The following is a 57671-nucleotide window of genomic DNA, read 5'->3' on the forward strand; positions in this document are numbered from 1 at the left end:
ATGAGCGGGGCAGAGGCCGCAACTGCGACGGCCATGCATGAGCGTGGCGGAGGCCGCAACTGCATTGGCCATCCATGAGCGCGACGGTAACCGGGACTCGCGACTGCAGCGGTGGCCCGGGATTGAGATGGCGAGCGGGACCTGCGACCGTGGCCGGGTCCATGGCTCGTGACGGCGATCGGCGCGGCGACTGCGGCGGTGATCAGCGAGCGCGACGATGATCGGGATCCTGGGTGGTGGCCAGGACCCGCGACGATGACCGGGACCGGCGATGGTGGCCGGGGTCCGCGACGCGGCGGCGGCCCGGGATTGCGATCGCGAGCGGGACCTGCGACCGTGGCCGGGCCCATGACTCGCGACGGCGACCCGCGACCGCGATGGCGAGCGGGACCGGCAACCGTGGCCAGGCTCTTGGCTCGTGACGGCGACCGGCGCGGCGACCGCGACCGCGATTGTGACCGCCACGGTGATCGGGGCGGAGACCGGGGCGAGGGCGACTTGCGGGCTGGCTTCGACCTCGGCTGGCCACGGCCTTGAGTGGGCCACGGCCTCCACAGGACCTTTGGCCTCCACCGGGCCTTTGGCCTCCCCAGGACCTTTGGCCTCCACCGAGCCTTGGGCCTCCACCGGGTCTCGGCTTTCGCTGGGCGCGGCTGTGGCGCACCGGGCTGGCTCTGGATGTGAGCGGAAGTCCGGGCTCCGGCGGAGGGCGGGTTTCCCGGGTGGGTCAGGTGGTTGTGGTCAGGGCGGAGATGGTTGTGGTGACTGCTTCCGGGAGGGTGGACAGGCGGTGGAGGGGGGCGTCCAGGGGGGTCAGGCCTTCTGACCATGGGGCGGCTTCGGCGATGAGGGTGCGGGCCTCGTTCTTGGTCAGAGCCGAGCCCTGGGTGCGGGCCACCGCGATCAGGGCCTCGCGCCAGGTGTTGGCCAGTTTGGCGTGCCCGTTGTCCAGGATCCTGCGCAGCACCGAGGCCGCGTCGCCGGGCGGTTGCGGCAGGCGTACGGCGTCCAGGACGTCGCCGCCGGCGCTCAGCTTGTAGACCGTGGACAGCACGTCAGGGAGCGGCGGGAGGTCGGAGCCCACCACGCGTACGTGGGAAGCGCGGGTCGCCAGGAGGATGCGGGGGAGGGCGGCCTCCAGGCCCGGGGGCAGGGCCACGGCCACGCGGTCCAGGGTAGCGGCGTACGGCTTGGAGAGCCAGGTCGAGAGCCGGACCCGAGGCTGGGTGAGGTCCTTGGGCCATTCGCCCACCAGCAGGTCGGGGTCGAAGCCCTGGATGGCCTCCTGCGGGGCTGAGAGGGCGTTATGGGCGCTTTCGACCGATTGTGGGCCTTGGGTGTAGATAGTGGTGGTTTGACGGCTCAGGCGGGACGTCACGGCCGGGCGCGTCTTGGTGGTGGGGCGGAGGATGTACAGGTCGGCGGCCGAGCCGATGGCTTCTGCCCCGAAATATCGGTTGAAGTCGGGATAGATGGCTTCGTAGGCGAGGTTGAGGTCCGCCAGGGCCTGCTGGACCTTGAAGGCCAGCATCGGGGTACGTTCGCTGGCGCCGTATGCGAGCAGGATGCGGCCGTTGTCCGTCAGCCCCTCGGCGGCGCGCGCCACGAACAGGCCCGTGCCCTCCGGCGTGTACGGCGGGTCGGTGAGCGCGAGGTCGTGGTCGCGGGCGGACGCGGGCAGGCCGAGGCGCAGGTCGGCCCAGCGGGTGCGCACCCCCAGACGCTGGGCGTCGATGTAGGCCAGGATGCGCTCGTCGATGTCGACCACCGTGACGTCGGTCTCCGGATGGACCAGCTTGACGGCCAGCGAGGTCAGGTCGTGGTCGCCCACGCACAGCAGGCGCGTGCCCGGGAGCCAGAAACGGGCGCCGAGCAGCAGCGCCCGCCTCAGGATCGTCTCGGGGGTGGCCGAGACGTGGTCGAGTACGTGGCGGGCGCGCGGGGCCCGGGCCACGAGGTCCTTGAGGCGGGTGAGCTCGGAGGCGTAATGGGGGAGCAGGTGGGCCACCGGATCCTCCGGCGGCGGGGCCAGCGCGAGAAGGTCCTGGTAGTCGTTGACGTGGGTCAGCGGGATCCGGAACCCGTCGCCCTTCCGCTCCAGGGGGAGCTCGCGCAGGAGCGTCTCGACGGTACGCCGGGACGTGGCGGTCTCCCTGACCAGATCGGCCAGCGTCCACCACTGGGCGTCGCACAGCAGGGTCAGGGCGTGCCGCAACCGCCTGCTGTCCGGCCCTGCCTCCGCGAGCAGGCGCTCCACCCCGTCACGCTCCATCAGATCCGCGCGGAGGCGCCCGCCCGCCTCGGCCGGCGGAGGAGTCCGCGCTCCCTCCCTCCAGATTTTGTCGGCGCATGCCGATAGCGTGATGGTCTCATTACCGAGCGTGGGAGGTGGCGGTGTCCGGGTCGTCCGAGTTGCTGCCGCATCCCACCGGCGAGCAGGCGTCCGGCACGATCGATCGGCCCGGGTGTGAGGTCCACCGGCCCGCGTCCAGGGTCGATCCGCGCGGTCTCCATCCAGGCGTGCCGGCGCTGGCGGTGCTCGCGTGTACGGTCGCCGGCATCCCCCGCGGGTGTTCTCGTCGTGGGCTCTGTGCGCACGCCGGTGTCGACGCCGGCGCGTCGATCATGCGTCGCGGGTACGGTGCGCATGACGTCGGCGCGTCGATCAAGCGGCGCGACGCTGCGCAGGCGGCTTGGCGAGAAGCCGCTCCCTTCGAGGAGCGGAGGAGTCACGAGGGCAACCCTATCGAGGCGCGAGGGCGGACAGCCCGGTCGCGGGGTCCGTGCGCGGCGCGCTCGGCGATCTTGGTGGCGGGGGGCGAACGGGGTGGCGTACGGGCGGATTGGCGGAGTTGGGGTTTGGGCGGGGGGTGGAGTGGGGACGAATCGCTCCCCGTGCCGCAAATCGTGGACGTGTGGCGGGAATTTCTTGGCCTACGTCCGGGGTTTGGGATAGGGAGTTCGGATGCTGGGATAGTGCCCCAATGTTCGCAATGCGGACGTGGCGGGCACCATTCCGGCAGGGTGCGGTAACCTCTACCCACGATATGCAGCAGGGCCAACGTCGTCCCCGCCTGTAGCGCAGTTAGAGACAGACGATGACGACGGGAGGGATTAAATGCCTGCTGCCCACCTCGGGTTCCCCGAGCCCCAGGGCCTGTACCACCCCGCCAACGAGCATGACGCCTGCGGTGTCGCCATGGTTGCCGACGTCGCGGGACGCCGGGGGCACGGGATCGTGGTCAAGGCGCTGACGGCTCTGTGCAATCTTGATCATCGGGGGGCCAAGGGTAGCGAGCCGGACACCGGCGACGGAGCCGGGATCCTGACGCAGATCCCCGATGGGTTTTTCCGCGCGAGCGTGCCGTTCGCGCTTCCTCCGGCCGGCGCGTACGCGACCGGCATCGGCTTCCTGCCGTTCGACGAGCAGGCCAGGGCGGTCGCCACCGGCCTGATCGAGGAGATCGCGGCCGAGGAGGGCCTCACCGTGCTCGGCTGGCGCGAGCTGCCGGTCGACCGCGAGCTGCCCGGGCCCAGCGCCAGGGCCGTCATGCCGCACTTCGCCCAGCTGTTCGTGGCCGACCCCGAGGGCCGGGAGGGGCTGGAGCTCGACCGGCTGGCGTTCTGCCTGCGCAAGAGGGCCGAGCACGAGGCGGACGTCTACTTCCCCTCGCTGTCGTCCAGGACGATCGTCTACAAGGGCATGCTCACGCCCGACCAGGTCGAGCCGTTCTTCCCCGACCTGAGCGACGAGCGTTACGAGACGGCGATCGCGCTGGTGCACTCGCGCTTCTCCACCAACACGTTCCCGAGCTGGCCGCTCGCCCACCCCTACCGCTACATCGCCCACAACGGCGAGATCAACACGGTCAAGGGCAACCGCAACTGGATGCGGGCCCGTGAGGCGATGCTGGAGTCCGCCCACATCCCGGGCGATATTTCACGACTTTTCCCCATCTGTGACCCAGATGGCAGCGACACCGCCAGCTTCGACGAGGCCCTGGAGCTCCTGCACATCGGCGGCCGGAGCCTGCCTCACGCCGTGCTGATGATGATCCCGGAGGCGTGGGAGAACCACACGGAGATGGACCCCGCGCGCCGGGCCTTCTACGAGTTCCACTCCTCGATGATGGAGGCCTGGGACGGCCCCGCGTCGATCACGTTCACCGACGGCACCCTGGCCGGCGCCGTGCTCGACCGCAACGGCCTGCGCCCCGGACGCTTCTGGGTGACCGCCGACGGCCTGGTCGTGCTGGCCTCCGAGGCCGGCGTGCTGGACTTCAAGCCCGAGGACGTGGTCAGGAAGGGCCGCCTGCAGCCGGGCCGCATGTTCCTCATCGACACCGCCCGCGGCAAGATCATCGAGGACGACGAGATCAAGGCCGAGCTGGCCGCCGAGCAGCCGTACGAGGACTGGCTGCACGCGGGGCTCGTCCGCTTCGAGGAGCTGCCCGCGCGGCAGCGGGAGATCCCCACGCACGAGGCGCTCGTCAAGCGGCAGCAGACCTTCGGCTACACCGAGGAAGAGCTGCGCGTCATCCTGTCGCCGATGGCCAAGGCGGGCCAGGAGCCGATCGGCTCCATGGGCACCGACACGCCCGTGGCCGTGCTGAGCGAGAAGCCGCGACTGCTGTTCGACTACTTCACGCAGCTGTTCGCGCAGGTCACCAACCCGCCGCTGGACGCCATCCGTGAAGAGCTGGTCACGTCGCTGGCCAGCACCATCGGCCCCGAGGGCAACCTGCTCGACCCGGGTCCGTCGTCGTGCCGCCAGCTCGTGCTGCCGTACCCGGTGATCGACAACGACGAGCTCGCCAAGATCATCCACATCAACGACGAGCACGACCTGCCGGGCCTCCACCCGTACGTCATCAGCGGCCTGTACGAGGTCGCCGGCGGCGGCGAGGCGCTGCTCAGCCGCCTGGAGGAGATCCGGGCCGAGGCGTCCCAGGCGATCGCGGGCGGCGCGCGGATCATCGTGCTGTCCGACCGCGGCTCGTCGGAGACGCTGGCGCCGATCCCGTCGCTGCTGCTGACCGGCGCGGTGCACCACCACCTGATCCAGGAGAAGACCCGCACCAAGATCGGTCTCGTGGTCGAGACCGCCGAGGCCCGCGAGTGCCACCACATGGCGCTGCTCATCGGCTACGGCGCCGGCGCGATCAACCCGTACCTCGCGATCGAGACCATCGAGGACCTCGTCGACACCGGCGCGCTCCAGATGGACAAGCGCAAGGCCGTGCGCAACCTGATCAAGGCGTACGGCAAGGGCGTCATCAAGGTCATGTCCAAGATGGGCGTGTCCACGGTGGCCTCCTACACCGGGGCGCAGATCTTCGAGGCGCTCGGCCTGAGCCAGCAGGTCATCGACTCCTGCTTCACCGGCACCACCTCCCGCCTGGGCGGCGTCGGCTTCGACGTGCTGGCCGAGGAGGTCGCGCAGCGACACCGCCACGCCTACCCGCGCGCGGAGAACGCCCACCGCAGGCTCCAGGTCGGCGGCGAGTACCAGTGGCGGCGCGAGGGCGAGCCGCACCTGTTCAACCCCGAGACCGTCTTCAAGCTGCAGCACGCCACCAGGACCCGCCGCTACGAGATCTTCAAGGAGTACACGAACCTCGTGGACTCCCAGGCGGAGCGGCTGATGACCCTGCGCGGCCTGTTCAAGCTGCGCAAGGGCGAGCCGATCCCGATCGAGGAGGTCGAGCCGGCCTCGGAGATCGTCAAGCGGTTCTCGACGGGCGCGATGTCGTACGGCTCCATCTCCATGGAGGCGCACGAGACGCTCGCCATCGCGATGAACCAGCTCGGCGGCAAGTCCAACACCGGCGAGGGCGGCGAGGACCCCGAGCGGCTCTACGACGCCGCCCGCAGGTCCGCGATCAAGCAGGTCGCCTCCGGCCGGTTCGGCGTGACCAGCGAATACCTGGTCAACGCGGCCGACCTGCAGATCAAGATGGCGCAGGGCGCCAAGCCCGGCGAGGGCGGCCAGCTGCCCGGCCACAAGGTCTACCCGTGGATCGCCAAGACCAGGCACTCCACGCCGGGCGTCGGCCTCATCTCGCCGCCGCCGCACCACGACATCTACTCGATCGAGGACCTGGCCCAGCTCATCCACGACCTGAAGAACTCCAACCCGGAGGCCAGGGTCCACGTGAAGCTGGTCGCCGAGGTCGGCGTCGGCACGGTCGCCGCGGGCGTGTCGAAGGCGCACGCCGACGTGGTGCTCATCTCCGGGCACGACGGCGGCACCGGCGCCTCGCCGCTCACCTCGCTCAAGCACGCGGGCGCGCCGTGGGAGCTCGGCCTGGCCGAGACCCAGCAGACGCTCCTGCTCAACGACCTGCGCGACCGCATCGTCGTCCAGGTCGACGGCCAGCTCAAGACCGGCCGTGACGTCGTCATCGCCGCGCTGCTCGGCGCCGAGGAGTACGGCTTCGCCACCGCGCCCCTCGTCGTCAGCGGCTGCGTCATGATGCGGGTCTGCCACCTCGACACCTGCCCCGTGGGCGTCGCCACGCAGAACCCGGAGCTGCGCAAGCGCTTCAGCGGCAAGCCCGAGTTCGTGGTCAACTTCTTCGAGTTCATCGCCGAGGAGATCCGCGAATACCTGGCCGAGCTGGGCTTCCGCTCGCTCGACGAGGCGATCGGGCACGTCGAGATGCTCGACATGTCGGCGGCCGAGGACCACTGGAAGGCCAGCGGCCTCGACCTGGCGCCGATCCTGCACCAGCCCGAGCTGCCCGCGGGCACCGCGCTGCGCAGGGTCGTCCAGCAGGACCACGGCCTGCAGCACGCGCTGGACAACACGCTGATCCAGCTCGCCGAGGGCGCGCTCAACGAGGGCACCCCGGTCACGCTGGAGCTGCCCATCCGCAACGTCAACCGCACGGTCGGCACCATGCTCGGCTACCAGGTGACCAAGCGGTACGGCGGCCAGGGCCTGCCCGACAACACGATCGACATCTCGTTCACCGGCTCGGCGGGCAACTCGTTCGGCGCGTTCATGCCGCGCGGCGTCACGCTCCGGCTGACCGGCGACGCCAACGACTACCTCGGCAAGGGCCTGTCCGGCGGGCGGATCACCGTCCGGCCGCACGAGGAGGCCCCGCTCGACGGCCACATCATCTCCGGCAACGTCGCCCTGTACGGCGCCACGTCCGGCGAGGTGTTCATCCGCGGCGTCGTGGGCGAGCGGTTCTGCGTGCGCAACTCCGGCGCCACGGCGGTCGTCGAGGGCGTGGGCGACCACGGCTGCGAGTACATGACCGGCGGCCGGGCCGTCGTCCTCGGCCCGACCGGGCGCAACTTCGCGGCCGGCATGTCGGGCGGCATCGCCTACCTGCTCGACCTCAGGTCCGAGCGGGTCAACCGCGAGATGGTCGCCATCGAGACGCTCACCGAGGAGGACGGCGAGTTCCTCAAGGAGACCGTCGAGAAGCACTTCGCGGAGACCGGCTCCCCGGTCGCCAAGGAGCTGCTGGCCGACTGGGACGCGGCGCTGGGCCGGTTCGGCAAGATCATGCCGACCGACTACAAGCGGGTGCTGGCCGCCGCCGAGGCCGCCCGCATCGAAGGCAGGGACATCGACGAGGCCGTCATGGCGGCCGCGGTGCAGTCGTGACCCGCCGTAATGAGCCGGCCCGCCATGGCGGGCCGTGCTTGTCAACCACTGTTCAGGGTTAAGGGAGGCGTACCGAATGGCTGACCCCAAGGGTTTTCTCACGCACGACCGGGAGCTGCCGGCGCGCCGCCCCGTGGACGTCCGCATCAGCGACTGGCGCGAGGTCTACCAGGACTTCTCGCAGGAGAAGCTGACCAAGCAGGCGGCCCGCTGCATGGACTGCGGCATCCCGTTCTGCCACAACGGCTGCCCGCTCGGCAACCTCATCCCCGAGTGGAACGACCTCGTCTACCGCACCGACTGGCGCGAGGCGATCGAGCGGCTGCACGCCACGAACAACTTCCCCGAGTTCACGGGCCGGCTCTGCCCGGCCCCGTGCGAGGCGGCGTGCGTGCTCGGCATCAACTCCGACCCCGTGGCGATCAAGCGGGTCGAGGTCGAGATCATCGACCGGGCGTTCGCCGAGGGCTGGGTGACCCCCCAGCCCCCGGCCGTCAAGACCGGCAAGCGGGTCGCGGTCGTCGGCTCGGGCCCCGCGGGCCTGGCCGCCGCGCAGCAGCTCACCAGGGCCGGGCATGACGTGGTCGTGTTCGAGCGGGCCGACCGGATCGGCGGCCTGCTGCGGTACGGCATCCCCGAGTTCAAGATGGAGAAGCGGCACATCGAGCGCCGCCTGGAGCAGATGCGGGCGGAGGGCACCGAGTTCCGCACCGGCGTCAACGTCGGCGTCGACATCACCGCCGCCGAGCTGCGCGAGCAGTTCGACGCCGTGGTGCTGTCGGGCGGGGCCACCCAGTGGCGCGACCTGCCGGTGACCGGGCGCGAGCTCAAGGGCGTCTACCAGGCGATGGAATACCTGCCGCTGTCCAACAAGGTCCAGGAGGGCGACTTCGAGACCGCGCCCGTCTCGGCCGAGGGCAAGCACGTCGTGGTGATCGGCGGCGGCGACACCGGCGCCGACTGCATCGGCACGGCGATCCGGCAGGGTGCCGCGTCCGTCACCCAGCTCGAGATCATGCCGCAGCCGCCGGCGAGCAGGCCCGGCAGCCAGCCGTGGCCGACGTTCCCGATCCTGTTCAAGATGGAGAGCGCCCACGAGGAGCTGGCCGACGGCGGGGGAGAGCGCGTCTACGCGGTCTCCACGACCGAGTTCCTCGGCGACGCCGACGGCAACGTGCGAGCGCTGCGGCTGGTCGAGGTCGAGGGGCCGCAGAACGGGTTCAAGCCGATCCCGGGCACCGAGCGGGAGATCCCGGCCGAGCTGGTGACGCTGTCGATGGGCTTCCTCGGCCCGGAGAAGGGCTCGCTGCTGCAGGACCTGGCCGAGGTCGGCGGTGACGGCTTCTACGACGCGCGGGGCAACGTCTCGCGTGACAAGACGTACATGTCCAAGGTGGACGGCGTCTTCGTGGCCGGCGACATGGGCCGCGGGCAGTCGCTCATCGTGTGGGCCATCGCCGAGGGGCGGGCCGCCGCCTCGGGCGTGGATCGGTACCTGACCGGGGAGACGGCGCTGCCGTACCCGATCCTGCCGACCGCGCGGCCGCTGGTGTAAGTCAGTCGAAGAGGCCGGGACCGCTCAGCGCGGTCCCGGCTTTTCACGCGGGCGATGGTGCCGAGGACGCGCTGCGGTCTTTTCAGGCGCATTCGCGGGCTATCGCGTCAAGGACCCGCTGCGGCCTCTCCCGCGCATTCGCGGGCGATGGCGTCGAGGACGCGCTGGGAGGCGGCGTCGGCGGCGCGGTAGATGACCAGCCGCTGGCCGGGGGCCTGGATCGGGGCCAGCACCTCGTAGTCGACGGTCAGCAGGCCCTTGACGGCGTGCCGCAGCCGCTTCTGGCCCCGGCCGTTCACCCGGACGTCGCGCAGCGCCCACAGGCGGGCGACCTCCTCGCTGCCGGCGGTGAGCTCGTCGACCAGCTCGGCCAGCGCCTTGTCATCGGGATGCGCCGCCCACGAGGCCCGCAGGTCGGCGATGCCCTCGCGCAGCGTGCGCTCCCTGTCGGGGAAGAAGTCGCGCAGCACCGGGTGGAGCATGCACAGCCACAGGCTGTTGCGCTGCTCCGGCGGCAGCGTGCCGAAGTCCAGCATCAGCCCCGCCATCTCCGGGTTCCACGCGAGGATGTCGAAGCGGTGGTTGAGCAGCATGGCGGGCAGCGGCGACAGGTCGAGCACGAGCCGCGCCAGCGGGCCCGCCTCCTCCGCGGTGGGCGCCTGCCGGTTGGGGCGCTGGCGGGCCAGCTCGAACAGGTAGGCCCGCTCGTCCTCGCTCAGCCGCAGCGCGCCGGCCAGCGCCTCCAGCACCTCGGCCGAGGGACGCAGCCCGCGGCCCTGCTCCAGGCGGATCACGTAGTCGACGCTGACGCCCGCCAGCTCCGCGACCTCCTCCCTGCGCAGGCCCGGCGTGCGCCGCTGGGCGCGGCGGGCGGGCAGGGCGACGTCGCCCGGATCCAGGCGCTCGCGGCGGGTACGCAGGAAGGCGGCGAGCTCGCGGGTCTGGTCCACGGTGTTCATCCCTTCGATCCTACGACCGGCCTGCCTGGGAAGGCCCGTCCCAGGAAGAGCCTTCCCTTCCCCCTGGATCCCGGCCGGAGCAGCCTTGATGCCATGACGACTCTTGACACCTACCGCCTGCTCGGCCGTTCGGGACTGCGCGTCTCGCCGCTCGCGCTGGGGACCATGACGTTCGGCACGGACTGGGGCTGGGGCTCGGACAAGGACGAGTCGCGGCGGATCTTCGACACGTACGTGGGCCGGGGCGGCAACTTCATCGACACCGCCAGCCAGTACACGGAGGGCACCGCGGAGACACTGGTCGGCGAGTTCGCGTCCGGGCGGCGCGAGGAGCTGGTGCTGGCCACGAAGTACACCATGGCCAGGCGGGCCGGCGACCCGAACTCCGGCGGCAACCACCGCAAGAGCATGGTGCAGTCGGTCGAGGCGAGCCTGCGCCGGTTGAACACCGACTTCATCGACCTGCTCTACCTGCACGCCTGGGACTTCACCACCCCGGTGGAGGAGATCCTGCGGGCCATGGACGACCTGGTCAGGGCGGGCAAGGTGCTCTACGTGGGCATCTCCGACGCGCCCGCCTGGCAGGTGTCGCGCATGCAGGCCATCGCCGACCTGCGCGGGTGGGCGCCGCTGATCGCCCTGCAGATCGAGTACAGCCTGGTCGAGCGGACCGTCGAGCGGGACCTCATCCCGATGGCCCGGGAGATGGGGCTCGGCGTCGTCCCGTGGTCGCCCCTGGCCGGCGGGGTGCTGACCGGCAAGTACGGGCGGGACGACCTCGCCCAGGAGGTCTCCGCCGCCCCCTCCGGCACGCGCAAGAACGTCGCGGCGGCCAACGGGTCGCTGACCGAGCGCGCCCTGGACATCGCCGACGTCGTCAAGCAGGTCGCCGGCGAGCTCGGGGTCAAGCCGTCGCAGGTCGCGCTGGCCTGGACGACGCTCAACCCCGGCGTCACGGCGCCCATCGTGGGGGCGCGCACGACGGCGCAGCTGGAGGACAACCTGGGGGCCCTGGACGTGCGCTTCAGCGACGGCCACCTGGCCGCGCTGGAGGAGGCCAGCCGGGTGGATCTCGGGTTCCCGCACGAGTTCCTGGCCCGGCCGATGCCGCGCCACGTCATGCTGGGCGGCGTCACGCTCGACCTCACCCGCTGAGCCCCCGTCTCCTGAGGCGCCCGCCCGTACGGCGGGCGCCTTCGGCATGTCCGAGGAATTGCACACTCTGCAAGCCTTGCAGAGTGTGCAAAGGTTGCGTACAGTGCAAGACATGGAGAGTCCACAGCAGCGTCGAGACCGTCGGCGGGCCGAGAAGCGGCAGGCCATCAGGGTGGCCGCGGTGAAGCTCGCGCTCGACGAGGGGATCGAGGCCGCGACCGTGGAGGCGATCAGCGCGGCGGCCGACATCTCGCCGCGCACCTTCTTCAACTACTTCGCCTCCAAGGAGGAGGCGCTCGTCATGGAGCCGCTGTGGCACCCCGAGGAGCTCGTCGGCATGCTCACGGAACGGCCCGCCGACGAGCCCGCCTTCCAGTCGCTCAAAACGGTGATGCGGACCTTCTCCGTCCGGAGCCAGCGGATCTGGGCGGACCTGGAGCCGTTCATGGAGCTGCGCAAGCGCCACCCCGAACTGGCCGCCAGGTCCAGGGCGGCCGACGAGACGAAGATCATGGAAACGCTCTTCGAGGCCGTCAGGAGCCGTCCGGGCGTCACCAGCCCCATGCACGCCAGGCTGCTCATCGTGGCGTCGTTCGGCGCGGCCATCTCGGCGATCCAGGAGGCGACGGCCTGCGGCGGCTCGGTGGAGGACCTGCTCGAAGAGGCGTTCACGCTGCTGGAGAACGGACTCTGACCCCATAGGGAAAGCGGCGACCGGGGTGGCACCCCCGATCGCCGCCGATCACTCCTGCCCTCGCGAAAGAAGCAAGGAGACGACCAATGCTATCCACAACCACACCCGAGGCCGCACCGCGGCGCTCACTCTGGGTGAGCATGGGCTCACTCATGCTCACCATGTTCCTGGCCGCCGTCGACCAGACCGTCGTGGCGACCGCCATGCCGACCATCGTGGGCGAGCTGCACGGCCTGGAGAGCCTGTCGTGGCTGGTCACCGCGTTCGCCCTGACGTCGGGCATCGCCACGCCCCTCTACGGCAAGCTCAGCGACATGTACGGCCGCAAGAACCTCTACCTGTCGGCCATCGTCCTGTTCGTCCTCGGCTCGGCCCTGTGCGGGCTCGCGCAGTCGATGGGCCAGCTCATCGCCTTCCGGGCCTTCCAGGGCATCGGGGCGGGCGGTCTCATGGTGCTCACCATGACCATCGCCGGCGACCTGGTCACGCCCCGCGAACGGGCCAGGTACCAGGGCATCTTCGGCGGGGTCTTCACGCTGGCCTCGATCGCCGGGCCGATCCTCGGCGGCTACCTCACCCAGCACGTCTCCTGGCGCTGGATCTTCTACATCAACCTGCCGCTCGGCGTGATCGCGCTGGCCGTGGCGTTCGCCGTGCTGAAGCTGCCCAGGCGCGTCTCCCCGCACCGCATCGACTGGCTCGGCGCCGCGCTCATCTCCGGGCTGCTGACCTGCCTGACGCTGTTCGCCTCGTGGGGCGGCACCCTCTACGCCTGGTCCTCGCCGGTCGTCGTCGGGCTCGGCGGCGGCGCGGTGCTGCTGGCCGTGCTGTTCGTGCTGGTGGAGCGGACGGCGGCCGAGCCGGTGCTGCCGCTGCGGCTGTTCCGCGACCGGACGTTCACGATCCCGGTGGCCTCCGTCGTGCTCATGGCCACCGCGATGCTCGGCGCGGCCACCTTCCTGCCCGTGTTCCTGCAGCTGGCCACGGGGGCGAGCGCGGCGGACTCGGGGCTGCTGCTGCTCCCGATGATGGCCGGGATGGTCGTCTCGTCGACGCTGACGGGGCAGTTCGTGCACCGGTTCGGCCGGTTCAAGTGGTTCATGGTCGCGGGGACGGCGCTCGCCGGGGTCGCCGGGCTCCTGTTCTCCACCATGGACCTCGGGACCGGCGGGTTCGTCTCCGGCACGTACATGGCGCTCTTCGGGGCCGGGCTCGGCATGGTCATGCAGAACGTGCTGCTGGTCGTGCAGACCACCGCCGCGGCGGCGGACCGGGGCGCGGCGACCTCGGCCGTCACCTTCGCCCGGGGCGTCGGCGGAGCGGTCGGTGTGGCGGTGCTGGGCGGCGTCTTCAGCGGCAGGCTCGCGCCGGGACAGGCCTCGCTCACGCCCGAGGCCGTCCAGGCGCTGCCCGAGGCCGCGCGGCACGCCACGCAGCTCGCCTTCTCCGACGCCATCAGCGGGGTGTTCGCGTGGGTCGGGCCGATCCTGCTGGCGGCCGCGGTGCTGCTGGCGTTCCTGAGGGACGTACGCCTGACCGACCAGGCCCCGTCCGAGCCGGTCGCGCAGGAGCCGGCCCCGGAGCCCGGCGTACGGGCCTGAGCCCGGTGCTGAGCGGATCCCGTACCTGGGGTCCGCTCAGACACCTATAGGCCGAAATTTCCTCAGTAAGTTGCATCACCTGGTAAGTGTCGGGAAGATGCAGAATCTGCGGCACTGGGTGGATGGGGGAAGAATGCGGCGAGTCGCCTCTGGCTTGACGGCGCTGGCCACGGTGGTCGCGATGGCCGCCTGCTCGCCTGTCACATCGCAGGACCCCCGCCGCGCCGCCATCCCCCAAGGCCCCGAATACCTCGTCTTCTACACCCAGGGCGGGCAGCGCCAGGCGCAGGAGGCCGTCGAACGCGCCGGCGGCGCCACGCTCGCGAACGACGCCAAGCTCGGCTACCTGACGGCCACGGGCGGCGGCGGCAGGTTCGTCGAGAACGTGGGCTCCGACGGGTCCGTCGTCGGGGTGTCCCCGGACCGCAGCATCGGCTTCGCCGAACCCGATGCCGCCCGCGCCGCCCGCCGTACCGGAGGAGCCAAGGGCCAGGCGGCGGCCTTCCCCGACGCGGGAGCGCTCACCAGGAGCGGCTCGGGAGAGCCGCTCGCCGGCCGCCAGTGGGACATGCGGATGATCGGCGCCGACCGCGCCAACGCCAAGGCGCCCGGCAGCAAGCAGGTGCTGGTCGGCGTCATCGACACCGGCGTGGACGGCAAGCACCCCGACATCGCCCCCAACTTCAACCGCGAGCTCAGCCGCAACTTCGTCACCGACAAGCCCAAGGACGAGGCCGGCGAGACGCTCGACGGCCCCTGCGAGGTCAGCAGCTGCAAGGACCCCGTGGACGAGGACGACGACGGCCACGGCACCCACGTGGCCAGCACGATCGCCGCCCCGATCAACGGCATCGGCATCGCCGGCGTAGCCCCCGGCGTCCAGATCGTGAACATCAGGGCCGGCCAGGACTCCGGCTTCTTCTTCCTCAAGCCCAGCCTCGACGCGCTCACCTACGCCGGCGACATCGGCGTGGACGTCGTGAACATGAGCTACTACGTCGACCCCTGGCTGTTCAACTGCACGAACAACAAGGCCGACTCCAGGAAGGAACAGCTCGAACAGGCGGGCATCATCACCGGCATGCAGCGGGCGCTCGACTACGCCCGCCAGCGCGGCGTCACCCTCATCTCCGCCCTCGGCAACGGCTCCACCGACCTCGGCCACCCCAAGGTCGACAAGGAGAGCCCCGGCTACCCGGTCGGCGAGAAGAAGGACCGCCAGGTCGACAACTCCTGCGTCAACGTGCCCGCCGAGTCCGCCGGCGTCATCTCCGTCGCCGGGCTCGGCCCCTCCGGCCGCAAGGCGATCTACAGCGACTACGGCGTCGAGCAGGCCGACGTGTCCGCGCCCGGCGGCGACGCGCTGGACGGCAAGGGCGCCAAGGCCACCCGCTCGATCCTGGGCGCCGCGCCCGAGCACGTGCTGCGGGCCGCCGGGCGGATCGACGCGAAGGGCGAGCCCAAGGGCGCCGACGTCGTCAAGGACTGCAAGGGCGCCACCTGCGCCTACTACCAGTACCTCGACGGCACCTCCATGGCCGCCCCCCACGCCACGGGAGTCGCCGCCATCCTCATCAGCCGCTTCGGCAAACCCGGCAAGGGCGGCCTCGAACTCGCCCCGGCCACCGTCGAGGACCTGCTCTACAAGACCGCCACCCCCAAGGCCTGCCCCGCGCCCCGCGAGTACGTGTACAAGGCCTACGGCCAGGACATCACCCAGGTCTGCGAGGGGGACGAGGCGGACAACGGCTTCTTCGGGCACGGTGTCGTGGACGCATGGAAAGCGGCTACCGTCGAACCATGATGTATCGCATCATCGCGGACGCCGCGATGGTGGTGCACTTCGCGTTCCTGGCCTACCTGGCCGTGGGCGGGTTCCTCGCGTGGCGCTGGCGGCGTACGATCTGGGCGCACCTGGCCGTGGTCGGCTGGGGCCTGCTGTCGATCGCGACCGGCGTCGAGTGCCCGCTCACCGTGCTCGAGGACTGGGGACGCCGCAACGCGGGGCTGGCCGAACTGCCCCGCGGCGGATTCATCGACAACTACATCGAGGGCGTCATCTACCCGGAGCAGTACACGAACTTGGTGCGTCTGGGGGTCGCCGTTCTCGTTCTGTTCTCTTACGTAGGCTACGTTCTGCGTCGTCAGTGACTGCCAAGTGGTCTGTACCAATTAAGGTAGGACTCGTGACTCGTCGCGCGAAAATCGTCTGCACCCTAGGCCCCGCCACCTCCTCCAAAGAACGCCTCCGCGAGCTGATCGCCGCAGGCATGGACGTGGCACGGTTCAACCTCAGCCATGGCAATCATGACATGCACAGAGAGGTCTACGACCGGGTCAGGGAGGTGGCGGCCGACCTCGGCCGCGGTGTAGGCGTGCTCGCCGACCTGCAGGGCCCCAAGATCCGTGTCGGCACGTTCGAGGAGGGCCCCGTCAGGCTGGGCTTCGGCGACGTCTTCACCATCACCACCGAAGACGTCCCGGGCGACCGCGAGCAGGTCTCCACCACCTACAAGGGGCTGCCGAAGGACGTGCGCCCCGGTGACACGATCCTCGTCGACGACGGCCGCCTCGTGCTCGAGGCCACCCGCGTCGATGAGGAGCGCATCACCACCCGTGTCGTCATCGGCGGCATGATCTCCGACAACAAGGGCCTCAACCTGCCCGGCGTCAACGTCAGCGCCCCCGCCCTGACCGACAAGGACGAGGCCGACCTGCGCTGGGCGCTGCGCACCGGCTTCGACATGATCGCCCTGTCCTTCGTCCGCCGCCCGTCCGACGCCGACGTGGTGCGCAACATCATGGAGCAGGAGGCCGTACGCCTGCCGCTGATCGCCAAGATCGAGAAGCCGCAGGCCGTCGACCGCCTCCCCGAGATCGTCGACGCCTTCGACGGCATCATGGTCGCCCGCGGCGACCTGGGCGTCGAGCTGCCGCTGGAGCAGGTGCCGATCGTCCAGCGGCGCATCATCGAGCTGTGCCGCGAGAAGGCCCACCCGGTCATCGTGGCCACCCAGATGCTCGACTCGATGATGAACGCCCCCCGGCCCACCCGCGCCGAGGCCTCCGACGTGGCCTACGCGGTCATGGACGGCGCCGACGCGGTCATGCTGTCGGGCGAGACGTCGGTCGGCAACTACCCGATCGAGTCCGTCTCCACGATGGACCGCATCGCCTGCGCCGCCGAGGAGACGTCCCTGCACGCCACCCACAAGCTGGAGCGCATGCCGGAGACCACCGGCGGCGCCATCGCGCGGGCGGCGGCCGAGGTGGGGGCCGTGGTCGGGGCCAAGGCCCTGGTGGCGTTCACGATGTCGGGGGAGACGGCGCGCCGCCTGGCCCGCTACCGCTCGCCGATCCCGCTGCTGGCCTTCACCTCGTCGCCGCACGTGCGGGGGCAGCTGTCGGTGACGTGGGGGGTGGAGACGTTCCACGTGCCGTTCGTGCACCACACCGACGACATGGTGCGGCAGGTGGAGGCTTCGCTGCTGTCGTCCGGGCGGCTGGAGAAGGGCGACAAGGTGGTCATCGTGGCCGGCTCGCCTCCCGGCACCCCGGGCTCCACCAACGCCCTGCGCGTCCACACCATCGGCTCGGCGGTCTCCCACGCGCACTGACCTTCAGATCTTTTACGGCTGCGCACGGTGGGCACCACCCGCCGAGCGTGGCTGAGGGCCCTCCAGGGAGACGCTTACCCGCCTCACCGGCGCGCCGCCGCAACGGCGCGCCGTGAGCCACCTCCGTGGCCGCGCCTTGCCCCAGGGCGGGTGCGTCCCTTCGAACGGCGCCCTGGGCAGGGGCGGGCGGCGCTGATGGCTGGGCGCCGCCCGTGGGGCCGGTCAGGATGTCAGTTGGCGTGCAGGGCGGCGTTCAGCTCGATGCCGCCCCCCGTGCGCGGCACCGCCTCCACCGCGCCCGACTGCGAGTTGCGGCGCAGCAGGACCCCGTTCGAGCCCGACAGCTCGGCGGCCTTCACCACCGTGCCGTCCGGGAGCGCGACCTTCGTGCCCGCCGTCACGTACAGACCGGCCTCCACCACGCAGTCGTCCCCCAGCGAGATGCCGACGCCCGCGTTGGCGCCGAGCAGGCAGCGCTCACCGATCGAGATGACCTGCTTGCCGCCGCCGGACAGCGTCCCCATGATCGAGGCGCCGCCGCCCACGTCGGAGCCGTCGCCGACGACCACGCCGGCCGAGATACGGCCCTCGACCATGGAGGCGCCCAGGGTGCCGGCGTTGAAGTTCACGAAGCCCTCGTGCATGACCGTGGTGCCGCTCGCCAGGTGGGCGCCCAGGCGCACCCGGTCCGCGTCGGCGATCCGCACGCCGGAAGGCAGCACGTAGTCCACCATCCGCGGGAACTTGTCCACCCCGTACACCGTCACCGCGCCCCTCGCCCGCAGCCGCAGGCGCGTCCGCTCGAAGTCCGGCACCGGGCACGGGCCGAAATTGGTCCACGCGACGTTGGCGAGCAGGCCGAAGATGCCGTCCAGGTTGACCCCGTGCGGCCTGACAAGGCGGGCGGACAGCAGGTGCAGCCGCAGGTAGACGTCGTGGGCGTCCACGGGCGCCTCGGAGAGCTTGGCGATGCCGGTGCGCACCGCCACCACCTCCACGCCCCGCGCCGCGTCGGGACCCGTCAGCTCGGCCAGCTCACCGGCCTCGCCGGCGGAGAGCCGCTCGGTGCCCGTCGCGGGCGCGTCGCCCAGCTCGGGGGCGGGGAACCAGGTGTCGAGTACGGTGCCGTCGGCGGCGATGGTCGCGAGGCCGACGCCGAACGCGCCGGTCGAGGTGGGATCGATAGCAGTCACGGGCCCAAAAATACCGTTTCCGGATCAGCCGAGGGCGCCCAGGTCTGCGGAGAGCCAATGCTCGGGTCGCATCCGGAACGTCATGAGCACGTGCAGGTCCGAGCCCTGCACGTAACCCTCCACCGCGTCGGGCGGCAGGTAGCGGCAGGAGATGCGCGTCAGGTCCTCCAGCGTCGTGGGGCCGGAGCGCACGACGGGCCCTTCGACGGACACGTACCGGTAGGTCGGGCTGACCCGCTGCACCAGCATCGAGAACCTGGTCGCCTTCGCGATCAGCTTGGCCTTGCGCGAGCCGCCGTCCGTCAGGAAGCGGATCTCGCCGCCGGGGACGTAGTCGTACCAGACGGGCACGATCAGCGGGGCGCGCCCGTCACCCGTCTCCACCGCCAGGCTCGCGATGTGCGGCTCCGCCAGGAACGCCTCCCTCGCCGCCACACTCAACGGCATGCCGCCCCACCCCCGTCTGCATCGATCGTGAGACGGCTATTCCCGGTGGGAGCGATCCCGAAAGCTCCTCAATCGCGCCTTTGCCCAGGTGATCCCCGTTCGCGGCGGAGCAGTGCCGGGCCGCGACCGTCGTCGCCGTGCGGACGAACGCCGCCAGCGCCCGCGACCGCGCCCCCTCCGGCCAGGCCAGCACCACCGTCGTCGGCGGGCCGTCGAGCACCGGCACGCACACCAGATCCCGCCGCAGCTGATCCCGCACCGACTCCGGGACCACCGCGATCAACCGCCCCAACGCCACCAACTGCATCAGCATGGAGGGATCGTGCAGGTCGGAATGCCGGCCCGGCCAGCACGGCGTCGGATCGTCCTCCAGCTCGGCCAGGCGCACGGAGGACCGCGCCGCCAGCCGGTGCCCGGGCCGCACGATCGCCACGCTGCCCTCCTCCCTGAGCGGCTCGCTGTCGAAACCCGTCAGATCCTCGTACGGGCTGTGCAGGAACGCCACGTCGGCCGTGCCGTCACGCAGCATCCGCGCCCGCTCCGTCACCGCGCACAGGACCAGGTCCACCTCGACGGCGTCCGGCAGGTCGCGATAGGCGGCGAGGATCTCCGACAGCAGACCGCCGTCGCCGCCCGCCTTCATCGCCACCACCAGCCGGGGCACGGCGCGCCCCGCCCGCTGCGTGCGCACCGTCGCGGCGGCCACCGCGTCCAGGACCTTGGCCGCCTCCGTGGCCAGCACCTCACCCGCCGGAGTCAGCGCGATCCGCCGCCCCGACCGGTCGAACAACGTCACCCCGAGCCGCCGCTCCAGCTTCTGGATCGCCCTCGACAGCGGCGGCTGCGCCATGCCCAGCCGCTCGGCGGCCCGCCCGAAGTGCAGCTCCTCCGCGACGGCGGCGAAATAGGCCAGCTCGCGCGTTTCCATACCCACAGGGTATGGCCCATGACCCACCCGGTGTTGGCCCCGGAACGGCCGGCGATGGTGTGCTTCCCGGCATGACCGACATGACCGACATGACGAACAAGACCACGGCCCTGGTGACCGGGGCGAACAAAGGCATCGGATACGAGGTCGCCGCGGGACTCGCGCGCACCGGCATGACCGTGCTGCTCGGCTCCCGCGACCGGGCCCGCGGGCAGGAGGCCGCCGCCCGCCTGCGCGCCGAGGGCGGCGACGTGCGCCCCGTCGTGCTGGACGTCACCGACCCGGCCACGATCGACGCCGCCGCCGCCACGCTGACCCGCCTCGACGTGCTGGTCAACAACGCCGGCATCGCGGGCCCCATGGGCGACCCGCCCAGCGCCATGTCCCCGCGGACCCTCCGGGAGGTGTTCGAGACGAACGTCGTCGGCGTCCTCATGGTCACCAACGCCATGCTCCCCCTGCTCAGACGCTCACCGGCGGCCCGCATCGTGAACGTCTCCAGCGGCGTCGGCTCCCTCGCCCACCACACCGACCCCGCCCACTACATGTCGGCCCTGCCGCCCTCGGCCACCTATCCCGTGTCCAAGACCGCGCTCAACTCCCTGACCGTCCAGTACGCCAAGGAACTGCGCGAGGACGGCATCCTCGTCAACGCCGCCGCCCCCGGCGCCTGCGCCACCGACCTCACCAAGGACCTGCCCTACCAGGTCACGCGCACCGCCGCGGACGGGGCCGCCGTCATCATCCGGCTGGCCACCCTCGGCCCCGACGGCCCGACCGGCGGCTTCTACGACGACGCCGGGATCGTGCCCTGGTGACCGGTCAGTATTTCGGGCCGACGTGAAGATCGAGTAACTCCACCGCCTCCCGCCGGGCGACCGAGAGCTCGTTGCGGTTGTTGAACCGCCAGGCCACGCCGAGCAGATCGAGCGCCTCGCCGCAGAGGGCGAGGATGTCGGAGGACTCGTTCTTGAAGTGGTAGCGAGGATATTCGTACCAGCGGACGCCGCTGGGCAGGTCGCGGCGGACCCGGTTGGTCCCACGCCAGCCGTCGGAGTGGATGAGGCCCCTGACGAAACGGCCGGGATGCGCCGAGACGATCTCCCGCTGCCACGGCTCGAGGACGATGGCGCGCTCATGCTTCTTGCCGGGGCCGTGCTGGGGGAACAGGTGCGGCCAGTGCTTGGAGAGGCTCTTGACTTCGGTGCAGCCGTTGCGGTGACGGCGGCTGACCACTGAGGTCGGCATCACCTGGGCCATTGTGGTGGCTGCTTCTTCGATGAGACCGGGCCAGTGGTTATCGCAGTAGATGGAGAGCAGGTAGACGCCCTTGCGGCATGCCACGATGTGACCGTCGCCGAGATAGAGCCCCAGGAGGTGGGCATAGCTGTCGGCGGGCGCAGGGGCGTGGGCACGTGATGCGCACCGGACACAGGTGCGGGTCACAGGGGAGTCGGCCGCCGGGCCGGCGCGCCAGCGGCGGATGGTGTTGAGGCTGACGCCGGTCTGGCGGCTGGTCTCGCTGAGGCTGAGGCCCGAGGCGAGCAGGCGGAGCGCTTCGTCACGGATGGCGAGAGCATGCATGCGGAGAGTGTCGCAGCCGGGTGCGACAAAACCGCCCGGCCTGGAGGGCCGGGCGGTTGATCAGTGCCCCGGGTGGGATTCGAACCCACACTGAATGGATTTTGAGGCCATCTTCTCTGCCGTTGGAATACCGGGGCATTTGGGGGTTTTGTGATGCATCCTAGTGTCGAGCTAGATCGCCTGCTGACCACCAGCGTGGATCTAATCTACCGGACATCGGTACTCTTCTGCTCGTGAGTACGCAGCGGCGAGTAGTGATCGCGGAAGACGAGGCCCTGATCCGCCTCGACCTCAAGGAGATGCTCCAGGAGGACGGCTACGTCGTCGTGGGCGAGGCCGGGGACGGTGAGCAGGCGATCCGGCTGGCCGCCGAGCTGAAGCCGGACCTCGTGATCCTGGACGTGAAGATGCCCGTGCTCGACGGCATCTCGGCGGCCGAGCGGATCGTGGCCGAGCGGATCGCGCCGTGCCTGATCCTGACCGCGTTCTCCCAGCGTGACCTGGTCGAGCGGGCCAGGGACGCGGGGGCGATGGCCTATCTGGTCAAGCCGTTCACGAAGGCGGATCTGGTGCCGGCGATCGAGATGGCGGTCAGCAGGCACGAGGAGATGGTGGCGCTGGCGGCCGAGGTGTCGAGCCTGTCGGAGCGGCTGGAGACCAGGAAGCTGGTGGAGCGGGCCAAGGGTCAGCTGATGACGCAGCACGGCTGGAGTGAGCCGCAGGCGTTCAGGTGGATCCAGAAGGCGTCGATGGATCGGCGGTTGAGCATGCGTGAGGTTGCTCAGATCGTTATAGACGACGCGGCCGAGCGGGGCTGAAAAACGCCTATATCAAGTCTTTTGGGCCGGTGGGTTGTGGTGTGGTCACGAGTGGGCATCCAACCGGCTTCGAGTGCTTTTCGTGGGAGGTGTCCCGGCGCGTAACTGATGGGCGGATGGAAGGTCCGCTCATCTCGAACGGAGACGCTTTCGATGATCCGTATTTCCCGCGCGCCGGCCGCCGCCACCGCGACCCGCATACCGGTGCCGGCCGCCGCCGCGACCCGCGTACCGGTACCGGCTGCCGCCTGCTTACCGGTCGTCGCCTCGGCGATTCGCCTACCGGTGCTCGGCATCGCCCGCTTACGGGTCGCCGTCATGGCGAGCCGCGTGCCGGTGGTCGCCGCCGCCCGTTTGCCGGTCGCCGTCATGGCGGCGTGTCTGGTGCTGGTCGCGTGTTCGGGTGGGGGCACGACCGCCGCTCCCGCCGGGTCCGCCTCGGCGCCGCCCTCCTCGGCCGCGGTCGCGAAGAAGGGGGACGGCACGCTGACCATCGGCACGGTGCTGCCGCAGACGGGTTCGCTCGCGTATCTGGGACCGCCCATGTTCACGGGCGTGAACCTGGCGCTCAAGGAGGTGAACGAGGCCGGCGGGGTGCTGGGCAAGCCGGTCACCAAGTACGACACCGACTCGGGTGACACCACGACGAACATCGCCTCCCAGTCGGCCGACAAGCTGCTGGCGCAGAAGGTGGACGCGATCGTGGGCGCGGCGTCGTCGTCGGTGTCGGAGTCGATCATCGACAAGATCACCCGGGCGGGGGTCGTGCAGTTCTCGCCGGCGAACACGTCGGACAAGTTCACCACGATCAATGATCGGGGGCTCTACTTCCGTACGGCGCCGCCGGACAAGCTGCAGGGCCGGGTGCTGGGTGACCTCGTGGTGGCCGACGGCAACGACACGGTGGGCATCCTGGCCATGCAGGACTCGTACGGCACGGGTCTGGCCGATCAGGTGGAGAAGACGGTCACCGACGGCGGTGGCGAGGTCGTGGAGCGGGTGGACTACGACCCGAAGGCGGCAGACTTCTCCGCGGACGTGGCCAGGATCAAGGCCAAGAACCCCAAGGGCATCGTGCTGATCGGGTTCGAGGAGACGGCGAAGGTCGTGGCGGAGCTGGTCAAGCAGGGGCTGACGGCGGACAAGTACAAGTGGTACATGGTGGACGGCAACATGTCGAACACCAACTTCGTCAGGGCCCCGAAGGGCACGCTGGACGGTGTCAAGGGCACGCTGCCGGGAGCGGCGGCTCCCGAGGCGTTCCAGAAGAAGCTGCTGGCGGTCAATCCCGGGCTGACCGAGTTCACGTACGCGGCGGAGTCGTACGACGCGGTGACGCTGATCGCGCTGGCGGCGGAGGTGGCCAAGGACGATTCGGGGGCGGCCATCGCGGCCAAGCTCGCCGAGGTGAGCAAGGGCGGGGAGAAGTGCACCGGTTTCAAGGAGTGCGTGGACCTGTTGAAGGCCGGTAAGGACATCGACTACGAGGGTGTCAGCGGGCCGGTCGACTTCAACGAGGTGGGCGACCCGTCGGTGGCGACGATCGGGGTCTACCGGTACGGAGCGGACAACAAGTTCGACGCGGCGAAGGCGGTCGAATATCGCCAGGGGAACATCGCCGGCTGAGAGGCACCCATTACACCCCAGATCCGGAAATTTCCGGGTCTGGGGTGTGTTGCTCCGACGTGACCGTAACTCACACGAAACACATCATTACTATCAGTGTTTGTGACATTACGAATCCGCATAAAAGCCGCGTAAGAACTCCCCATCACCTGTTCGGACAGGCATGCTGAGCTCGGAAAACCCAGCGAAGGTGATCGTTCCTTCGTTGAGATAGGGGGAGTCTCTTTTATGATCCGCATTGCTCCAACGGGGCGCGTGCTGGCCGTCGCGGCCGCCGCGAGCCTGGCTCTGACGGCCTGTGGCGGTGGCGGTGGCGACACGGCCGCGAAGCAGTCCGAGTCGGCGGCCCCGTCCACGGCGGCCTCCTCGGCTCCCGCGGCGAAGGGCGACGGCACGCTGACCCTCGGCACCGTGCTGCCGCAGACGGGCTCGCTGGCCTTCCTCGGCCCGCCCGAGTTCGCCGGCGTGGACCAGGCCGTCAAGGAGATCAACGAGGCCGGCGGCGTGCTCGGCAAGCCGATCACCAAGATCCACACGGACTCGGGTGACACGAGCACGAACATCGCCTCGCAGTCGGTGGACAAGCTGCTGGCGCAGAAGGCCGACGCCATCATCGGCGCCGCGTCGTCGTCGGTGTCGGAGTCGATCATCGACAAGGTCACGGGTGCGGGCGTGGTGCAGTTCTCGCCGGCCAACACCTCCGACAAGTTCACCACGATCAACGACAAGGGCCTGTACTTCCGTACGGCGCCGCCGGACAAGCTCCAGGGCCGCGTGCTCGGCGACCTGATCGCCGCCGACGGCAACGACACCATCGGCATCCTGGCCATGCAGGACTCCTACGGCTCCGGCCTGGCCGACCAGGTCACCAAGACCGCCGAGGAGGCCGGCGCCAGCGTCGTGGAGCGGGTCGACTACGACCCGAAGTCGGCAGACTTCTCCGCCGACGTGGCCAAGATCAAGGCGAAGAACCCGAAGGCGATCGTGCTGATCGGTTTCGAGGAGGGTGCCAAGGTCGTGGCCGAGCTGGTCAAGCAGGGCCTGACGACGGACAAGTACAAGTGGTACATGGTGGACGGCAACATGTCGAACACCAACTACCAGAAGATGCCCAAGGGCACGCTCAAGGGCGTCAAGGGCACCATCCCGGGCGCCGAGGCGCCCGAGGAGTTCAGGAAGAAGCTCGTCGAGCTCAGCCCCAAGCTGAGCGACTTCACGTACGCGGCCGAGTCGTACGACGCGGCGAACCTGATCGCCCTCGCCGCCGAGGCGGCCAAGGACGACTCCGGCGCGTCCATCGCCGCCAAGCTGCCCGAGGTGAGCAAGGGCGGCGAGAAGTGCAAGAGCTTCAAGGAGTGCGTCGACCTGCTCAAGGCCGGCAAGGACATCGACTACGACGGCCTCAGCGGCCCGGTCGAGTTCAACGACGCCGGTGACCCGGCGGTGGCCACGATCGGCGTCTACCAGTACGGCGACGACAACAAGTACCCCGGCAAGGCGCTGGAGTACCGCACCGGCAAGATCGAGGGCTGACCCCTCGTCAACCACCCAGGCCGCACGTCTTCATCGCCCAGGGGATGAGGCGGTCCTGCAGCGGCTTGGGCGGCACCACGATGACCACGCGCTCCTGACCCCCGTCGATGCTGGCCCGCACGGGGAACAGGAAGGCCTTCTTGGCCTCGGCGAACGCGTGGGGGTCGCAGCGGCCGGGGGTGAGCGCGATCGGCACCTCCAGCCGCTGCCGGCCGGCGGCCAGCACGCCCAGGGGCCGGTGCTCGGGCGTGACGATGAAGTGGGTGGTCCCGCCCATGTCGGCGACGGTGACGGCGCCGTTCCCGCGCCGGGTGATCACCAGGTTGCCCCGCATGGCCTTGCCGTCGTCCTTCCACTCCGGGCCGAACTCGATGTCCGCCGCCTCCTTGATCAGGAACTCCGAGCACTCGTCGCGCAGCAGCCTGGCCAGCAGCGGGTCGGGGTGGGGGACGGTGAAGACCACCTTGCGCGGCGGCTCGGAGCCGGTGCTGACGTGCGCCACGACCGTGGCCGGCTGGACCTCGGGCAGCCCCTGGGGCAGGCAGTTGGCGGGCCCGTACGTGATGCGCAGGTCCGTCCGCTCGGTCTTCTTGAGGGTGGCGTCGGTCCTTTGCGCCGGCAGGGTTTTGAATGAGGGCGTGACGAGCTGGACGTCGGCGAAATAGACCGGTGTGTCCGTGGTATTGCGGACGGCCACCTCCAGCGCGTGCACGGGCTCGTCCGAACGCCATTGCGCCAGTGAGACGGATACGCCCGCCGGGGGCGTCGCGGACGGCGGCGAAGGCCGTCCGGAGGCGCCGCAACCGGCGAGGAGGAGCACCATGGCGAGGGGGACCGTAAAGCGCTTCACTCGATGCAGATTAAGCGCGCTTGCCCAGGTCCGTAAGTTGAGGACTGATTACGACTCCGCATCCAAGTGCCGACAGTTCCCCAGTGCATCTGGTTGGAGCACGCAGCAGTTTTATACGTTTCCTGCATTCGTTCGGGAACGCTCGGCGGTGCTGACCGATCCCGGCCTGGAAATGAAGGAGACACTTCATGATCCGCATTGCTCCCGTGGGGCGGGCGCTGGCTGTCGTGGCTGCCACCAGCCTCGCCCTGACAGCCTGCGGCGGTGGCGGCGGCAACACCGCCACGCAGACGTCTGAGTCTGCCGCCGCGCCGTCGTCGTCGGCGCCCGCCGCGGCGAAGGGCGATGGCACTCTCACCATCGGCACCCTGCTGCCCCAGACCGGTTCGCTGGCCTTCCTCGGCCCGCCCGAGATCGCGGGAGTCGACGCCGCCGTCAAGGAGATCAACGAGGCCGGTGGCGTGCTCGGCAAGCCGATCACCAAGTACGACACCGACTCGGGTGACACCACCACCAACATTGCCTCCCAGTCGGTGGACAAGCTGCTGGCGCAGAAGGCCGACGCCATCATCGGCGCCGCGTCGTCGTCGGTGTCGGAGTCGGTGATCGACAAGATCACCGGTGCGGGCGTGATCCAGTTCTCGCCGGCCAACACCTCCGACAAGTTCACCACGATCAACGACAAGGGCCTGTACTTCCGTACCTCGCCGCCCGACAAGCTGCAGGGCCGCGTGCTGGGTGACCTCGTGGTGGCCGACGGCAACGACACGGTGGGCATCCTGGCCATGCAGGACTCCTACGGCACGGGTCTGGCCGACCAGGTGCAGAAGACGGTCACCGACGGCGGTGGCGAGGTCGTCGAGCGCGTCGACTACGACCCGAAGGCGGCCGACTTCTCCGCGGACGTGGCCAAGATCAAGGCCAAGAACCCCAAGGGCATCGTGCTGATCGGGTTCGAGGAGACCGCGAAGGTCGTGGCCGAGCTGGTCAAGCAGGGCCTGCCCGCCGACAAGCACAAGTGGTACATGGTGGACGGCAACACGTCCAACACGAACTACGTGAAGATGCCCAAGGGCACGCTCGAGGGCGTCAAGGGCACGATCCCGGGCGCCGCGGCCCCGGAGGAGTTCGAGAAGAAGCTCCTGGCCATCAACCCCAAGCTCCAGGACTTCAGCTACGCCCCCGAGTCCTACGACGCCGCCAACCTGATCGCGCTGGCCGCCGAGGCCGCCAAGAGCGACGCCGGCACGGACATCGCGGCCAAGCTCGCCGAGGTGAGCAAGGGCGGCGAGAAGTGCAAGAGCTTCAAGGAGTGCGTGGACCTGCTGAAGGCCGGCAAGGACATCGACTACGAGGGCGTCAGCGGCCCGGTCGAGTTCAACGAGGCCGGTGACCCGGCGGTGGCCACGATCGGCATCTACCAGTACGGCGCCAACAACAAGTACGCCACCAAGGCGCTCGAGTACCGCACCGGCAACATCGCGGGCTAGTACCGCAGCCTCACACTGAGCCGCCTCACACTGAGCCGCCTCACACGGAGCCGCCTCACACGGAAGGGCCCGGCCGTCACGGCCGGGCCCTTCTCGTCGTTACCGGCAGCCCGCCACGATCTGGTCGGCGGCCACGCGGTACTGCTTGAGCAGCGCCACCTGCCGCTGCCGGGGCACGTCGTTCCTGGACAGCCCGGCGGTCGTGGTCTTGATCGTCTGTACGGCGCCCTGCAGCGAGTCGGGCAGCCGGTCGCCGAACTCCAGCGTGATCCCGCGCAGCTCCGCCAGGCGGCCGATCACGGCGTCCTCGAAGTGTTGCCGGTCCTCCTGCCCCTTCGGTTCGAGCATGAGGCCGGCGTACCCGATGGCCGAGACCACGCGGGCGCAGGGGCTGTCGGTGGGATCGCCGCCGGTGCTGTATTTGGACGCCGACGAGGCGTTGCCCTGGCAGCCGACGAGCAGGACGGGAAGCATGAGCGCGACTGTCGCCAAACGTTTCACACCGCACATTAAAGAACGGCGGAGGGGCCCAGGGGAGCCCCTCCGCCGTTCTCTGTCGTCTTACGCCTTGGCCAGCGTGCCGAGGTACAGCTCGATGACCTTGGGGTCGTTGGCGAGCTGCCGCCCGGTGCCGGTGTAGGCGTTGCGGCCCTGGTCGAGGACGTAGCCGCGGTGGCAGATCTGCAGGCAGCGCCGCGCGTTCTGCTCCACCATGATCACCGTCACGCCCGCCTTGTTGATCTGCTGGGCCTGGATGAACACCAGGTCCTGCAGCTTGGGCGACAGGCCGGCCGACGGCTCGTCGAGCAGGAGCACGGACGGCTCGGTCATGAGGGCCCTGGCCATCGCGACCATCTGCCGCTCACCGCCGGACAGGGAGCCGGCGCGCTGCTTGCGCCGCTCCTTGAGGGCGGGGAAGAGCTCGGTCACGAACTCGAAGCGCTCCTTGAACTTCCCCGGCACCTGGAAGGCGCCCATCTCGAGGTTCTCCTCGATGGTGAGGCTGGGGAAGACGTTGTTGGTCTGCGGCACGTAGCCGACGCCGCGGGCGACCAGCGAGTGCGCCTTCATGTTCGTGATGTCCTCACCCTTGAGCAGCACGGTGCCGCTGCGGATGGTGACCAGCCCGAACATGGCCTTGAGCAGCGTCGACTTGCCGGCGCCGTTGGGGCCGATGATGCCGATCAGCTCGCCCTCTTTGACGTAGAGGTCGGAGCCGTTGAGGATGTTGACGCCCGGCAGGTAGCCGGCGATCAGCTCGTCGCACCTCAGCACGGCGTCCTCGGCGCCCGCCAGGTGGTCGCTGCGGTCGGTGACGGCCGCCTTCGACTGGGCCGGCTCAGGGACGGTCACTTCTGCGTCTCCTCTTCGATCTCGGCCTCCAGCGCCGCCTCGGCCTCGTGGAGCTGGGCCGCGAGCTCGGTCTCCGAGAGCGGCGCGTCGTGGTGGGCGCCCAGGTAGGCGTCGATCACGCGCTCGTCGGACATGATCGTCGAGGGCGGGCCCTCGGCGATGACCGCGCCCTGCGCCATGACGATCACCCAGTCGCTGATGTCGCGGACCATGTCCATGTCGTGCTCCACGAACAGCACCGTCATGCCCTGCTCGCGCAGGTCCTTGACGTGGCCGAGCAGCGACTGCGTCAGCGCCGGGTTGACCCCGGCCATGGGCTCGTCGAGCATGACCAGCTCGGGCTGGACCATGAGCGCGCGGGCCATCTCCAGCAGCTTGCGCTGACCGCCCGACAGGGATCCGGCGAAGTCGTCGCGCTTGGCGGCGAGCTTGAACCGCTCCAGCAGCTCCTCGGCCCGCACCGTGATCTCGTCCTCCTGGCCGCGCCACAGGCTCGGCACGAGCGCGCGGAAGAAGCTCTCGCCCTTCTGCTGCTGGGCACCCAGGCGCATGTTCTCCATGACCGTCAGCCGGGACAGCGCCTTGGTGAGCTGGAACGTGCGCACCATGCCGGCGCGGGCCACCTTGTGCGCGGGCACGCCGTTCATGGTCTTGCCGTTGAACGTCCACGAGCCGGAGTCGGCCGTGTCGAACCCGGTGAGCTGGTTGAAGAACGTGGTCTTGCCGGCGCCGTTGGGGCCGATCAGCGCGGTGATGGAGCCGCGCTGGATCTCGACGTGGCCGACCTCGACCGCGGTGAGGCCGCCGAAGCGGCGCACCACGTTGTCCACCACGAGGATGGGGTCGGGCTTGGGCACGCCGGGATCGCGCGCCAGGTCCTTGAACGCCGCCAGGGCGGCCGCCTTGCGCTCGGTGGTAGTAGTTTCAGCGTGCATCGATTGCTATCTCCCTCTTGTCACCGAAGACGCCCTGTGGCCGGAAGACGAGCAACAGGATGAGGCCGAGACCCACGATGATGTAGCGGAAAGCGCCCACCTGGTTGGTGTCCATGAACGTGATGTACCCGGCGCCGACCGCCTCGGTGAGCACGCCGTAGATGAAGACCAGCAGCACCCAGAAGATCATCGAGCCGACGACCGGGCCGAGCACCCGGGCCGCGCCGCCGAGGATGACCATGGTGTAGACGTAGAAGGTCGTCTCGGTGCCGAAGACGTCCGGCTGCACGGAGGCGAAGGCCAGGCCGTAGATGAAGCCGCCGAGCGAGCCGATGACGCCGCCCAGGATGAGCGACTGCATCTTGTACGAGAAGACGCTCTTGCCGAGGCTGCGCACGGCGTCCTCGTCCTCGCGGATGGCCTTGAGCACGCGGCCCCACGGGCTCTTCATGAGCAGGTAGACGATGCCGCAGCAGATGGCGATCAGCGCCCAGCCGACGACCAGCACCCACAGGACCCGGTTGTTGAAGAAGATCGGCACCGGGCCGAGGTTGAAGCCGTAGTCCCCCTCGGGGAACGGGTTGAGGGCGTAGAAGCCGTCGGAGAAGCCGCGCTGCCCGTCGGAGCCGCCGAAGACCGACTTGAAGGCCACCGAGCGGAAGACGAGCCTGATGATCTCGGCTGCCGCGATGGTGACGATGGCCAGGTAGTCGGCGCGCAGCTGCAGCGTCGGGATGCCCATGAGGATCGCCAGCAGCACGGCGGCGGCCAGGCCGACGATGATGCCGATCCAGAACGGCAGGCCCATCACGGTGACGGTGACCGCCAGGCCGTAGCCGGCCACGCCCATGAACGCGGCCTGGCCGAAGTTGAGCAGGCCGGTGTAGCCGAAGTGGATGTTGATGCCGATGGCCGCGAGGGCGTACAGCACCGTGTCCACGCCGATGGCGGACTTGAGGGTGGTGCTGATGATCGTGATCCAGTCCATTGTGATCCTCCCCCGATCAGCCGATCCGCTCGCGGCGGCCCAGGATGCCCTGCGGCCGGACGAGGAGCACGATGATGAGTACGGCCAGCGCGCCTACGCTCTTGAGCTCCGGCGGCACCCACAGGGTGGAGACCTGGATGAACAGGCCCACCACCAGCGAGCCGACCAGGGCGCCGAACGCGGTGCCGAGCCCGCCGAGCGTCACACCGGCGAAGATGAGCAGCAGGATGTCCTGGCCCATCGTGTATTTGAGGCTCTGCGACAGGCCGAGCATGATGCCCGCGAGCGCGGCGATGGCGCCGCCCGCGGTCCAGATGATCCGGATGACCCGGTCGACGTTGATGCCGGACGAGGCCGCGAGCGCGGGGTTGTCGGCCACGGCGCGGGCCGCCTTGCCGGTGCGGGTGCGCATCAGGGCCAGACCGACGATGATCAGGACCGCGAGCTCGATGCCCATGGCGACGAAGTTCTTGGGGGCGGCCGTGATGGGGCCGACCTGGATGCCGGGCTGGGCGGTGTACTGGGCGAAGGCCTCGTTCTGGCCGCCGAAGAAGATCAGGAACACGTACCGCAGGAAGAGCGCCACGCCGATCGAGATGATCATCATGGCGATGGTGCCGGTGCCGCGCCTGCGCAGCTGGCCCCAGAACAGGCGGTCCTGGAGGTAGCCGAGGAGGCCGCCGACCACGACCGCGATGATGGCGGCGGGGATGATATGGAGCCCGAAGCCCACGTTGAACGCATAGGCGAGGATCGCGCCGAGCGTGACCAGCTCGCCGTGGGCGAAGTTGGTCAGGCCGGTCGTGCCGTAGATGAGCGACAGACCGAGCGCGGCCAGGGCGATGATCAGGCCGAGGTTGAGGCCCTCGAAGGTCAGCTGCGCGGCCGTCGTCCAGAACGAGCTCTCGCCGCCGCCCTCCTCCTGCTGCTGCTGCCCAGGGGCGCCCTTGGCCTCGAGGGCGAACAGGACCGTCGAGCAGTTGTCCTCGAAGACGGTCGGCGTGCGGACATTGTTGCCGCCACGCACCTGCGCGTTCTGCGGAAGGCTGCTGACATCCAGGGTGACCTTGTACTTACCGGCCTTGTCGACCTGAACGTCCCAAGTGCCTTGTGCGTTGCTCGTGACCTCCTTAACGGGTTGTCCGCTCTCGGTGGTCACGGCGATTTTGGCGCCGTTCACTGGCTGGCCTTGGAGTTTGAGTGTTCCCCTCAGTCCCTGGCAGTCGGCCGGCCCCGCGTGAGCGGGGCTGGCCAGCAGGAAGACGAGTCCACCCAGGAAGGCCGTGAACGCGATCACGGCTCTGCGCAATGGTGCTCCCTCAAGTAGGTCAAGGCGGGGTTGTGCCCCTCCATCTCGACACGCGCGCATCGCAGGCACAACTGGGATGCTGTGGCGGGAGCTTATTCTGGTGTCGCCCGGTTCAGTATCGTTCGTCACCAATTAGTGACATGTGTGTGTCGCTGATGTGAGCAAACAACAAGCCAGGTCAGGGGCTAAATGGCCGGAGACGCCTGGCGGCTTGGTGAACGAATCCATAACGATCGCCGCAAAACGTGGACGAGCCCGCGCGGGTGGCCTTTGGGACCGTGTAGGGCTTCCCCGGCCGCACACGTTTTCTACTGGGCCGCCCCGCGGGGCTCGCGTTCGGACCACCGTATCGAGCCACGGGCGCGGCGCGCAAAGGGACAGGAGTTTCACCTGTCGCGCAACATGCACGTGAGACGAGAGGTGCAGACGAGCTTCCCCTGCTCGTCGGTGATCTCGATGCCGTACGTCGCCAGCGTCCGGCCGCCGTGCAGCCTGGTCGCCACGCCCGTGACGTGCCCGGCGGTCGCCGAGCGGTGGTGGGTGGCGTTGATCTCGATGCCCACGGCGATGCGCTCGGGGCCCGCGTGGATGGCGGCCGCCACCGAGCCCAGCGTCTCGGCCAGCACCGCCGAGGCCCCGCCGTGCAGCAGGCCGTAGGGCTGGGTGTTGCCCGCGACCGGCATGCGGCCCACGACCCGCTCGGGGCCGGCCTCGAGGAACTCGATGCCCATGCGGTCGGCCAGCGTGCCCTCGTGCACGGCGCCGAGCACCGAGAAGTCCAGGGGGTTGGTCTGCGTCAAAGGGACGTCTCCACTCTTTCGAGCTCAGGTTTTCTGTCGCAGACGCAGACTAGGCTGCGGGTGTGCCGAAGAGTGAAGTGACCCCCAGCCGCCCGCGCCTGTTGCTGCTTGACGGGCATTCCCTGGCCTACCGCGCTTTCTACGCGCTCAAGGACGCCAACCTGATGACCACCGATGGTCAGCACACCGAGGCGGTCTACGGGTTCACCTCGATGCTGACCAATGTCCTGCGCGACGAGCAGCCGACCCACGTGGCGGTCGCCTTCGACAGGTCGGAGCCGACGTTCCGCCACGAGGCCTACTCCGACTACAAGGCCAACCGGAGCGAGACGCCGGAGGACTTCCGCGGTCAGATGCAGCTCATCTACGAGCTGCTCGACATCCTGCGCATCCCGCGCCTGTCCAAGGCGGGCTTCGAGGCCGACGACCTCATCGCCACGCTCGCCACCCGCGCCGACGGCGAGGGCATGGACGTCCTGATCGTCACGGGCGACCGCGACGCGCTGCAGCTGGTCAACGAGCGCGTCACCGTCCTGATGACCCGGCGCGGCATCAGCGACATGACCAGGTTCACGCCCGACGCCGTGGTCGAGAAGTACGGCCTGACGCCGCAGCAGTATCCCGACTTCGCCGCCCTGCGCGGCGACCCCAGCGACAACCTGCTGAGCATCCCGAGCGTGGGCGAGAAGACCGCCGCCAAGTGGGTGCGCGAGTTCGGCTCGCTGACCGCGCTGGTCGACCGGGTCGACGAGGTCAAGGGCAAGGTCGGCGACAAGCTGCGCGAGCACGTCGCCCAGGTGCTGATGAACCGGCGCCTGACCGAGCTGCTGCGCGACGTCCCGCTCGACGTCGACCTCGGCGACCTCACGCAGGGCACGTGGGACCGCGAGGAGATCAACAAGCTGTTCGACTCCCTGCAGATCCGCGGCGAGCTGCGCGAGCGCGTCTTCAAGGTGCTCGGCAGCGGCGAGCAGGAGCCCGAGCAGGGCTTCGAGGTCGAGACCGTGCTGCTCGGCCCCGACCGGGTGGCCGGCTGGCTGTCGGCGATGCCCGCGGGCCGGGCCGGGCTGGCCTTCAAGGGCGCCTACGGCAGCGGCACCGGCCGCATCGACGGCATCGCCATCGCCTCGCCCGACGGCACCGCCGCCCACATCGACCCCGTCAAGCTCACCGAGGCCGACGAGGCGGCCCTGCGGGCCTGGCTGGGCGACGAGGGCAGGCCCAAGGCCGTCCACGACGCCAAGGGGCCCATCCTGGCGCTCTGGGCGCAGGGCCTGGACCTGCGCGGCCTGAGCTGCGACACCGCGCTGGCGGCCTATCTGGCGATGCCGGGGCAGCGCACCTTCGCGCTCGAGGACCTCGCCAGGCGCTACCTCCACCGCGACCTGCGGGCCGAGGAGGAGTCCACCGGGCAGGCCGCGCTGTTCGGCGACGACGAGGACGCCCCGGCCAAGGACCTCGCGCTGCGCGCCCACGCCGTGCGCGAGCTGGCCGACTCCCTGGAGACCTTCCTGGCCGGGCGCGGCGGCACCCAGCTCCTGGCCGACGTCGAGCTGCCCCTGCTGACCGTGCTGGCCGAGCTGGAGCGGGCGGGCATCGCCGTCGACGGCCAATACTTCGCGGGCCTGGAGGCCGAGTTCGGGGCCGCGGTCAAGCACGCCGTGGAGGAGGCCCACCGCTCCGTCGGCGAGCAGTTCAACCTGGGCTCGCCCAAGCAGCTGCAGGAGATCCTCTTCGTCCGGCTCAACCTCCCCAAGACGAAGAAGATCAAGACCGGCTACAGCACCGACGCCGACCAGCTCGCCTGGCTGGCCACGCAGACCGAGCACGAGCTGCCGACGATCATGCTGCGCCACCGCGACCAGCAGAAGCTGCGCACCACCGTCGAGGGCCTGATCAAGGAGATCTCCGACGACGGGCGCATCCACACCACCTTCAACCAGATCATCGCCGCCACCGGCCGCCTGTCCTCCGAGAAGCCCAACCTGCAGAACATCCCGATCCGCACCGCCGAGGGCCGCCGCATCCGGCAGGGCTTCGTGGTCGGCGAAGGCTACGAGACGCTGCTGACGGCCGACTACAGCCAGATCGAGCTGCGCATCATGGCCCACCTGTCGGGCGACGAGTCGCTGATCGCGGCGTTCGAGTCGGGCCACGACTTCCACCAGGCCACCGCCGCGCGCGTGTTCGACCTGCCGCCCGAGCAGATCGACGGCGAGCTGCGGGCCCGCATCAAGGCCATGAACTACGGCCTGGCCTACGGCCTGTCCGACTTCGGGCTGTCCGGCCAGCTCAACATCCCGGTCTCGGAGGCGCGGGCCCTGAAGGAGGAATACTTCACCGAGTTCGGCGGCGTGCGCGACTTCCTGCAGGCCATCGTCCAGCAGGCGCGCACCGACGGCTACACCGAGACGATCATGGGCCGCCGCCGCTACCTGCCCGACCTCACCAGCGACAACCGCCAGCGTCGCGAGATGGCCGAGCGGATGGCGCTCAACGCCCCCATCCAGGGCTCGGCCGCCGACATCATCAAGGTCGCCATGCTCAACGTCCACCAGGCCATCCGCGAGGAGAAGCTGGCCTCCAGGATGCTGCTGCAGGTCCACGACGAGCTGGTCTTCGAGGTCGCGCCAGGGGAGCTGGAGCAGCTCAGGCAGCTCGTGTGCGACCAGATGAACGCCGCCTACCACCTGCGCGTCCCGCTGGAGGTCTCCGTGGGCGTCGGGCGTACGTGGGAGGACGCCGGGCACTGACTGATCATCTCTTTCGACTAACCTGGAGGAAATTTCACCAGGCGGCCAGGAGCTCTGTGCGGATGTCAGCGTCCCTCACGCGGATCATCGGCATCGCCAACGTGGCGGTGGTGGCGGTGGCCCTCGTCGGCCTGAGCCTCTTACCGTCCGAGCAGCGCCCCCACGCCGAGCCGAAGGACGTGGCCAAGGTCCAGGGCAGCGTCACGCCGCCGAGCCAGACGCCGGTGGGCGAGCCGCCCGGGGTCGTGGCCACGCCCGAGTTCGCCCGGCAGGTGCACGCCAACGAGGCCGGGCTGGTGCCGGTCCTGATGTACCACCGGATCCTCCCCAAGCGCCTGGCCTCGATCGACAGGACGCCCGACCAGCTCAGGAAAGAGCTGGAGAAGCTGGCCAAGCAGGGCTACGTGCCGATCACCGCCAGAGACTTCGCCACCGGCGACATCAAGGTGCCGGCGGGGAAGTTCCCGGTCGTGCTGACGTTCGACGACGGGCACCCGAGCCACTTCGCGCTCGACGCGAACGGCAACCCCAAGGCCGGCACGGCCGTGGCCGTCCTCCAGGAGGTGGCCGGGAAATATCCGGGGTTCCGGCCGGTCGCCACCTTCTGGATCAACAGGGAGCCGTTCGGGCTGACCGACCGGGAGTCCCAGGAAACCGCCGTCAAGTGGCTGGTCGACCACGGGTACGAGGTGGCCAACCACACCTGGAACCACCCCAACCTGCGCGTGCTGCGCAAGAAGAAGGTCCGCGAGCAGATCGTCCGGATCGAACGCCTGCTCAAGAAGCTCGGCGTGCCGGAGTCGCGGACGATGGCCCTGCCGTTCGGGTCCATGCCCCGGTCGAAGAAGCTCGCCCGTACCGGGTCCTGGGACGGCACCCGGTATGATTTCGCGGGCGTGTTCCTCGCGGGCGCGGAGCCGTCGCTTTCGCCGTACGCGAAAAAATTCGACCGGGGAGCCATCCAGCGCATCCAGAGCAACGGCAAGAAGGGCGAGTGCCGCAAGTGGTGCTCGCAGTACTGGCTGGAATGGCTGGACAAGCACCCAGGCGAGCGCTATGTCTCCGACGGCGACCCGGCCCGCATCTCCATACCGGAGAAACTGCGAGGTAAAATCGACGCCAAGCGCGGACTGCAGGTCATCGCGTATTGATTGCTCCCCGGATTGACCTCGTTGCGATGGTCTCATATGCTGATCGCTGCGCTGTGGGCTCGCGCGCGCCTCAGACGGAGCGGGCTCGCGCTCGGTCACGTCGATGTCGTAATTCCTCGGCTTGATGCGGAAGAGGGCCTGCCGCGCATCCGCCACATCGACATCCTGTCCGCGTTCGGAGCAATTCCACACATGACGTCCAGCACTGAGGCCACCTCGAGCACCCCGCAGGTAGCGGTCAACGACATCGGGTCCGAGGAAGCCTTCCTCGCGGCGATCGACGAGACCATCAAGTACTTCAACGACGGCGACATCGTCGAGGGCACCGTCGTCAAGGTCGATCGAGACGAGGTTCTTCTCGATATCGGCTACAAGACCGAGGGTGTCATCCCCTCGCGTGAGCTTTCCATCAAGCACGATGTCGACCCTGCTGACGTCGTGGAAGTGGGAGAGCACGTCGAAGCCCTGGTCCTTCAGAAGGAGGACAAAGAGGGCCGCCTGATCCTGTCCAAGAAGCGCGCGCAGTACGAGCGCGCCTGGGGCACGATCGAGAAGATCAAGGACGAGGACGGCATCGTCACCGGCACCGTCATCGAGGTCGTCAAGGGTGGTCTCATCCTCGACATCGGCCTGCGGGGCTTCCTGCCGGCGTCCCTCGTGGAGATGCGCCGCGTCCGCGACCTGCAGCCGTACGTCGGCCGCGAGCTCGAAGCCAAGATCATCGAGCTCGACAAGAACCGCAACAACGTGGTTCTGTCGCGCCGCGCCTGGCTCGAGCAGACGCAGTCCGAGGTTCGCCAGACGTTCCTCAACACCCTCCAGAAGGGTCAGGTCCGCAAGGGCGTCGTCTCCTCGATCGTCAACTTCGGCGCCTTCGTCGACCTCGGTGGGGTCGACGGCCTGGTCCACGTGTCCGAGCTGTCCTGGAAGCACATCGACCACCCCTCCGAGGTTGTCGAGGTCGGCCAGGAGGTCACGGTCGAGGTCCTCGACGTCGACATGGAGCGCGAGCGCGTCTCCCTGTCGCTCAAGGCGACCCAGGAAGACCCGTGGCAGCAGTTCGCCCGCACCCACCAGATCGGCCAGGTCGTTCCGGGCCGCGTCACCAAGCTGGTGCCGTTCGGCGCGTTCGTCCGGGTCGAGGAGGGCATCGAGGGCCTGGTCCACATCTCCGAGCTGGCCGAGCGCCACGTGGAGATCCCGGAGCAGGTCGTCCAGGTCGGCGACGAGATCTTCGTCAAGATCATCGACATCGACCTCGACCGTCGCCGCATCAGCCTCTCGCTGAAGCAGGCCAACGAGGGCGTCGGGGCCGAGGTCGAGTTCGACCCGACCCTGTACGGCATGGCGGCCACGTACGACGACCAGGGCAACTACATCTACCCCGAGGGCTTCGACCCGGAGACCGGGGAGTGGCTCGAGGGCTTCGACAAGCAGCGCGAGGAGTGGGAGCGGCAGTACGCCGAGGCCCAGACGCGCTTCGAGGCTCACCGGAAGCAGATCGAGGAGGCCCGCAAGGCCGAGGCGGAGGCCGGCGAGGCCGCTCCCTCGTCCTACAGCGGTGAGACGCAGGCTCCGGCCGGCGGCTCCTCCTCCTCGTCGGCCCCGGCCAGCGGCGCGCTCGCCTCTGACGAGGCGCTCGCGGCTCTGCGCGAGAAGCTCGCGGGCGGCCAGAGCTGACCCTCGGGTCCAGCTGAGGCACAGCCTTAACTCCGGAAGGCCCCGTACCGTTCGCGGTGCGGGGCCTTCCGCATGCCTGCCCCTTCGAGCGTTGCGCGCCAGGGGTTCTCGGACGGCCGCCGATGCCCGCCTCTTGGCAGCGGGCGCTCCACGGCACCAGGACCTGCCGCTGCTGTGGACTCCGGTCTCCGTGTGCCCAACTGGCGCGCCCGCCTCCCTGGGTCCGATTCCATCAGTCCGATTCCGTGGGCCTGCCTCCGTGAGTCCGATTCCGTGGGTGCGATTCCGTAGGTCCGATTCCGTGGGGCCGCGGCGCTCCGCTGGCACCGTGCCACAGAGGCCCGCGCGGAGGCGTCGCAGCCGCGCCGTTGGTGTGCGGTGCCGAGGGCGGGCCCGTGGCGCGGGGCGGTCGTCGGCGGGCGCCATGGGGGTGCTGAGGGGGGCGGCGCTCCCCGGGAGAGCGCTGCCGGGCAGGCGCGGCGCTATGCGGGAGCGGCCCCGTGGGCGGGCGTTGTTGTGCGCAGGCGGCGGCGTGTGGGCGGTCCTGTGGGTGGGCGGCGGCGTGCGGGCGGTCCTGTGGGTGGGCGGTGGTGCTGGGCCAGGTCTCAGGCCGGCGGCGACCTGTGGGCGGCCCCGTGGGCGGGCGTTGCTGTGCGCGGGCGGTGGTGTGCGGGCGAACCCGTGGGTGGGCGGTGGTGTGCGGGTGGCCCCGTGGGTGGGCGTTGTTGTGTGCGGGCGGCCCCATGGGCGGGTGTTGCCGTGGGGTGTGGCGCTATGGGCGTATGGGGGGCGGCTTTTCGGATGAGCCAGTGAGGGGGCGCAGATTTTACTTTGGGTGTTGGCGAGCCCGCCGCTCGCGGCGATCGGCGCTGACAGACTGACCTGCGCTGTTGACACCACGATCGATTCCCAGGGGCGACGCATTGGGCATGGTTCAGCGGGTGATCATCCTTGCCGCAGTCGCGATGGCGGCCGCGGCCACCGCTTCGCCGGCGGTGAAGGGCGCGGCCGTTCCCCAGTGGCAGGACTGCGGCGACGGGTTGCAGTGCGCCAAGCTGTCCGTGCCCGTCGACTGGGCCAGGCCGCACGGCCCCCGTACCGAGATCGACCTGGCGAGGATGCCCGCGCAGGACCCGCAGCACAGCCGCGGCTACCTGGTGGTGAACACCGGTGCGGCCTCCACCGTCCAGGCCGTGCGCGCCCAGCCGGAAGGTGTGAGCGAGCTGACCCGGTGGTTCGACGTGGTGCTCGTCGAGCCGCGCGGGCTCGGCGACCGGGGGAGCGCGGCCGCCGTCCAATGCGTGGTGGCGCAGCCCGACCCGCTGCGCCTCGTCCTCGCCCAGGGACGGGCCGGGTGGCGCTCCTACGCCCGCGACAACGCCGCCTACGACAGGAGCTGCCGCGCCGCCGCCGGACCCGCCTACGACGGGCTCACGTCCTGGCAGGTCGCCCACGACCTCGACGCCCTGCGCGCCGAGCTGGGGGAGCCCCGGCTGCGGTACTTCGGCTCCTCCTACGGGGCCGTGTACGGGCAGGCGTACATGGAGCTGTTCCCGCACCGGGTCGGGCGGATGTACCTGGAAGGCGGGCCCGACCACACCGAGCCCGACCTGGCGCAGCGGCTGATCACGCAGGCCCGGGCGGCCGAGCGGCAGTTGTTCTCCTTCCGCGACTGGTGCCGCCGGCACCTGGGGTGCCCGCTCGCCGCCGCCGACGCCGTGAAGGTCTACGACGCGCTGACCCGCCGCACGCCCCTGCACGCGGGCCCCGGGCGTACGGTGAACGCCCGGCACCTGGCGGCGGCCGTCCACGCCGGGCTGGCCCCGGGGCACTGGCCGGAGCTGGCCCGGGCCATGTCCGAGGCCAGGGAGGGGGACGCGACCAGGCTGGCGGCGATGGCGTCCGAGGCCGGGGAGGATGACGCGACCACCAGGCTGGCGGCGATGGCCTCCGAGGCCAGGGAAGGCGACGCGGCCAAGCCTGCCGCCGCGGCCAAGCCTGCGGCCGCGGCGGCAGGCTTGGCCGCGGCGACCGAGGCGCTTGCCCTGAGCGCGTCGGTTGCCGTGAGCGCGTCGGGGCCGCCCGCGAGCGTGTCGGGGGCCATGCTGTGCCACGACTTCATGCCCGCCGTGCCCGCCTACCGGCGCTTCCTCGCGATGGAGACGCGCCTGCGCGAGGTGGCGCCGCGCGTGGGATGGGTGAGCGGCCGGTACGAGGTCGCCCGATGCCTGGGCATTCCGCGCAAGGGCGCCCCGAGCTGGCCCCCGCACGTGCCGGCCCCGCGTCACGGCCCCACGGTCCTGGTCGGGATCGGCCGGCTGGACACCGGCGCCCGGCCGGCGGGCAGCATCCCCGGGGCGGTCATGCTGTCGCACGGCGACGGGCGCGACGCGTACCTGCTCCAGGGGGTCAACAGGCTCCGCGCCGCCTGCCTGCGCACGCACGTGCACGACTACCTCGTCAACGGGACGCTGCCGCAGGAGGGCACCGGCTGCCCCGGCGAGCTCACGGCGAGCATGTATCGGTGAGGAGCGGACGATAGGGTGCTGCGCGTGCTGATCGAACGGGCGACCACGGCGGACGCGGGCGAGATCCTCACCGTGCAGCGGGCGGCCTACGTGAGCGAGGCCCAGCTGTACGGCGACCCGTACATCCCGCCGCTCATCGAGTCGCTGGAGCAGGTCCGCAAGGTCATCGAGGGCGCCGTCGTGCTCAAGGCGCTCGACGCCGGCCGCGTGATCGGGGCGGTGCGCGGGCAGGTGTCCGGCACGACGTGCCTGGTCGGCCGCCTGGTCGTGGCGCCAGACCACCAGGGCCGGGGCATCGGCACGGCGCTGCTGACGGCCCTGCACGAGGCGGTGCCGGAGGCGGAGGCGTTCGACCTGTTCACGGGGCACCTGTCAGAGGCCAACCTCAAGCTCTACCGCCGTCTGGGCTATCGGGAGACGAGCCGGGAGCGGATGGACGATCACCTGACGCTGATCCACCTGCGTATGCGGCCAGATCGATCCCTTCCTCAGCCGTGATCATGACGCGGCCCAGGTCGTCGTCCACCCAGTTCCATTCCCAGCGCCACTCCGAGCCCGCCGGGTGCTCGGCGTCGAGCCGGTCGAGCACGCCCTGGAGGGCGGCGGCGGGCACGATGACCTGGTGGCGGCCCCGCCACGGCACGTGTACGGGCGGGTCGAGCGGCGGTGTCCGCACCCCGTGCGCGCGCAGCGCCCCGGCCACCGCCGCCGGGTCCACCCCGAACAGGTGCAGCGGCGTCGGCCCCCGGTCCTCCTCGACGTCGTAGGCCAGGGCCAGGAGCCAGTGCTCCGGCTCCGCCTGCCGGTGGCCCGCGGCCAGCGCCAGGCCGGTCGCGATGCCGTACAGCTTGTAGAAGGCGGGGTTGGCGAAGCCGCCCGCCCCGTGCGCGGGCCTGGCGTGGTGCGGCAGGCACGCGAGCGCGTGCGCGCGGTCCAGCCCCGCCTCGGCCAGCACCCGCGCGGCCAGGGACTCGCCGGCCAGCAGGGCGAGCACGACGTGTTGCGGCCCCACCCAGTCGTCCCCGACGGCCGCGGCCTGCTCGTGCGCGGCCCGTACGATCGTCGTCTTCATGCTTACGATGATGACCCCGTAGGCTTTTTCCCGTGTTGAAGACTGGGCTCACAGGCGGTATCGGATCGGGCAAGAGCGAGGTGTCGAAGCGGCTCGCGGCCAAGGGCGCCGTCGTGATCGACGCCGACAGGATCGCCCGCGAGGTGGTGGAGCCCGGCACGCCGGGGCTGGCCAGGGTGGTGGCCGCGTTCGGGGAGGGCGTGCTGCGCCCCGACGGCTCGCTCGACAGGGAGAAGCTCGGCTCCGTCGTCTTCGCCGACCCCGAGCGGCTCGCCGCGCTCAACGCGATCGTCCACCCGCTGGTGGGGGAGCGGGTGGCGGAGCTGCAGAGCCGGGCGGCCGACGACGCGATCACCGTCTACGACGTGCCGCTGCTGGCGGAGAACCACCTGGCCCCCATGTACGACGTCGTCATCGTCGTCGACGCGGACGACGAGACCCGCATCCGGCGCCTGGCCGAGCACCGGGGCATGCCGGAGGCCGACGCCAAGGCCCGCATCGCCGCCCAGGCCTCCCGCGAGGACCGGCTGGCGGTGGCCGACATCGTGATCCCCAACGAGGGCTCGATGGCCGAGCTGGACGCCCGGGTGGACGAGGTCTGGGAGGAGCTCACGAGGCGCGCGGCCCGCGGCTGACCCGGGTTCAGAGGGGCGAGACCCGGGTTCAGAGGGGCGAGACCCGGGCTCAGAGGGGCGAGACCCGGGCTCAGAAGGGCGAGACCCGGGCTCAGAAGGGCGAGTCGAGCGGCAGCTGCCGCACGCCCGGCAGGTAGGGGTCGAGCTCGCCCAGCTCGAATCGGGACATCCCGATCACGTGCCAGAACTGCCCGGCCGGCTCGCCGTGGACCTTGTAGCGCCCGTCGGGCGCCAGCGCCGCCCACCCCTCGGCCAGCCCGAGCAGGGTGGCCCGCCGCTCGCCGCCCTCCCAGAGGATCACCACGCCGTCGTCGCCCGCGCTGGCCAGCAGGTCGGCGACGGGGCTGAAGGCCACCGACCACACCCGGCGGGCGTGCCCGGCCAGCGTGTGCCGCGGCCGCCCAGTCGCGGTGTCCCAGACCCGTACCACCAGGTCGTCGCCGCCCGTGGCCAGGCGCTCGCCCGTCGCGTCGAACGCCAGGCTCCACAGCCGCCCCTCGTGCCAGAGCTCGTGCACCAGGCGCGGCTGCCACGGCTGTCCGGGGCGCAGCTCCCACACCATGGCCCGGCCGTCGTTGCCGGCGCTGGCCAGGTGGCGGCCGTCGGGGGAGAAGACCACCGAGTAGACCCGGTCGGTGTGTCCCTTGAGCGTGGCGACCCGGCCGCCGGAGGCCACGTGCCACAGGCGCACGAGCCGGTCGTCGCAGCCCGTGGCCACGTACTCGCCGTCGGGGCTGAACGCGATCGAGCGCACCCGCCCCCGGTGGTCGGCCAGGTGGCCCGCCAGCCGCCCGGTCGGGCGGTACCAGATCTTGACGCTGTCGTCGTCGTTGGCCGTGGCCAGCAGGAGGCCGTCGGGGCTGAACGCCTCGGCCCAGACGTGGTCGGTCTCGGCGCTCAGCTCGCGCTCGTAGTCGCCGGTGGCGGCGTTCCAGAAGTGCACGCCGCCGTCGTTGCTGGAGGTGGCCAGCACGGGCCCGGCGGGGGAGAACAGGGCCGAGATGAGCCGGTCGGCCGTGCCGGTGAACTCGCGCAGCCGCCGTCCCGTACGCGGCTCCCACACGCGTACGACGCCGTCGTTGCCGCTGGTCGCCAGCATCGAGCCGTCGGCGCTGAACCTGACGGACGATATGCGCCGCCCGTGGCCGCGCAGCACCCGCTGGCACTTGCCGGAGCTCGGGTCCCACAGGCGTACGGTGCCGTCGTTGCTGCTGGTGGCGATCTGCTGGCCGTCGGGGCGGAACGCGAACGGCCAGACCGAGCTGCGGTGGCCCGTCAGCTCGACCCGCTGGCCGCCGCCGACCGGCTGGAGCCGCAGCACGCCGCCCGAGTCGCCGCTGGCCAGCGCCTGCCCGTCGGGGCTGAAGGTCACCTGGTAGACGGCCGCCGCGTGCGTGGTGTGCACGCCCCGGGACTCTCCCGAGGGCTCCCACAGGCGTACGGCGCCCGCCGTGTCGCCGGTGGCCAGCAGCGAGCCGTCGGGCGAGAACGCCACGCAGTAGATGCTGCCCGCGTGCCCGCTCAGCACGTGCAGCGGCTGCCACGTGGCGGTGTCCCACAGCCTGACGGTGCCCGCCTCGTCGCCGGTGGCCAGCAGGCGGCGGTCCGGGCTGTGCACGGCGCGGTAGACGCTGCCGCGATGGCCGTCGAGCGTCTCCTTCACCTGGCCGGACGCCAGGTCCCAGACGCGTACGACGCCGGCCGCGTCGCCCGTCACCAGCACCGAGTGGCCGAACGACGCCGTGTAGATCGGCGCCTGGTGCCCTTCGAGCGCGTGCGCGAGCTGCCCGGTGGCGGTGTCCCACACGCGGACGATGCCGTCGCCGCCCCCGGCCGCCACCAGGTCGCCGGACGGGCTGAGGCGTACCGGCCAGACGCCGTCGGCGTGGCCCTTGAGCGCGTGCAGGCGCTCGCCGGTGAGGGAGTCCCAGAGCAGGACGGCTCCGTCGCTCGCGCCCGTGGCCAGCAGGTCGCGGGCGCGGGCGAACGTGACCGCGTAGACGCGGCCCCGGTGCCCCTGCAGCGTGCGCACGGGGGCGCCGCCGACGCAGAGCAGCACGCCGCCGTCCTCGTTGCCGATCGCGATCGTGGAGCCGTCGGGGCTGTAGGCGATGGGCTCGGGCAGGCGGCTGGTCTGGAAGTGGTAGCCGTACGGGACGCCGATGCCGGCCGGGGCGAACTCGACCTCCACCGGCCGGCCCGGCACCACCGCCGCGCCGGGCAGGTGGGGCAGCGTGCCGGTCACGTCGATCAGCGAGGCCCGGTGCCAGCGGGCGCCCTCGACCGCCGCGTCGCTCAGGTCCACCCGCGCCAGCCGCGCCCCCGACAGGTCGGCGCCGGTCAGGTCGGCCCCGGTCAGCGTGGCGCCGTCGAGCCGCGCCCCGGTCAGCCTGGCCTCGCGCAGGGTGGCCCTGGACAGGTTGGTGCCCGCCAGGGTGGCCTCGGACAGGTCGGCGCCGGTGAGGTCGACGTCGCTCAGGTCCCTGGCTGACAGGTCCTCGCCCTTCAGGTTGGCGCCGCGCAGGTCGGCCCGGGCGGGGGTGCGCAGCCTGGCCGAGATCTTGACCGCGTTGGCCCTGGACACGTCGTCGCCCGGCGGGTCGGCCGCCCACGCGTGCAGCGCGCGTACGTCGGCCAGGTCGCACAGGAACTCCACGGTCAGCGCCGACAGCGGCCTGCGCGACAGCAGCGCGAAGTTGTCGAGGGCGATGTGGCGGGCGATCAGCCACTCCATCACGGACGCGTGGATGAACCCGAACATCCCGTCCTCGGTCCGCACCAGCAGGCTGCCCGAGCCCATCCGGTACGCCGCGTGCGCCGCCGACAGTTGCCCGTCGGACAGATCGGTCAGCGTCTCGCCGATCTCGGTCAGCTCGTCCACGCCCAGCAGCGACTCGCCGGTGTCCCACAGCCGCATCGCCAGCGCCGTCACCGCCTGCCACAGCTCGTCGACGGTCAACGCGGTGGCCGAGCCGGGGATCCTGGCCCGCCGCTCCTCGAAGGCCAGCCAGGAGCTGAGGATCTCGTCGTACAGCAGCGCGGGGCTGATCGTGTGGCGGGCGCCGGCCACCGTGCGCAGCCGGTCGGCGTCGAGGTCGGCGATGAAGGTCAGCATGCGCGGGTTCTGGGCCAGCGCCAGCAGGTCCTTGATCTCGCCCATCAGCGACATGCGCGCGCCGGCCTCGTCGCCGTCGTCGAACCGGTTGGCCAGGTAGGAGCGGATCTGGTCGTGCGTGAAGTCCTCCACGCTGAGCACCCGCCGCTGCGGCAGCACCCCCACCATCTCGCCGAGCGAGGTCAGCACCTGGCTGTGCGACTTGAAGTGCTGCGTGCGGCTGGCGACCACGATCTTGGCCTTGTCCTCGGCCGCCGCCAGCAGCGTGGCCAGGTGATCGGCCGCCCGGTCGAACGTCAGCCGGGTCACCAGCTCGTCGAACCCGTCGAACAGCAGCACGATGCGCCCCTGCCTGAGCAGGTAGCGGAACGCCTTGAGGTCGATGAACTCCTCGCCGTGCCCGGCCAGGTGGGCCGCCACCAGCGCGTCCACGGAGTGCGCCTTGTCCAGGGCGCGCAGCTCGATCAGGATCGGCGTCAGGTGCGGCAGCTCGACCGGGATGCGCCGGGCCAGCTCCCGCAGCGCGAACGTCTTGCCGTGGCCGAAGTCGCCGAGCAGCAGCAGGAACCTGCCGTGGTCGGTGGCCAGCAGCCGCATCAGCTCGTCCGTCAGGCCCTGCTTGACCTGGCCGCCGTGGCGGTCGAGCTCGCGGTAGCGCTGCGGCACGTACAGGTCGGGCGGGTAGCGGCGGTCGGCCGTCAGCCTGGCCGTCTGCTCGGCGACGTAGCCGGTCAGGTCGAGCAGCCCCTGGAACTCGGTGAAGGTGCGCAGCCGCACCCCCTTGCGCATCAGGTCGTCGCGGACCGCGCGGGAGGCGGGCGGGCCCTGGTAGACCAGCTCGGCGGTCAGGCCGGTGGCGTGCGCCTGGCGGGCGAAGCCGTCGGCGGCGCCCTCGGTCAGCTCGCCCACGTGCGCGCCGATCATCAGCTGGCGGACGAAGCCGTCCTCCGGGTGGGTGACCACGAGGTGCGCGTCGAACCGGCGGATCCTGGCCCGCTCGTGCCTGGCCTCGCAGACCTCGGCGATCCGGTCGAGCAGCAGCTCGACCGGGCTCGGCGCGCGCTCGTCCGGCTTGGGCGCGGGCGGCTCGGGGGCCGGGCTCTCGCCGGTGAACGTGGCCCGCACGGCCTTCCACCGGTGCGGGACCGCCTCGGGCTCGGCCGCGTCGGGCAGCCAGAGCCGCAGGCCGTCGGGGGTGATCTCGACCACCTGGTGCCGCCCGGAGCGCGGCGCGGCGATCATGCCCTCGGCGCGGTGGGCGGACCCGCCGTGGAAGAGCAGGTTGAGCCGGTGGGTCAGCAGCCGCTCGAACGTGGGCGCGTCCCGCAGCTCGCCCGGCGGGTGCCCGATCGCGCCCAGCCGCAGCCACGCGCCCTCCTCGTACGGCCGCAGCCGCTCGGCGAACCAGGCCGCCTGCGCCTCCCCGAGCTGCGCGTAGGCGTCCCGTTCGAGGTGGCTCATCGCCATCGTCGAGTTGAGCCCCGCCACGACCACCTTCAGATCGGGCACCTCGAACAGCGTCCACGGCTGCCCGCCGTCGAACACCCGGTCGTCCAGCCCCTGGTAGACCTCGCCGAACAGCCCGGCGAAGTGCCGCCACTTGGGCCAGTAGGGAGGCTGCGGGCTCACGTCGTCGGCCTCGCAGGTCATGAAGTAGGCGCTGGCGGCGGCCTTGGTCACGTCACGCGGCCCGGGCAGCAGGATCAGCCGGTGCTGCTCCAGCCCGATCAGCAGCCGCAGGTCGGTCACGAACCGCGTCGCCTGCCCGAACTGCCCCAGGCTGCCCGACTCCGTCAGGTCGCCGGTGACCAGCATGAGGTCGGGGCGCGGCATGCCCCGGTCGTACATGGCGGTCAGATCCGCCCAGATGCGCGCCTGCATGTCCTCGGGCGTGAACGGCTCGCCCGGATCGGGCAGCGCCCTGCCGAACCTGGGGCCGCCGATGTGCAGCACGCTGATCGACTCGCGGCCCCGGTCGGCGCTCACCGTCGGGGGGAACTTCGGCGCCGCCACCGGCGTGCGCCGCGCCCTGGCCCGCTCGCCCGGCGGCGGGAGCGTCGGGGGCGGCGCCGGCACCCTGGAGCCGTCGGGGAACGCGGGCGCCGCCGCCGGCTTGGCCCGGCCCGCCATCGCCTCCCGCACCCGGCCCAGCAGCAGCGCCCTGGCCTGCCCGGGGTCGGTGACGCCCAGCAGGTCGACCCAGGTGATCGTGGACAGCAGGCCCTCGAGCTGGACGTCCTCCAGCCTGATCGTGACGAGCTTGTTGGAGGGGTTGTCGGGGTCGGCCCGCAGCGCGGCCTGCCACTCCATCCGGCCGTAGCGGGAGGTCAGGTAGTTGCGCGAGAGCACGGCCACGACCAGCTGCGCCTCGCTGACCCCGCGGTCCATGAAGTCGATGAAGTTGGTGCCCGGGACGAAGTCCCACTCCTGGATCATGGTCTTGTAGCCGGCCGCTTCGAGCTCCCAGGCTATCCAGGTGGCCCACGCCGTGTCGGCCGGGGAGTAGCTGACGAAGATCTCTGTCGGCCTGCCGTCACGCGCCATGAGCCCAGTATCCCCTGTGCGACCGCAGGTTTTCAGCGTGTGGGATCATCTATCGGGTGTGGCGTCTTGGCGTGCTCGACCTGATCAGGATCGGGCTGCTCATACTCGGCGTGGTGTTCGTGGCGACCGGGTTGCTGCCGTGGGAGGACGCGCTCGCCAGCCTCCATGAGATCGGCCCCTTGCTGATCTTCCTGGTCGCGATCATCGTGCTGGCCGAGCTCACCAAGGAAGCCCAGGTCTTCGACGCCATCGCGGCGCGGATGGCGGTGCTCGGACGCGGCAACTACGCCGCCCTTTTCTTTCTTTGCACAGCCTTTGCGTCATTTATCACGATATTTCTGAATCTGGACACGACGGCGGTCCTGCTCACCCCCGTCATGCTCGCCCTCGCCCCCAGGGCCCGCATCGCCGCCCTCCCCCTGGCCATGACCACGATCTGGCTGGCCAACACCGCGAGCCTGCTGCTGCCCGTCTCCAACCTGACCAACCTCCTGGGCATGGAGAAGATCGGCCTGGACGCGCAGGAGTTCGCCGCCCGCATGTGGGCCCCGCAGCTCGCCTCGATCGCGGTGACGATGGTGTTCCTGTGGGTGTTCTACTGGCGTCGCGGCGAGCGGCGCGACCTGCGCTACACCCCGCCGCTGCTGGAGCCGGTGGCCGACCGCGTGCTGTTCGGCGCCGCGGCGGCCGGCTGCCTGCTGTTCATCGCGATGCTGCTGCTCAAGGCGCACGTCGCCATCGCCGCCACGGCGGCGGCCGCGATCGTCGTGGCGGCCTTCCTGGTACGCGCCCGCGACCGCCTGACCTGGAGCCTCGTCCCGTGGCAGCTCGTGATCTTCGTGACGGGGCTGTTCCTGGTGGTGCCCACGCTCAGCCGGCACGGCCTGTCCGACCTGATGACCTGGATGGTCGGCACGGAGGGCGACCCCTACCGCACGGCCGCCGTCGGGGCCGGGCTCTCCAACACCATCAACAACCTGCCCGCCTACAAGGCCGTCGAGACCGTCATCCCGGCCGCCGACCAGGACCAGCTGCTGGCCCTGCTGGCCGGCACCAACGTGGCCCCGGTCATCACGCCGTGGGCGTCGCTGGCCACGCTGCTGTGGTTCGAGTCGTGCCGCCGCCACGACGTCAAGGTCCCGATGCGCCGCTTCCTGCTCACCGGCACGGGACTGGCCGTGGCCGGGCTGCTCGCCACCGTGTGGACCCTGGTGCGGTTCAGCTGATCAGCCATCGAGCCCGAGGACGGCGAGCAGCGCGGGGACGGCCCGGGGATGCGCGGCGACGAAGCTGCGGTCGTCGGCCGTGCCGTCGATGCACTCCTCGAACGGGCCGCCGTCCAGCGCCCTGATCTCGATGCCGGCCTCCCGGGCCAGCAGCGCGCCCGCGGGCAGGTCCACCGCCTCGGCCCGGTAGCCCACGATGCCGTCGATGTCGCCGCGCGCCAGCATCGCCCACGCCAGCAGCGGCGCCCACAATTGCAGCACCCGCCGCGCGTTGAGCTCCAGCGCCGAGCGCAGCCCGCGCACGGTCGCGTCGTCCCTGCGCACGCCGTAGCCCTGGGTCCAGGCCAGCAAGGGCCCGTGCGGGCTCGGCGCGTACGGGGGCGCGAGGCGTACCCCCGAGGACGACCCCGCCGGAGCGGACAGCGCGCCCCGTCCGCGCACGGCCGACCACGTGTGGTCGGAGACGGGGTCGTGCACGACGCCGAGCACGGGACGCCCGCCCCGGCACAGCGCCACGCCCACCACGTAGGCGGGCAGGCCGATCGCCACGTTGTTGGTGCCGTCGAGCGGGTCGACCAGCCACGTCCACTCGCCGCCCGCGGCCCCCACCAGCCCCGACTCCTCGGCGATCACCGTGTGCGAGGGGTACGCCGTCAGGATGCGCTCCAGCAGCAGCTTCTCCGAGGCCAGGTCGAGGTCGGTCACCACGTCGCCCGCCTCGCCCTTGGCCCGGACGCCGACCGCGCCGCGCATGCCCTCCCGGAGCAGCGCCCCCGCGGCCTCGGCGGCTTCGACGGCGACCGTGCGGGCGTGATCCAGGTCCATCGGATGCCTCTCAGGTCAGGTGAGCGGTGATCAGACGTACGGCCAGCTCGGTCTCGCGGGCGTCCAGCGGCTGCCTGGCCACGTGGTGCGGCCCGCCGCCCAGCGGGCCGAGCGACAGGTCGCGGCTGCCGGGCCGGCCCCGCCCCAGCGCGATCGTGGCCGCCTCGCCGCCCTCCGGCACGACGCTGCTGTGGAAGCGGTCGGCGGCCAGCGTGTAGGTGTCGCCGGGGCCGAACACCTCCACCAGCCCCGTCGCGTGCCGCACGGTGCGCCCGGTGGGGGAGATGCGGTCGCCGTCGGCCCCGCTGACCACCTCGAAGACCCGGTGCGTGGCGTCCCGGCCGGCGTCGGTGACCACTGCGTGGACGTTGCGCACCTGGCCGTAGAGGACGTGGCTGACCAGGTCCCAGCTGTGGCAGTGGATCTGCGAGGTGGTGCTCTCGGCGTGCGCGAACGAGTCGGACCACAGGTGGACGCACACGCCTTCGCCGCCGTCGCGCTCCAGCGGCAGGCAGACGAACCCGAGCGGGTGGCGCACCGCCGTCAGGCCGCCGGACGAGAGCGTCTCCAGCGCCCAGGCCCTGGCCTCGCCCCCGAGCACCCGCTGGTGGACGCCATGATGGCTCATCACACACCAGCTCGATCATGCGGCTCGCCATAGGGATCCATGGCCCGCAACGCCTTGCGGGCGATGTCGACGACGTCACGCCCGTTGTACGCCTTGGGCAGGGGGATCCCGATGCGCTCGAACAGCTCCTGAACCTCCTCGATGGTGGGCTCGTCGCTCAACGGCACCTTCTTGTACATCTCCAGCGGCACCCGCCGCGCCTGCTCGAAGCTGAGCCGCAGCTCGGTGTCGCAGTTTTCGTAGTAGAAGGTGCCGGCCAGCGCGGTCATCGCCTTGTTGGGGTCCTCGACCGTCATGATCAGGCGGGTGGCCGACACGTCCCAGCGGAACGTGGTCATCGTCGAGGACAGGCCCACCGCGATGTCGAGCAGGCCGTAGCGCTGGCGGTGCCAGAAGGCGGCCAGGATCGTCGCGTACGACTCCTTCCTGGCCCGGTCGGTCGTCCACGTCTCGCCGGTGCCGTCGGGGGCGTCCGAGAGCGAGCGGCGGTAGTGGGCGTAGGTCTCGCACACCTCCACGTTGGACGGGTCGATCACCTCGACCCTGACCGTGAGGTGGCGCTTGTCCCTGCGGGCCGCCGCGACGCACTCGGGCAGGGTGACCGCCCGCAGGTAGGTGCCGGTGCCGCCCTTGAAGCTCCACCGGTGGGTGTCCTTGCGCGCCTCCGCGTGCGACTGGGCGATCTCCTGGCTGCTGCCCAGCACCCGTACGAGCTGGAGGGCGTCGAGGGCCTTGCGGGTGCTGCCGACCAGCGCCTCGATCTCCTGCAGCCGGGCCAGGCGCACGGGCAGCTCGGCCAGCGCGCCCGAGGTGATCGTCTCCTCGACCGGGGCCTGGCGCACGCGGTCGCGCAGCAGCGCGGTGGCCACCAGCGCCATGATGACCAGGGTCGCGGCGTTGACCAGCTGGGACTGCACGTCGTCGGGCACGACCTCGTTGGGCAGGACGCCCACGACGCCGATCACGATCGCGAGCACCAGTGCGATGGCCCCGTCGGCGTTCTGCGCTGCCCATGGGGCGACCTGCTTCACCGCCGCCACGAACCGTGTCATCGCTCGCCCCGCCGTTCGACGATCATTCAGTCCCCGAGGTCATGGTAACGACCGCGCCAAGCGACCACCAGTACACCCAAAGCCAGGAAGCCTTTATTGGCTCGAACCCGCCCGGGACCCGTCGGTAGCATCGGCTCGCATGATCATGGATCCCGAGGTCCTGGGCTACTACGAGCAGGGCGGCGAGCTGACCAGGCTGCGGCGGGGGCGCAACCGGCTGGAGTACTGGCGCACGCGCGACGTGCTGCGCCGGGTCCTGCCGCCGGCTCCCGCGCGGGTGCTCGACGTGGGCGGGGGCACCGGAGCGCACGCCGAGTGGCTGGCCGCGGAGGGGTACGAGGTCGAGCTGATCGACCCGGTGCCGCTGCACGTACGGGAGGCGTCCGCGCTGCCCGGGGTGAGCGCCCGCCTGGGCGACGCCCGCGACCTGCCCGTCCCCTCCGGCCACGCCGACGCGGCGCTGCTGCTCGGCCCGCTCTACCATCTGCCCGAACGGGCCGACCGCGTCCGCGCCCTGGCCGAGGCCAGGCGTGCAGTGCGCGGGGGCGGGCCGGTCGTGGCGGCCTTCATCAGCCGGTACGCGAGCGTGCACGACGGCGTATACCGCGGCGGCTTCGTGGATGAGGAGTATCGGACGGCCGACTACCGGGGCCTGGAGACCGGGGTGATGATCTCGCCCAGGCCAGGTGGGTTCCGCGGCTACCTCCACGACCCCGAGGAGATCCTGGGCGAGTTCGCCGACGCCGGGCTGCCGCGGCCCGACCGCTACGGCCTGGAGGGCGCCTTCTGGCTGTACGGCGACGTGGACGACTGGCTGGACGACGACGAGCGGCGCGAGCTGCTGCTCGAAGCCGCCCGCAGGCTGGAGTCGGAGCCGTCGCTCCTGGGGGTCAGCGGTCACCTCCTGGCCGTCGCCGCCGCCTGACCGCCGTCAGGCCGACCGGTCCCCGATCTGGGGGAACGCGTCGGCCGGCTGCCTGCGGGTCACGTTCCGCTCTGGGCGCTATGACATGCCTTGCAAGCGAACATTAAGTCGCACCCGATACGGTCGGATTCGCCTGTAGCGGAAAAGGAAGGTTCGATGTCACGACCCAGAGAGGCACTGATCCAGGCAGGTCAGGGCATAGCCCAAGCGGTTGCCCAAGGGGGTGACATGCGGCAGGCGATGGGGCAGGCCATGGGCCAGGTCGTCGACCAGGCGGGGCAGCTCGCGGGCCAGGCCCGGGGCTTCGCGCTGAACCCTCACGACTTCGCCGCGGCCCGCGACGGCGGCGCGTCGGTCGGCACGGCCATCGAGGCCAGGACGGCCTCGCTGAACGAGGCCGGCGAGATCGTCAACCGCAGCTTCACCGAGAACGGCATGCACGTCATCTCCCCGGTGGTGATCCCCAAGGGCAGCACCGCGAAGGTGATCGTGCCGCTGGGCATCCTGGTGGTGCTCGGCCTGATCGGCGCGCTCGGCAACGTCATCCCGAACACCGATCTGATCTTCGGCCCGCACTACTGGGTGGTGCTGGTGCTGGCGGCCGCGTTCCTGTGGTGGCGGCGCAGCGTGGTGATGGTGCCCGAGGGCTGCAAGGCCCTGATCACCCAGTTCGGCAAGCTGGTGCACATCGCGGACCCGGGCCGGGTGACGCTGTTCAACCCGTGGAAGCGGGTCAGCTACATCGTCAACACCACCCGCGAGTACCCGTTCAACGCGCCGATCAGCGAGGCGCCGACGCAGCAGGGCGTCAAGGCCAGCGTGGACCTGTTCCTGCAGTTCAGGATCGAGAACCCGGCGGAGTTCATCTTCGTGCTCGGCTCGGTCAGCGGCTTCCAGTCCAAGCTCCAGAACGCCATCAGCGAGGTCACCCGCTCCCTCATCTACGCCCAGCGGGCCGAGGAGATCTACGACCTGGTGGGCGAGAGCACGCTCGGCATGCTGGAGAGCCTCAACCAGCAGTTCCTGCCCGCCGTACGGCTCACCGACGTGAACATCACGCACGCCGAGCCGTCCAGCCAGGAATACCGGATGGACCTGGCCGCCCCCGAGATGGTCAGGGTCGCCAAGGAGGCCTACACCTACGAGTACGAGCTGCAGCTGCGCAAGGAGCAGAACGAGGGCGACCTGGTCAAGGAGCTGGCCGGGCTGCAGGAGACGCTGAGCGCCATCCAGGCGGAGATCGCCGGCTACCAGGCCCGCATGGACACCGCACTCGAACGCGCCACCCACCAGGCCACCGCGCAGGCCAGGCAGCGCCTGGTCGAGGCCGAGTCCACGGCCAACGCCAACGCCGCGCTCCTGGAGGCGCAGGCGCTGGACATCAGGGCGCTGTCGGCCGCGGAGGCGCCCGAGATCCTCGACTACCGCTTCCAGCAGGACCTGCTGACCAAGCTGGAGTCCGTCGCCACCAGGCTGCCGCAGGTCGTGCAGGTGGGCGAGCAGACCGACATCGACTTCCTGGCCCTGGCCCAGCAACTGGTGGGCGGCAAGGACGCGGCGCTGTTCTCGGCCGAGGACATGGCCGCCATCCGGTCCAGGCTCGACGAGATCGGCTTCCGTGTGCAGAGCCGCGAGGCCGAGATCGCCGCCCTGCTCAAGAAGGCCGCCGCCGACGTGAGCGAGCCCCAGGCGGCGCCGGAGCCCGACGCGGACCTGGAGCGCACCGTCGAACGCCTGCTGCCCGGGAAGGGGGAGATCTGACATGAGCCGCGAGTTCTCGAAGATCAAGGAGTCGCTGGCCTCCTGGGGCGACATCCGCCAGCTCCTGCGCGGCGGCGAGCAGGGCCAGCTCGTCCCCGTCGTCATCCCCAAGGACCGGCGCGGTTTCGCCTGGATGGCGCTGGTGTTCCTGGGGCTGTACTTCGCCGGGATGGCGGTCCTGACCGACCTCACCGTGATCGCCGCGCTGCTGGCGCTGTTCTTCCTGGTCGTGGCCATGGTCACGATGTGGCGCAAGGCGATCATCGAGATCGAGGAGGGCACCACCGGCGTACGCAGCCGCTGGGGCGCCATCACCGGCACCCTCCCGCCGGGCCGCCACTACCTGTGGCTGCCGTGGGACCGGGTGGACGCGGTCGTCGACACCTCCACGGAGATCCCGTACTCGGCGCCGATCGTGGCCTGCCCCACGGCCGAGAACGTGCCGCTGAAGTCGATCGAGTTCTTCCTCAAGTTCCGCATCGTGGACCCCGTCGCGTTCGTCCGCACGATCGGCGCGGGCAACTTCGACCTGGTGCTCTCCAGCGCGGTGCAGGACGCGATCAGGCAGCGCAGCCGCCGCGTCAACACCGAGCGCGCCTACGACCTGCGCGGCTCCGACGTCGGCGACATGCAGGACGCGCTCAACCGCCAGCTCGGCCGGTACGGCGTGCGCATCACGGGCGCCAACATCCCCGACGTCCAGCTGCCCGACCAGTACCAGCAGCACCTGGCCACCCGCGAGAAGGTGGCCAAGGAGCTCTCGGCCTACGAGCGCGAGTGGGAGCTGACCCGCAAGCGCCGCATCGACACCCTGCTGATGGAGATCGAGCGCTCCAAGAAGACCCGTGACGCCCGCGTCGTCGAGGTCAAGGCCGCCCACAACAAGGCGCGCAAGGACGTGGCGCGCATGCTGGAGGAGCAGGAGACCGAGGCGCAGCGCGTGACATGGGAGATCGAGGCGCGCGGCCGGGCCGAGCTGACCGCCGCCGAGAACGAGGCCAAGGCGCTGCGCCGGCTGGCCGAGTCGTACCGGGACAACCGGGCCGTGCTGCAGTACGAGCTGGCCCGCAGGCGCCTCGACGTGGGCGCCAAACTCGCGGAGAACGCCCCCCAGCCGCTGGTCGTACGCACCCAGCAGGGCCAGTCGGACTCCGCGCTCTCCACCCTCCTCCTCGCCCAGTTGCTCCCCCGCATCTCGGGCACAGGAAACGGCCAAGTGAACGGCCACACACCTTCCGCTTAGGAGAACCCCATGGTGTTCCGCAAATTGATGGCCGCGTTCGGCGCGGGCGTCGAGGTAGACACGGTGTTGACCAACACCGGCGTGCGTCCCGGCGAGGTCCTGCGCGGCGTCGTCCACTTCCGCGGCGGCAACTCCGACTACAAGGTCGAGGGCATCCACATCGACCTGACCGCGGTCGTCGAGGTCGAGTCGGGCGACAACGAGTACAAGACGACCTACAGCTTCCTGCGCCAGCAGGTCGCCGGGACGTTCCAGCTCGCCGCGGGCGCGCAGCACCAGCAGCCCTTCGAGATCCAGGTCCCCTGGGAGACGCCGATCAGCGCCATCGCCGGGCATCCGCTGCACGGCATGAAGCTGGGCGTCCAGACGGAGCTGGCGCTGGCGGGCGCGCTCGACAAGGGCGACCTCGACCCGCTGTACGTGAGCCCGCTGCCGGCCCAGGATCACGTCATCGCCGCGCTCGACCGGCTGGGCTTCGGGTTCAAGAAGGCCGACCTGGAGCGCGGCACGCTGTACGGCTCGACGATGCCGTTCTTCCAGGAGATCGAGTACTACGCGGGCGGGCAGTGGCGGCGCCACTTCAACGAGCTCGAACTGACGTTCATCGCCGGGGCGCGGCAGATGGACGTCATCCTGGAGGCCGACAAGCGGGGCGGCTTCCTGACCTCCAGCCACGACGCGTACAACCGCTTCACCGTGCGTTACGACGACCCGCCGCACGCGGCGGACGCGGCGCTGCAGCGCGGTCTGGAGCAGATGGCCCGCCACCGCGGCTGGTTCTGATCGGGCCCTGGGCTTGAGGTGCGCCGCCGGGGCGCGGGGACCCCGGCGGCGGCCAGAGGGGGCACGACCGTTTCTGTCGGTCGGGACGCCTACAGTGGCACCATGCGACCGGTCACAGATTTGCAGCGGAAGGTGGCGCCTTTCGAGGTCGTCACCGAGATGACTCCCTCCGGCGACCAGCCCACGGCCATCGCCGAGCTGGAGCGCCGCGTCAAGGCCGGAGAGAAGGACAACGTGCTGCTGGGCGCCACCGGCACCGGCAAGACCGCGACCATCGCCTGGCTGATCGAGCGGCTGCAGCGGCCCGCGCTGGTCATGCAGCCCAACAAGACGCTCGCCGCGCAGTTCGCCAACGAGCTGCGGGAGATGCTGCCCAACAACGCGGTCGAATATTTCGTTTCTTATTACGATTATTACCAGCCTGAGGCGTACGTCCCGCAGAGCGACACGTACATCGAGAAGGACTCCTCGATCAACGACGAGGTCGAGCGGCTGCGCCACTCGGCGACCAACTCGCTGCTCACCCGCCGCGACACCATCGTGGTCGCCTCCGTGTCGTGCATCTACGGCCTGGGCACGCCGCAGGAATACGTCGACCGCATGGCCAGGCTGCGCGTCGGCATGGACGTCGACCGCGACCAGCTCCTGCGCCGCCTGGTCGACATGCAGTACACGCGCAACGACCTGGCCT

At 70.5% G+C, this 57671-nt stretch carries 43 protein-coding genes and 1 tRNA gene (1 of these 44 running past the window's edge); 25 read left to right on the top strand and 19 right to left on the bottom strand.

Annotation, left to right across the window (positions count from 1 at the left end; genetic code table 11):
• Positions 1 to 727 precede the first annotated feature (727 nt).
• Entirely contained in the window at positions 728 to 2272 is a 1545-nt protein-coding gene (locus H4W80_RS54895) for a bis-aminopropyl spermidine synthase family protein (RefSeq protein WP_225964205.1), read from the bottom strand.
• A gap of 846 nt (positions 2273 to 3118) precedes the next feature.
• Here H4W80_RS54895 and gltB point away from each other — a divergent pair.
• Positions 3119 to 7624, top strand: coding sequence for a glutamate synthase large subunit (gene gltB, locus H4W80_RS54900; protein WP_192792305.1), 4506 nt, complete (start codon positions 3119 to 3121; stop codon positions 7622 to 7624).
• A gap of 76 nt (positions 7625 to 7700) precedes the next feature.
• Complete coding sequence (locus H4W80_RS54905) at positions 7701 to 9179, top strand: glutamate synthase subunit beta (RefSeq protein ID WP_192792306.1); 1479 nt, start codon at positions 7701 to 7703, stop codon at positions 9177 to 9179.
• 107 nt (positions 9180 to 9286) lie between these two features.
• On the opposite strand, the gene H4W80_RS54910 is transcribed toward H4W80_RS54905, so the two are convergent.
• On the bottom strand, positions 9287 to 10138 hold the full coding sequence (locus tag H4W80_RS54910) for a helix-turn-helix domain-containing protein (RefSeq protein ID WP_192792307.1): 852 nt from the start codon (positions 10136 to 10138) through the stop codon (positions 9287 to 9289).
• A 93-nt stretch (positions 10139 to 10231) separates the two neighbouring features.
• On the opposite strand from H4W80_RS54910, the gene H4W80_RS54915 reads away from it, so the two are divergent.
• The 6 genes from H4W80_RS54915 (at position 10232) to pyk (ending at position 17205) form a co-directional block, all read left to right on the top strand.
• Positions 10232 to 11293 carry an aldo/keto reductase gene (locus tag H4W80_RS54915; protein WP_192792308.1) on the top strand — a complete coding sequence of 354 codons (1062 nt, stop codon included), beginning with the start codon at positions 10232 to 10234 and terminating at the stop codon, positions 11291 to 11293.
• A 112-nt stretch (positions 11294 to 11405) separates the two neighbouring features.
• Entirely contained in the window at positions 11406 to 11987 is a 582-nt protein-coding gene (locus H4W80_RS54920; RefSeq protein ID WP_192792309.1) for a TetR/AcrR family transcriptional regulator, read from the top strand.
• Between the two features lie 140 nt (positions 11988 to 12127).
• Positions 12128 to 13588, top strand: a complete 1461-nt coding sequence (locus tag H4W80_RS54925; protein ID WP_192792310.1) for an MDR family MFS transporter — start codon at positions 12128 to 12130, stop codon at positions 13586 to 13588.
• Positions 13589 to 13721: 133 nt separating this feature from the next.
• Entirely contained in the window at positions 13722 to 15392 is a 1671-nt protein-coding gene (locus H4W80_RS54930) for a S8 family peptidase (protein ID WP_192792311.1), read from the top strand.
• Entirely contained in the window at positions 15389 to 15739 is a 351-nt protein-coding gene (locus tag H4W80_RS54935; protein WP_192792312.1) for a DUF2784 domain-containing protein, read from the top strand. Before H4W80_RS54930 ends, H4W80_RS54935 begins: the two co-directional genes overlap by 4 nt.
• Positions 15740 to 15774: 35 nt before the next feature.
• Positions 15775 to 17205: a pyruvate kinase gene (gene pyk / locus H4W80_RS54940; RefSeq protein WP_192792313.1), complete on the top strand. Its 1431-nt coding sequence runs from the start codon at positions 15775 to 15777 to the stop codon at positions 17203 to 17205.
• Positions 17206 to 17435: 230 nt separating this feature from the next.
• On the opposite strand, the gene dapD is transcribed toward pyk, so the two are convergent.
• The 3 genes from dapD to H4W80_RS54955 are packed head-to-tail and all read right to left on the bottom strand — an operon-like array spanning position 17436 to position 19773.
• Complete coding sequence (gene dapD, locus H4W80_RS54945) at positions 17436 to 18398, bottom strand: 2,3,4,5-tetrahydropyridine-2,6-dicarboxylate N-succinyltransferase (RefSeq protein ID WP_192792314.1); 963 nt, start codon at positions 18396 to 18398, stop codon at positions 17436 to 17438.
• 24 nt (positions 18399 to 18422) lie between these two features.
• Complete coding sequence (locus tag H4W80_RS54950) at positions 18423 to 18845, bottom strand: pyridoxamine 5'-phosphate oxidase family protein (RefSeq protein ID WP_192792315.1); 423 nt, start codon at positions 18843 to 18845, stop codon at positions 18423 to 18425.
• A complete protein-coding gene (locus H4W80_RS54955) occupies positions 18769 to 19773 on the bottom strand; it encodes a LysR family transcriptional regulator (RefSeq protein WP_192792316.1) in 1005 nt (334 codons plus the stop codon). The genes H4W80_RS54950 and H4W80_RS54955 overlap by 77 nt, the downstream gene beginning before the upstream one ends.
• 71 nt (positions 19774 to 19844) lie before the next feature.
• Here H4W80_RS54955 and H4W80_RS54960 point away from each other — a divergent pair, with 71 nt between their 5' ends.
• Complete coding sequence (locus tag H4W80_RS54960) at positions 19845 to 20591, top strand: SDR family oxidoreductase (RefSeq protein WP_225964206.1); 747 nt, start codon at positions 19845 to 19847, stop codon at positions 20589 to 20591.
• 4 nt (positions 20592 to 20595) lie between these two features.
• Here the strand turns inward: H4W80_RS54960 and H4W80_RS54965 are convergent, their stop codons facing one another.
• Complete coding sequence (locus tag H4W80_RS54965; RefSeq protein ID WP_192792317.1) at positions 20596 to 21357, bottom strand: helix-turn-helix domain-containing protein; 762 nt, start codon at positions 21355 to 21357, stop codon at positions 20596 to 20598.
• Between the two features lie 64 nt (positions 21358 to 21421).
• A tRNA-Leu gene (locus tag H4W80_RS54970) sits at positions 21422 to 21494 on the bottom strand.
• A gap of 96 nt (positions 21495 to 21590) precedes the next feature.
• On the opposite strand from H4W80_RS54970, the gene H4W80_RS54975 reads away from it, so the two are divergent.
• From H4W80_RS54975 to H4W80_RS54985, 3 genes are all read left to right on the top strand, one after another.
• The gene (locus H4W80_RS54975) at positions 21591 to 22175 is read left to right on the top strand and encodes a response regulator (RefSeq protein ID WP_318787524.1); all 585 of its coding nucleotides are present in this window, start codon (positions 21591 to 21593) and stop codon (positions 22173 to 22175) included.
• Between the two features lie 153 nt (positions 22176 to 22328).
• A complete protein-coding gene (locus H4W80_RS54980; RefSeq protein ID WP_225964207.1) occupies positions 22329 to 23801 on the top strand; it encodes an ABC transporter substrate-binding protein in 1473 nt (490 codons plus the stop codon).
• A gap of 228 nt (positions 23802 to 24029) precedes the next feature.
• Positions 24030 to 25334 carry an ABC transporter substrate-binding protein gene (locus H4W80_RS54985; RefSeq protein ID WP_192792318.1) on the top strand — a complete coding sequence of 435 codons (1305 nt, stop codon included), beginning with the start codon at positions 24030 to 24032 and terminating at the stop codon, positions 25332 to 25334.
• A gap of 7 nt (positions 25335 to 25341) precedes the next feature.
• Here the strand turns inward: H4W80_RS54985 and H4W80_RS54990 are convergent, their stop codons facing one another.
• Entirely contained in the window at positions 25342 to 26184 is an 843-nt protein-coding gene (locus H4W80_RS54990; protein ID WP_192792319.1) for a hypothetical protein, read from the bottom strand.
• Positions 26185 to 26372: 188 nt separating this feature from the next.
• Here H4W80_RS54990 and H4W80_RS54995 point away from each other — a divergent pair, with 188 nt between their 5' ends.
• Positions 26373 to 27674 carry an ABC transporter substrate-binding protein gene (locus H4W80_RS54995; protein WP_192792320.1) on the top strand — a complete coding sequence of 434 codons (1302 nt, stop codon included), beginning with the start codon at positions 26373 to 26375 and terminating at the stop codon, positions 27672 to 27674.
• Positions 27675 to 27773: 99 nt separating this feature from the next.
• Here the strand turns inward: H4W80_RS54995 and H4W80_RS55000 are convergent, their stop codons facing one another.
• The 6 genes from H4W80_RS55000 to H4W80_RS55025 all read right to left on the bottom strand — a co-directional run bounded on the left by H4W80_RS55000 (position 27774) and on the right by H4W80_RS55025 (position 32990).
• Positions 27774 to 28148 carry a hypothetical protein gene (locus H4W80_RS55000; RefSeq protein ID WP_192792321.1) on the bottom strand — a complete coding sequence of 125 codons (375 nt, stop codon included), beginning with the start codon at positions 28146 to 28148 and terminating at the stop codon, positions 27774 to 27776.
• A gap of 87 nt (positions 28149 to 28235) precedes the next feature.
• On the bottom strand, positions 28236 to 29027 hold the full coding sequence (locus tag H4W80_RS55005; protein WP_192792322.1) for an ABC transporter ATP-binding protein: 792 nt from the start codon (positions 29025 to 29027) through the stop codon (positions 28236 to 28238).
• The gene (locus H4W80_RS55010) at positions 29024 to 29962 is read right to left on the bottom strand and encodes an ABC transporter ATP-binding protein (protein ID WP_225964208.1); all 939 of its coding nucleotides are present in this window, start codon (positions 29960 to 29962) and stop codon (positions 29024 to 29026) included. The genes H4W80_RS55005 and H4W80_RS55010 overlap by 4 nt, the downstream gene beginning before the upstream one ends.
• Positions 29952 to 30950 (bottom strand): branched-chain amino acid ABC transporter permease, encoded by a 999-nt coding sequence (locus tag H4W80_RS55015; protein ID WP_192792323.1) that lies wholly within the window; start codon positions 30948 to 30950, stop codon positions 29952 to 29954. The genes H4W80_RS55010 and H4W80_RS55015 overlap by 11 nt, the downstream gene beginning before the upstream one ends.
• 16 nt (positions 30951 to 30966) lie before the next feature.
• Positions 30967 to 32259: a branched-chain amino acid ABC transporter permease gene (locus H4W80_RS55020; protein ID WP_225964209.1), complete on the bottom strand. Its 1293-nt coding sequence runs from the start codon at positions 32257 to 32259 to the stop codon at positions 30967 to 30969.
• Between the two features lie 386 nt (positions 32260 to 32645).
• Complete coding sequence (locus tag H4W80_RS55025; protein ID WP_192794325.1) at positions 32646 to 32990, bottom strand: PaaI family thioesterase; 345 nt, start codon at positions 32988 to 32990, stop codon at positions 32646 to 32648.
• 131 nt (positions 32991 to 33121) lie between these two features.
• Between H4W80_RS55025 and polA the strand changes: the two genes are divergently transcribed.
• The 5 genes from polA to H4W80_RS55050 all read left to right on the top strand — a co-directional run bounded on the left by polA (position 33122) and on the right by H4W80_RS55050 (position 41669).
• A complete protein-coding gene (polA, locus tag H4W80_RS55030) occupies positions 33122 to 35812 on the top strand; it encodes a DNA polymerase I (protein ID WP_192792324.1) in 2691 nt (896 codons plus the stop codon).
• Between the two features lie 62 nt (positions 35813 to 35874).
• Positions 35875 to 36963, top strand: a complete 1089-nt coding sequence (locus H4W80_RS55035) for a polysaccharide deacetylase family protein (protein WP_192792325.1) — start codon at positions 35875 to 35877, stop codon at positions 36961 to 36963.
• A 192-nt stretch (positions 36964 to 37155) separates the two neighbouring features.
• The gene (gene rpsA, locus H4W80_RS55040; protein WP_192792326.1) at positions 37156 to 38643 is read left to right on the top strand and encodes a 30S ribosomal protein S1; all 1488 of its coding nucleotides are present in this window, start codon (positions 37156 to 37158) and stop codon (positions 38641 to 38643) included.
• A 941-nt stretch (positions 38644 to 39584) separates the two neighbouring features.
• Complete coding sequence (locus H4W80_RS55045; RefSeq protein ID WP_192792327.1) at positions 39585 to 41171, top strand: alpha/beta fold hydrolase; 1587 nt, start codon at positions 39585 to 39587, stop codon at positions 41169 to 41171.
• Between the two features lie 18 nt (positions 41172 to 41189).
• The gene (locus H4W80_RS55050; protein WP_378525972.1) at positions 41190 to 41669 is read left to right on the top strand and encodes a GNAT family N-acetyltransferase; all 480 of its coding nucleotides are present in this window, start codon (positions 41190 to 41192) and stop codon (positions 41667 to 41669) included.
• On the opposite strand, the gene H4W80_RS55055 is transcribed toward H4W80_RS55050, so the two are convergent.
• Positions 41557 to 42243: a Clp protease N-terminal domain-containing protein gene (locus H4W80_RS55055; RefSeq protein ID WP_192792328.1), complete on the bottom strand. Its 687-nt coding sequence runs from the start codon at positions 42241 to 42243 to the stop codon at positions 41557 to 41559. The two genes, H4W80_RS55050 and H4W80_RS55055, sit on opposite strands and share 113 nt — an antisense overlap.
• Positions 42244 to 42275: 32 nt before the next feature.
• Between H4W80_RS55055 and coaE the strand changes: the two genes are divergently transcribed.
• A complete protein-coding gene (coaE, locus tag H4W80_RS55060; protein WP_192792329.1) occupies positions 42276 to 42878 on the top strand; it encodes a dephospho-CoA kinase in 603 nt (200 codons plus the stop codon).
• Between the two features lie 91 nt (positions 42879 to 42969).
• Here coaE and H4W80_RS55065 read toward each other — a convergent pair whose 3' ends face one another.
• On the bottom strand, positions 42970 to 48537 hold the full coding sequence (locus H4W80_RS55065) for a TIR domain-containing protein (RefSeq protein ID WP_192792330.1): 5568 nt from the start codon (positions 48535 to 48537) through the stop codon (positions 42970 to 42972).
• Between the two features lie 56 nt (positions 48538 to 48593).
• Between H4W80_RS55065 and H4W80_RS55070 the strand changes: the two genes are divergently transcribed.
• Positions 48594 to 49763 (top strand): ArsB/NhaD family transporter, encoded by a 1170-nt coding sequence (locus H4W80_RS55070; RefSeq protein ID WP_192792331.1) that lies wholly within the window; start codon positions 48594 to 48596, stop codon positions 49761 to 49763.
• Here H4W80_RS55070 and H4W80_RS55075 read toward each other — a convergent pair whose 3' ends face one another.
• Genes H4W80_RS55075 through H4W80_RS55085 form a run of 3 tightly spaced genes read right to left on the bottom strand, consistent with a single transcriptional unit; the run spans position 49764 to position 52268 of the window.
• Positions 49764 to 50588: an inositol monophosphatase family protein gene (locus H4W80_RS55075; RefSeq protein ID WP_192792332.1), complete on the bottom strand. Its 825-nt coding sequence runs from the start codon at positions 50586 to 50588 to the stop codon at positions 49764 to 49766.
• A gap of 10 nt (positions 50589 to 50598) precedes the next feature.
• The gene (locus tag H4W80_RS55080) at positions 50599 to 51216 is read right to left on the bottom strand and encodes a hypothetical protein (protein WP_192792333.1); all 618 of its coding nucleotides are present in this window, start codon (positions 51214 to 51216) and stop codon (positions 50599 to 50601) included.
• On the bottom strand, positions 51216 to 52268 hold the full coding sequence (locus H4W80_RS55085) for a hypothetical protein (protein WP_225964210.1): 1053 nt from the start codon (positions 52266 to 52268) through the stop codon (positions 51216 to 51218). The genes H4W80_RS55080 and H4W80_RS55085 overlap by 1 nt, the downstream gene beginning before the upstream one ends.
• Positions 52269 to 52407: 139 nt before the next feature.
• Here H4W80_RS55085 and H4W80_RS55090 point away from each other — a divergent pair, with 139 nt between their 5' ends.
• From H4W80_RS55090 to uvrB, 5 genes are all read left to right on the top strand, one after another.
• Positions 52408 to 53193, top strand: coding sequence for a class I SAM-dependent methyltransferase (locus H4W80_RS55090; protein ID WP_192792334.1), 786 nt, complete (start codon positions 52408 to 52410; stop codon positions 53191 to 53193).
• A gap of 156 nt (positions 53194 to 53349) precedes the next feature.
• On the top strand, positions 53350 to 54954 hold the full coding sequence (locus H4W80_RS55095) for an SPFH domain-containing protein (protein ID WP_192792335.1): 1605 nt from the start codon (positions 53350 to 53352) through the stop codon (positions 54952 to 54954).
• A 1-nt stretch (position 54955) separates the two neighbouring features.
• Complete coding sequence (locus tag H4W80_RS55100; protein ID WP_192792336.1) at positions 54956 to 56197, top strand: SPFH domain-containing protein; 1242 nt, start codon at positions 54956 to 54958, stop codon at positions 56195 to 56197.
• Between the two features lie 9 nt (positions 56198 to 56206).
• The gene (locus H4W80_RS55105; protein WP_192792337.1) at positions 56207 to 56980 is read left to right on the top strand and encodes a sporulation protein; all 774 of its coding nucleotides are present in this window, start codon (positions 56207 to 56209) and stop codon (positions 56978 to 56980) included.
• A gap of 102 nt (positions 56981 to 57082) precedes the next feature.
• Positions 57083 to 57671 carry the start of an excinuclease ABC subunit UvrB gene (gene uvrB, locus H4W80_RS55110; RefSeq protein ID WP_192792338.1) on the top strand. Its footprint extends 1520 nt past the window's final position, so 589 of the gene's 2109 nt are visible here — the first part of the coding sequence; it begins with the start codon at positions 57083 to 57085; the stop codon falls past the right edge of the window.

It is taken from the genome of Nonomuraea angiospora (genome assembly GCF_014873145.1).
GTDB lineage: Bacteria > Actinomycetota > Actinomycetes > Streptosporangiales > Streptosporangiaceae > Nonomuraea > Nonomuraea angiospora.

Bases quoted from the DNA above. Each gene is read 5' to 3' on its own strand.
- H4W80_RS54895 (WP_225964205.1), bottom strand. From the start codon at position 2,272: ATGGAGCGTGACGGGGTGGAGCGCCTGCTCGCGGAGGCAGGGCCGGAC.
- gltB (WP_192792305.1), top strand. From the start codon at position 3,119: ATGCCTGCTGCCCACCTCGGGTTCCCCGAGCCCCAGGGCCTGTACCAC.
- H4W80_RS54905 (WP_192792306.1), top strand. From the start codon at position 7,701: ATGGCTGACCCCAAGGGTTTTCTCACGCACGACCGGGAGCTGCCGGCG.
- H4W80_RS54910 (WP_192792307.1), bottom strand. From the start codon at position 10,138: ATGAACACCGTGGACCAGACCCGCGAGCTCGCCGCCTTCCTGCGTACC.
- H4W80_RS54915 (WP_192792308.1), top strand. From the start codon at position 10,232: ATGACGACTCTTGACACCTACCGCCTGCTCGGCCGTTCGGGACTGCGC.
- H4W80_RS54920 (WP_192792309.1), top strand. From the start codon at position 11,406: ATGGAGAGTCCACAGCAGCGTCGAGACCGTCGGCGGGCCGAGAAGCGG.
- H4W80_RS54925 (WP_192792310.1), top strand. From the start codon at position 12,128: ATGGGCTCACTCATGCTCACCATGTTCCTGGCCGCCGTCGACCAGACC.
- H4W80_RS54930 (WP_192792311.1), top strand. From the start codon at position 13,722: ATGCGGCGAGTCGCCTCTGGCTTGACGGCGCTGGCCACGGTGGTCGCG.
- H4W80_RS54935 (WP_192792312.1), top strand. From the start codon at position 15,389: ATGATGTATCGCATCATCGCGGACGCCGCGATGGTGGTGCACTTCGCG.
- H4W80_RS54950 (WP_192792315.1), bottom strand. From the start codon at position 18,845: ATGCCGTTGAGTGTGGCGGCGAGGGAGGCGTTCCTGGCGGAGCCGCAC.
- H4W80_RS54955 (WP_192792316.1), bottom strand. From the start codon at position 19,773: ATGGAAACGCGCGAGCTGGCCTATTTCGCCGCCGTCGCGGAGGAGCTG.
- H4W80_RS54960 (WP_225964206.1), top strand. From the start codon at position 19,845: ATGACCGACATGACCGACATGACGAACAAGACCACGGCCCTGGTGACC.
- H4W80_RS54965 (WP_192792317.1), bottom strand. From the start codon at position 21,357: ATGCATGCTCTCGCCATCCGTGACGAAGCGCTCCGCCTGCTCGCCTCG.
- H4W80_RS54980 (WP_225964207.1), top strand. From the start codon at position 22,329: ATGATCCGTATTTCCCGCGCGCCGGCCGCCGCCACCGCGACCCGCATA.
- H4W80_RS54985 (WP_192792318.1), top strand. From the start codon at position 24,030: ATGATCCGCATTGCTCCAACGGGGCGCGTGCTGGCCGTCGCGGCCGCC.
- H4W80_RS54995 (WP_192792320.1), top strand. From the start codon at position 26,373: ATGATCCGCATTGCTCCCGTGGGGCGGGCGCTGGCTGTCGTGGCTGCC.
- H4W80_RS55000 (WP_192792321.1), bottom strand. From the start codon at position 28,148: ATGCTTCCCGTCCTGCTCGTCGGCTGCCAGGGCAACGCCTCGTCGGCG.
- H4W80_RS55010 (WP_225964208.1), bottom strand. From the start codon at position 29,962: ATGCACGCTGAAACTACTACCACCGAGCGCAAGGCGGCCGCCCTGGCG.
- H4W80_RS55015 (WP_192792323.1), bottom strand. From the start codon at position 30,950: ATGGACTGGATCACGATCATCAGCACCACCCTCAAGTCCGCCATCGGC.
- H4W80_RS55025 (WP_192794325.1), bottom strand. From the start codon at position 32,990: ATGGGCATCGAGTTCCTCGAGGCCGGCCCCGAGCGGGTCGTGGGCCGC.
- H4W80_RS55035 (WP_192792325.1), top strand. From the start codon at position 35,875: ATGTCAGCGTCCCTCACGCGGATCATCGGCATCGCCAACGTGGCGGTG.
- rpsA (WP_192792326.1), top strand. From the start codon at position 37,156: ATGACGTCCAGCACTGAGGCCACCTCGAGCACCCCGCAGGTAGCGGTC.
- H4W80_RS55055 (WP_192792328.1), bottom strand. From the start codon at position 42,243: ATGAAGACGACGATCGTACGGGCCGCGCACGAGCAGGCCGCGGCCGTC.
- H4W80_RS55065 (WP_192792330.1), bottom strand. From the start codon at position 48,537: ATGGCGCGTGACGGCAGGCCGACAGAGATCTTCGTCAGCTACTCCCCG.
- H4W80_RS55075 (WP_192792332.1), bottom strand. From the start codon at position 50,588: ATGGACCTGGATCACGCCCGCACGGTCGCCGTCGAAGCCGCCGAGGCC.
- H4W80_RS55080 (WP_192792333.1), bottom strand. From the start codon at position 51,216: ATGAGCCATCATGGCGTCCACCAGCGGGTGCTCGGGGGCGAGGCCAGG.
- H4W80_RS55085 (WP_225964210.1), bottom strand. From the start codon at position 52,268: ATGACACGGTTCGTGGCGGCGGTGAAGCAGGTCGCCCCATGGGCAGCG.
- H4W80_RS55090 (WP_192792334.1), top strand. From the start codon at position 52,408: ATGATCATGGATCCCGAGGTCCTGGGCTACTACGAGCAGGGCGGCGAG.
- H4W80_RS55095 (WP_192792335.1), top strand. From the start codon at position 53,350: ATGTCACGACCCAGAGAGGCACTGATCCAGGCAGGTCAGGGCATAGCC.
- H4W80_RS55100 (WP_192792336.1), top strand. From the start codon at position 54,956: ATGAGCCGCGAGTTCTCGAAGATCAAGGAGTCGCTGGCCTCCTGGGGC.
- H4W80_RS55105 (WP_192792337.1), top strand. From the start codon at position 56,207: ATGGTGTTCCGCAAATTGATGGCCGCGTTCGGCGCGGGCGTCGAGGTA.